54 protein-coding genes and 1 pseudogene (2 of these 55 running past the window's edge) are annotated in these 56,625 nt (G+C 63.8%); 19 read left to right on the forward strand and 36 right to left on the reverse strand.

Annotated elements, in window-relative coordinates:
- On the forward strand, positions 1-1,341 hold the 3' portion of the coding sequence (locus FGF80_RS01065) for a MutS-related protein (protein ID WP_138651725.1). Its footprint begins 666 nt before the window's first position; the window shows 1,341 of its 2,007 coding nt (coding positions 667-2,007); the start codon falls outside the window, past its left edge; it ends in the stop codon at positions 1,339-1,341.
- 23 nt (positions 1,342-1,364) lie between these two features.
- Here the strand turns inward: FGF80_RS01065 and FGF80_RS01070 are convergent, their stop codons facing one another.
- The 6 genes from FGF80_RS01070 to FGF80_RS01095 form a co-directional block, all read right to left on the reverse strand.
- A complete protein-coding gene (locus tag FGF80_RS01070) occupies positions 1,365-1,616 on the reverse strand; it encodes a hypothetical protein (RefSeq protein WP_006185154.1) in 252 nt (83 codons plus the stop codon).
- Between the two features lie 65 nt (positions 1,617-1,681).
- Positions 1,682-2,605, reverse strand: a complete 924-nt coding sequence (locus FGF80_RS01075) for a class I SAM-dependent methyltransferase (RefSeq protein ID WP_138651727.1) — start codon at positions 2,603-2,605, stop codon at positions 1,682-1,684.
- Between the two features lie 40 nt (positions 2,606-2,645).
- Positions 2,646-3,734, reverse strand: a complete 1,089-nt coding sequence (locus tag FGF80_RS01080; protein WP_049908015.1) for a glycosyltransferase family 4 protein — start codon at positions 3,732-3,734, stop codon at positions 2,646-2,648.
- Between the two features lie 4 nt (positions 3,735-3,738).
- Entirely contained in the window at positions 3,739-4,116 is a 378-nt protein-coding gene (locus FGF80_RS01085; protein ID WP_138651729.1) for a 6-pyruvoyl trahydropterin synthase family protein, read from the reverse strand.
- Positions 4,117-4,215: 99 nt separating this feature from the next.
- Positions 4,216-5,280, reverse strand: a complete 1,065-nt coding sequence (locus FGF80_RS01090; protein WP_006185158.1) for a zinc-dependent alcohol dehydrogenase — start codon at positions 5,278-5,280, stop codon at positions 4,216-4,218.
- A 4-nt stretch (positions 5,281-5,284) separates the two neighbouring features.
- Positions 5,285-6,055, reverse strand: a complete 771-nt coding sequence (locus tag FGF80_RS01095; RefSeq protein ID WP_175417054.1) for a GTP cyclohydrolase IIa — start codon at positions 6,053-6,055, stop codon at positions 5,285-5,287.
- Positions 6,056-6,272: 217 nt separating this feature from the next.
- Here FGF80_RS01095 and FGF80_RS01100 point away from each other — a divergent pair, with 217 nt between their 5' ends.
- A complete protein-coding gene (locus FGF80_RS01100; RefSeq protein WP_138651733.1) occupies positions 6,273-6,968 on the forward strand; it encodes a hypothetical protein in 696 nt (231 codons plus the stop codon).
- A gap of 154 nt (positions 6,969-7,122) precedes the next feature.
- On the opposite strand, the gene FGF80_RS01105 is transcribed toward FGF80_RS01100, so the two are convergent.
- Positions 7,123-7,443, reverse strand: coding sequence for a hypothetical protein (locus FGF80_RS01105; protein ID WP_006185161.1), 321 nt, complete (start codon positions 7,441-7,443; stop codon positions 7,123-7,125).
- A gap of 128 nt (positions 7,444-7,571) precedes the next feature.
- On the opposite strand from FGF80_RS01105, the gene FGF80_RS01110 reads away from it, so the two are divergent.
- Entirely contained in the window at positions 7,572-8,702 is a 1,131-nt protein-coding gene (locus tag FGF80_RS01110; protein ID WP_006185162.1) for an ORC1-type DNA replication protein, read from the forward strand.
- A gap of 32 nt (positions 8,703-8,734) precedes the next feature.
- Here FGF80_RS01110 and FGF80_RS01115 read toward each other — a convergent pair whose 3' ends face one another.
- Genes FGF80_RS01115 through FGF80_RS01120 form a run of 3 tightly spaced genes read right to left on the reverse strand, consistent with a single transcriptional unit; the run spans position 8,735 to position 11,249 of the window.
- On the reverse strand, positions 8,735-10,774 hold the full coding sequence (locus FGF80_RS01115; protein ID WP_138651735.1) for an SLC13 family permease: 2,040 nt from the start codon (positions 10,772-10,774) through the stop codon (positions 8,735-8,737).
- Positions 10,775-10,795: 21 nt separating this feature from the next.
- Entirely contained in the window at positions 10,796-10,951 is a 156-nt protein-coding gene (locus FGF80_RS18955) for a hypothetical protein (RefSeq protein WP_175416963.1), read from the reverse strand.
- A gap of 28 nt (positions 10,952-10,979) precedes the next feature.
- Positions 10,980-11,249: a DUF7553 family protein gene (locus FGF80_RS01120; protein ID WP_138651737.1), complete on the reverse strand. Its 270-nt coding sequence runs from the start codon at positions 11,247-11,249 to the stop codon at positions 10,980-10,982.
- A gap of 287 nt (positions 11,250-11,536) precedes the next feature.
- Between FGF80_RS01120 and FGF80_RS01125 the strand changes: the two genes are divergently transcribed.
- Together FGF80_RS01125 and uvrB are read left to right on the forward strand one after the other, a co-directional pair.
- A complete protein-coding gene (locus tag FGF80_RS01125; RefSeq protein WP_138655426.1) occupies positions 11,537-12,250 on the forward strand; it encodes a DUF4397 domain-containing protein in 714 nt (237 codons plus the stop codon).
- Between the two features lie 126 nt (positions 12,251-12,376).
- Positions 12,377-14,434, forward strand: a complete 2,058-nt coding sequence (uvrB, locus tag FGF80_RS01130) for an excinuclease ABC subunit UvrB (RefSeq protein WP_138651739.1) — start codon at positions 12,377-12,379, stop codon at positions 14,432-14,434.
- Positions 14,435-14,797: 363 nt separating this feature from the next.
- On the opposite strand, the gene FGF80_RS01135 is transcribed toward uvrB, so the two are convergent.
- A complete protein-coding gene (locus tag FGF80_RS01135) occupies positions 14,798-16,018 on the reverse strand; it encodes an NAD(P)/FAD-dependent oxidoreductase (protein ID WP_138651741.1) in 1,221 nt (406 codons plus the stop codon).
- A gap of 90 nt (positions 16,019-16,108) precedes the next feature.
- Positions 16,109-16,441 carry a DMT family transporter gene (locus FGF80_RS01140; RefSeq protein WP_006185168.1) on the reverse strand — a complete coding sequence of 111 codons (333 nt, stop codon included), beginning with the start codon at positions 16,439-16,441 and terminating at the stop codon, positions 16,109-16,111.
- Positions 16,442-16,626: 185 nt separating this feature from the next.
- Here FGF80_RS01140 and FGF80_RS01145 point away from each other — a divergent pair, with 185 nt between their 5' ends.
- The gene (locus FGF80_RS01145) at positions 16,627-17,415 is read left to right on the forward strand and encodes a TrmB family transcriptional regulator (RefSeq protein ID WP_138651743.1); all 789 of its coding nucleotides are present in this window, start codon (positions 16,627-16,629) and stop codon (positions 17,413-17,415) included.
- Positions 17,416-17,512: 97 nt separating this feature from the next.
- Here the strand turns inward: FGF80_RS01145 and FGF80_RS01150 are convergent, their stop codons facing one another.
- From FGF80_RS01150 to FGF80_RS01185, 8 genes are all read right to left on the reverse strand, one after another.
- Positions 17,513-18,739 carry a putative manganese transporter gene (locus FGF80_RS01150; RefSeq protein WP_138651745.1) on the reverse strand — a complete coding sequence of 409 codons (1,227 nt, stop codon included), beginning with the start codon at positions 18,737-18,739 and terminating at the stop codon, positions 17,513-17,515.
- Positions 18,740-18,988: 249 nt separating this feature from the next.
- Positions 18,989-20,305 (reverse strand): NrfD/PsrC family molybdoenzyme membrane anchor subunit, encoded by a 1,317-nt coding sequence (gene nrfD, locus FGF80_RS01155; RefSeq protein WP_138655428.1) that lies wholly within the window; start codon positions 20,303-20,305, stop codon positions 18,989-18,991.
- Positions 20,306-20,505: 200 nt separating this feature from the next.
- Positions 20,506-20,988, reverse strand: a complete 483-nt coding sequence (locus FGF80_RS01160) for a GNAT family N-acetyltransferase (protein WP_138651747.1) — start codon at positions 20,986-20,988, stop codon at positions 20,506-20,508.
- A 156-nt stretch (positions 20,989-21,144) separates the two neighbouring features.
- Positions 21,145-21,624, reverse strand: coding sequence for a GNAT family N-acetyltransferase (locus FGF80_RS01165; protein ID WP_006185173.1), 480 nt, complete (start codon positions 21,622-21,624; stop codon positions 21,145-21,147).
- 118 nt (positions 21,625-21,742) lie between these two features.
- On the reverse strand, positions 21,743-22,039 hold the full coding sequence (locus tag FGF80_RS01170; RefSeq protein ID WP_006185174.1) for a translation initiation factor: 297 nt from the start codon (positions 22,037-22,039) through the stop codon (positions 21,743-21,745).
- A gap of 82 nt (positions 22,040-22,121) precedes the next feature.
- Positions 22,122-22,727 (reverse strand): DUF192 domain-containing protein, encoded by a 606-nt coding sequence (locus tag FGF80_RS01175; protein WP_138651749.1) that lies wholly within the window; start codon positions 22,725-22,727, stop codon positions 22,122-22,124.
- 103 nt (positions 22,728-22,830) lie between these two features.
- A complete protein-coding gene (locus tag FGF80_RS01180; protein ID WP_138651751.1) occupies positions 22,831-24,594 on the reverse strand; it encodes an excinuclease ABC subunit C in 1,764 nt (587 codons plus the stop codon).
- A gap of 26 nt (positions 24,595-24,620) precedes the next feature.
- Positions 24,621-25,343 (reverse strand): hypothetical protein, encoded by a 723-nt coding sequence (locus FGF80_RS01185; protein ID WP_138651753.1) that lies wholly within the window; start codon positions 25,341-25,343, stop codon positions 24,621-24,623.
- Between the two features lie 125 nt (positions 25,344-25,468).
- On the opposite strand from FGF80_RS01185, the gene FGF80_RS01190 reads away from it, so the two are divergent.
- The 5 genes from FGF80_RS01190 (at position 25,469) to FGF80_RS01210 (ending at position 29,090) form a co-directional block, all read left to right on the forward strand.
- Positions 25,469-25,738, forward strand: coding sequence for a hypothetical protein (locus FGF80_RS01190; protein ID WP_006185178.1), 270 nt, complete (start codon positions 25,469-25,471; stop codon positions 25,736-25,738).
- Between the two features lie 125 nt (positions 25,739-25,863).
- Positions 25,864-26,790, forward strand: coding sequence for an ABC transporter ATP-binding protein (locus FGF80_RS01195; RefSeq protein WP_006185179.1), 927 nt, complete (start codon positions 25,864-25,866; stop codon positions 26,788-26,790).
- Entirely contained in the window at positions 26,787-27,746 is a 960-nt protein-coding gene (locus FGF80_RS01200) for an ABC transporter permease (RefSeq protein ID WP_138651755.1), read from the forward strand. The genes FGF80_RS01195 and FGF80_RS01200 overlap by 4 nt, the downstream gene beginning before the upstream one ends.
- Positions 27,747-27,840: 94 nt before the next feature.
- Positions 27,841-28,845 (forward strand): ArsA family ATPase, encoded by a 1,005-nt coding sequence (locus FGF80_RS01205; protein ID WP_138651757.1) that lies wholly within the window; start codon positions 27,841-27,843, stop codon positions 28,843-28,845.
- 56 nt (positions 28,846-28,901) lie between these two features.
- Positions 28,902-29,090 carry a multidrug transporter gene (locus tag FGF80_RS01210; protein ID WP_138651759.1) on the forward strand — a complete coding sequence of 63 codons (189 nt, stop codon included), beginning with the start codon at positions 28,902-28,904 and terminating at the stop codon, positions 29,088-29,090.
- Between the two features lie 434 nt (positions 29,091-29,524).
- Here the strand turns inward: FGF80_RS01210 and ligA are convergent, their stop codons facing one another.
- The 8 genes from ligA to FGF80_RS01250 form a co-directional block, all read right to left on the reverse strand.
- Positions 29,525-31,600: an NAD-dependent DNA ligase LigA gene (gene ligA / locus FGF80_RS01215; RefSeq protein WP_138651761.1), complete on the reverse strand. Its 2,076-nt coding sequence runs from the start codon at positions 31,598-31,600 to the stop codon at positions 29,525-29,527.
- Between the two features lie 90 nt (positions 31,601-31,690).
- Positions 31,691-32,092, reverse strand: coding sequence for a 2Fe-2S iron-sulfur cluster-binding protein (locus FGF80_RS01220; protein ID WP_138651763.1), 402 nt, complete (start codon positions 32,090-32,092; stop codon positions 31,691-31,693).
- Positions 32,089-33,528, reverse strand: coding sequence for a selenium-binding protein SBP56-related protein (locus tag FGF80_RS01225; RefSeq protein ID WP_006185186.1), 1,440 nt, complete (start codon positions 33,526-33,528; stop codon positions 32,089-32,091). Before FGF80_RS01225 ends, FGF80_RS01220 begins: the two co-directional genes overlap by 4 nt.
- Positions 33,529-33,801: 273 nt before the next feature.
- Entirely contained in the window at positions 33,802-34,314 is a 513-nt protein-coding gene (locus tag FGF80_RS01230; RefSeq protein ID WP_138651765.1) for an ankyrin repeat domain-containing protein, read from the reverse strand.
- A 226-nt stretch (positions 34,315-34,540) separates the two neighbouring features.
- Positions 34,541-35,050: an ankyrin repeat domain-containing protein gene (locus tag FGF80_RS01235; protein WP_138651767.1), complete on the reverse strand. Its 510-nt coding sequence runs from the start codon at positions 35,048-35,050 to the stop codon at positions 34,541-34,543.
- A 237-nt stretch (positions 35,051-35,287) separates the two neighbouring features.
- Positions 35,288-35,800 (reverse strand): ankyrin repeat domain-containing protein, encoded by a 513-nt coding sequence (locus FGF80_RS01240; protein WP_138651769.1) that lies wholly within the window; start codon positions 35,798-35,800, stop codon positions 35,288-35,290.
- 6 nt (positions 35,801-35,806) lie between these two features.
- Positions 35,807-36,082, reverse strand: a complete 276-nt coding sequence (locus tag FGF80_RS01245; protein ID WP_202978781.1) for an HNH/ENDO VII family nuclease — start codon at positions 36,080-36,082, stop codon at positions 35,807-35,809.
- A 185-nt stretch (positions 36,083-36,267) separates the two neighbouring features.
- A complete protein-coding gene (locus FGF80_RS01250; RefSeq protein WP_006185192.1) occupies positions 36,268-36,657 on the reverse strand; it encodes a 2Fe-2S iron-sulfur cluster-binding protein in 390 nt (129 codons plus the stop codon).
- A gap of 161 nt (positions 36,658-36,818) precedes the next feature.
- On the opposite strand from FGF80_RS01250, the gene rio1 reads away from it, so the two are divergent.
- The 4 genes from rio1 (at position 36,819) to FGF80_RS01270 (ending at position 41,941) form a co-directional block, all read left to right on the forward strand.
- Positions 36,819-37,694, forward strand: a complete 876-nt coding sequence (gene rio1, locus FGF80_RS01255) for a serine/threonine-protein kinase Rio1 (protein ID WP_006185193.1) — start codon at positions 36,819-36,821, stop codon at positions 37,692-37,694.
- Between the two features lie 207 nt (positions 37,695-37,901).
- A complete protein-coding gene (locus tag FGF80_RS01260; protein WP_138651771.1) occupies positions 37,902-38,459 on the forward strand; it encodes a KH domain-containing protein in 558 nt (185 codons plus the stop codon).
- A gap of 276 nt (positions 38,460-38,735) precedes the next feature.
- Entirely contained in the window at positions 38,736-40,400 is a 1,665-nt protein-coding gene (gene thsA, locus FGF80_RS01265; RefSeq protein ID WP_006185195.1) for a thermosome subunit alpha, read from the forward strand.
- Positions 40,401-40,948: 548 nt separating this feature from the next.
- Positions 40,949-41,941 (forward strand): ornithine cyclodeaminase family protein, encoded by a 993-nt coding sequence (locus FGF80_RS01270; protein WP_138651773.1) that lies wholly within the window; start codon positions 40,949-40,951, stop codon positions 41,939-41,941.
- 61 nt (positions 41,942-42,002) lie between these two features.
- Here the strand turns inward: FGF80_RS01270 and FGF80_RS01275 are convergent, their stop codons facing one another.
- The 3 genes from FGF80_RS01275 to leuS all read right to left on the reverse strand — a co-directional run bounded on the left by FGF80_RS01275 (position 42,003) and on the right by leuS (position 46,805).
- Positions 42,003-43,442, reverse strand: coding sequence for a sugar porter family MFS transporter (locus FGF80_RS01275; protein WP_049908018.1), 1,440 nt, complete (start codon positions 43,440-43,442; stop codon positions 42,003-42,005).
- 468 nt (positions 43,443-43,910) lie between these two features.
- Positions 43,911-44,030 (reverse strand): DUF2071 domain-containing protein, encoded by a 120-nt coding sequence (locus tag FGF80_RS19875; RefSeq protein ID WP_394348250.1) that lies wholly within the window; start codon positions 44,028-44,030, stop codon positions 43,911-43,913.
- Positions 44,031-44,156: 126 nt separating this feature from the next.
- A complete protein-coding gene (gene leuS / locus FGF80_RS01285; protein WP_138651775.1) occupies positions 44,157-46,805 on the reverse strand; it encodes a leucine--tRNA ligase in 2,649 nt (882 codons plus the stop codon).
- Between the two features lie 770 nt (positions 46,806-47,575).
- On the opposite strand from leuS, the gene FGF80_RS01290 reads away from it, so the two are divergent.
- Complete coding sequence (locus FGF80_RS01290) at positions 47,576-50,062, forward strand: efflux RND transporter permease subunit (protein ID WP_138651777.1); 2,487 nt, start codon at positions 47,576-47,578, stop codon at positions 50,060-50,062.
- Between the two features lie 233 nt (positions 50,063-50,295).
- Here the strand turns inward: FGF80_RS01290 and FGF80_RS01295 are convergent, their stop codons facing one another.
- The 4 genes and pseudogenes from FGF80_RS01295 to FGF80_RS01310 all read right to left on the reverse strand — a co-directional run.
- Complete coding sequence (locus tag FGF80_RS01295) at positions 50,296-50,535, reverse strand: hypothetical protein (RefSeq protein ID WP_006185200.1); 240 nt, start codon at positions 50,533-50,535, stop codon at positions 50,296-50,298.
- Complete coding sequence (locus FGF80_RS01300; RefSeq protein ID WP_238705330.1) at positions 50,532-52,073, reverse strand: TrkH family potassium uptake protein; 1,542 nt, start codon at positions 52,071-52,073, stop codon at positions 50,532-50,534. Before FGF80_RS01300 ends, FGF80_RS01295 begins: the two co-directional genes overlap by 4 nt.
- Entirely contained in the window at positions 52,070-52,753 is a 684-nt protein-coding gene (locus FGF80_RS01305; protein WP_083864555.1) for a potassium channel family protein, read from the reverse strand. The genes FGF80_RS01300 and FGF80_RS01305 overlap by 4 nt, the downstream gene beginning before the upstream one ends.
- A gap of 605 nt (positions 52,754-53,358) precedes the next feature.
- Positions 53,359-53,829 (reverse strand): annotated as a pseudogene (locus FGF80_RS01310) (winged helix-turn-helix domain-containing protein); the annotation flags it as partial.
- A 131-nt stretch (positions 53,830-53,960) separates the two neighbouring features.
- Between FGF80_RS01310 and FGF80_RS01315 the strand changes: the two are divergent.
- The 3 genes from FGF80_RS01315 (at position 53,961) to FGF80_RS01325 (ending at position 56,253) form a co-directional block, all read left to right on the forward strand.
- Positions 53,961-54,710, forward strand: a complete 750-nt coding sequence (locus tag FGF80_RS01315; protein WP_138651779.1) for a YqcI/YcgG family protein — start codon at positions 53,961-53,963, stop codon at positions 54,708-54,710.
- A complete protein-coding gene (locus FGF80_RS01320) occupies positions 54,707-55,357 on the forward strand; it encodes a LysE family translocator (RefSeq protein ID WP_138651781.1) in 651 nt (216 codons plus the stop codon). Before FGF80_RS01315 ends, FGF80_RS01320 begins: the two co-directional genes overlap by 4 nt.
- Positions 55,358-55,482: 125 nt before the next feature.
- On the forward strand, positions 55,483-56,253 hold the full coding sequence (locus tag FGF80_RS01325) for an SDR family NAD(P)-dependent oxidoreductase (RefSeq protein ID WP_138651783.1): 771 nt from the start codon (positions 55,483-55,485) through the stop codon (positions 56,251-56,253).
- Positions 56,254-56,277: 24 nt separating this feature from the next.
- Here the strand turns inward: FGF80_RS01325 and FGF80_RS01330 are convergent, their stop codons facing one another.
- Positions 56,278-56,625 carry the 3' end of a hypothetical protein gene (locus FGF80_RS01330; protein ID WP_138651785.1) on the reverse strand. The gene runs 453 nt beyond the window's last position, so only the last 348 of its 801 coding nucleotides appear in the window; the start codon falls outside the window, past its right edge; its stop codon occupies positions 56,278-56,280.

Below are 56,625 nucleotides of genomic sequence, written 5' to 3' on the forward strand. Positions count from 1 at the left end.
GCGTTCTTCGCGCGCAACCGCGACCGACTGCAGGCCGCCATCGCGGTCCACCGGGCCGCCGATCTCGAGGCACCCTGCGATCTCGCAGCGCTCGAGGACGGTCTCTCGCGGCTGACGGAAGACGGGACGGTCGCGGGCGACGACGAACTCGACCGGTTGACGACGGCGATCGACGACCTCGACGCGGCGGCGAGTGCGGCCGAGGGCGTCGCCAACGATCAGCTTCGGGGGGCGATCCGCGAGCAGGACGTGACGATCGAGGGGTCGGACTTGCTGTCGCTGGTCGAGCGCGGGGCCGGCGTCGACTCGCTGCTGTCCCGCGAACTCGCCGACGAGTACGCTCGCGCGGTCGCGGCGGCCCGCGACCACCTCGTCGACGCGCTCGATCTCGACCAGGGGGAAAGCGAGATCGCTCGCCGCGCGTTCAGCGACGAGCCGACGTTTCCGGTCGAGCGCGACGAGGACGTGATCGGCCGACTGCGCGAGGAGTTGACGGCGGCCAAGGAACGGCGCGCGGGCAGGCTCAAACGCGACCTCGCGGCGGACCTCGCCGACCGGCGCGAGGGGGCTCGCCGACTCGTCCGTGACGCCCTCGAACTGGATGTCGAACTCGCGATCGCCCGCTTCGCCGACGACTTCGCGTGTACGATGCCGACGGTCGTCGAACCGGCCGCTATCGAAGACGAGACCGCCGCGGGCGTCGGCTTCGCGATCGAGGGCGGTCGCTCGCCCGTACTCGACGAACCGCTCGAGCGAATCGATCCCGTCGACTACGAGGTGTCGGGCGTCGCCCTGCTCTCGGGGGTCAACAGCGGCGGCAAGACCGCCACGCTCGATCTGGTCGCGAGCGTGGTCGTACTGGCACATATGGGGTTGCCCGTCCCCGCCGAACGCGTCCGACTGCGGCGGTTCGACGATCTGCACTACCACGCGAAGACCCAGGGGACCCTGGATGCGGGAGCGTTCGAGTCGACCGTCCGGGCGTTCGCCGATCTCGCACAGGGCGGCGAGGGCTCGCTCGTCCTGGTCGACGAACTCGAGAGCATCACCGAACCCGGCGCGTCGGCGAGGATCATCGCGGGCATCCTCGAAGCGCTCTCCGAAAACGGGGCGACGGCGGTGTTCGTCTCACATCTGGCCGACGAGATCCGCGAGATGGCCGACTTCGACGTGACCGTCGACGGGATCGAAGCCGTCGGACTCGTGGATGGGGAACTCGAGGTGAATCGCTCGCCGGTCAAAGACCACCTCGCGCGGTCGACGCCGGAGTTGATCGTCGAGAAACTGGCGGGCGAACACGACAGCGCGTTCTACGGGGCCCTGCTGGAGAAGTTCGAGTAGCGGTCGCGTCTCGGCCCGGCCGACTACGGGGCCGCCGACGGATGGGGGCTCTCGCCGATCACGTCGAGCGCCCGCTCGAAGGCGGCCTCGGCGTCCTCGAACTCGCCTTCGTGCGTCCACTCCCCGTCCGGAGTGGCGGTGTAGACGTCGAACCCGCCGCCGCGGTACTCGTGGCTTTCGACGTACAGTTCCGCTTCGACCGTCCCGTCGTCGACGAGGAGCCAGATACCCAGTTCCTTGCCGCCCTCGAGATCGCGTCGCCGGGACCAGTGCATGGCTCGAGCTACGAGGCCGAACGCCGTATAACCGGGCCGGGGCCGCCGCTGGCGCGGATCGCCCGCTACGCTGTTTCCGGCCACTTGGCGAGGACGTCTAGCTGGTGGGCGAGGTAGACGAGGGCTTCCGCGTCGACCTGTTCGTGACGGGCCGCCGCCCACGCGCCGACTCGCTCGGCGGCTATTGCTCCGTCCGCCACGAGCGCGGATTCGATGGTGTCGACGATGTGATGGAGGAAGTACGCTTCGTCGCCCTCGTAGCCGCCCTCGGTCGGCCGGACCACCCAGTCGGAGCCGCCGGCCGCGACGATCCGGCCACCGGTCGCCGGGACCGCCATGAGGAGGTGGCGGCCGGCGGTGCTGTCACCAGTCTCGCCGCCGACCTTCTCGGTCGTGTCCATCCGGCGGTGAAACCGCCGTTCGATGCGGTCCTCGAGATCGGCGTCGACCGGGGGTAACAGCGACGTCACGCCATCGAACGTGATCGGGAAGTAGGCGATTCCGCCCGGGCAAAGCCCGTCGGCGATCGTTTCCAGCGCCGCCCGTACGGCCGTCAGATCGAGGAAGGCCTGGGCGACGACGACATCGTAGGCCCCCGCGTGAGCCGCGAGGTGGGCGAGCGCGTCTTCCACGCGGAACTCGACTTCGAACGCCGCTCCGTCGCGGTCGATGCGGACCGGCTCGCCCGAGCGGTCGGGTTCGCGGTTCCGATCCGCCGCGCGGTCGGCGATGCGGTCAGTCGCGGCGTCGACGAGGGTCGGGTCGGCGTCGATGGCCGTATACCGAACCTCGGTGTCGGGCGTCCACTCGAGGACCGTTTCGATCATCGTCCCCGTCCCGGCACCGATCTCGCAGAGTTCGACGGGCTCGTCGATCGCCGCGAGCGAACGGCGGAACGCCGCCGCGACACGCCGATTCCGGGCGCGACGGTCGACGGTCCGTTTGGCGTCGAGGTAGCGCCGAAACGAGTAGCGGTCGGGCTCGGTCACGTCTTTCCCTCCTCGGGTCGCGGCGTCGTAACCTCGGGCGTCATGGGGGCACCCTCGCGCCGTCGCGGAGTCGAGTCGTCAACGATGCGACGCGGTCGACGGTCTCGCCCCAGGTCGGATGAGCGTCGTAGGCGTCCCGGGCGGTACGTCCCATCTCCGCGAGGCGATCGCGATCCGTCGCGAGCGACCGTATCGCGTCCGTCACGGCCCGCGGCTCGCCCGGTGGAACCAGTATCCCCGTCTTTCCGTCGGTCACGACCTCGCTCGCGCCGCCCGCGGCTGCGGCGATCGCCGGCAGTCCGAACCCCATCCCCTCGAGGTAGACGATGCCGAACCCCTCGTAGCCGGAGGGGACGGCGAGGACGTGGCTCTCACGCAGCGTCGACGCCAGCGCCGCGTCGGGCTGTCGGCCTGCGACCGTCACCGACTCCGCGACGCCCAGCGCGTCGATCAGCCGGCCGATGCGCCGGGCGTACTCCGGATCGACCGTCGGGTCGCCGACGACGGTCAGGGTCCACTCGTCGGCCGGGCGAGCGGCCAGTCCTCGGAGCAGCGTGTGGAGCCCCTTCCGCTCGACGAGCGTCCCCACGAAGACGAGTCGCAACGGGCCGGAATCGTGAGCGCGCGTCCGGATTCCCGCCCGCGTGATATCCGGCTCGACGTGGTCTCTGCCGGGGTACGCGACGACGCCCTGCGTCGGTCCGACGAGCGCCTCGACTGTTTCCCGGGTGGTCTCGCTGTTGTACACGAACGCGTCGACGGTCTCGAGATAGCGCCGCTCGATCGCCCTGTAGCACGCGTTTCGCCACGCTGCCCGGGGCTCCCGACACCGGAGGTGGTGGACGACCGAGACTATCGGCGTGGCGTCGTCGCGCCGGCGGTTGTGTCCGACGAGCGACGGGTGACAGAGTTCGTCTTGCAACAGCACGTCGACCTCGAGCGCAGCCAGTTCGGCGGCGATGTCCCTGGAGACGTTATCGACCAGGTTCGCCCCGTAGCGCCCTCTCGGGATCGTGACGACCGTGACCTCGTGGCCCCGGTCGCGAAGTCCCGCCACGAGCCGTCGATCGTAGCGATAGCCGCCGGACGTTTCCTCGAGTCCGTCGTAGACGATCACTCCCAGCCGCATCGAATCAGACGCTCGCAGCGTAGGAGGCGGCCGCCGCGTCCTCTTCCCACGTCGTCACCGCGACGGCGTCGAGACGGTCGGTCTCGATCCCGTCGGCGACCCGCTCGGCGAAGCACCGCGAGAAGTGCTCTACGCTCGGATTGCGCCCCTCGAACTCCGGGAGGTCGTTGAGCGTTGCGTCCCGGTAGCGGTCGACCAGCGCGTCGACGACCGCTTTGAGGTCGTCGATATCGACGAGGTAGCCGTACTCGCCGAGCTGGTCGCCCTCGACCTCGACTTCCACCGTCAGGTGATGGGAGTGGAGGGCTCCTTCGGGACCGGGTTCGGGGACCGTGAGCCAGTGTTGGGCGACGAACTCCCGGGTGACTGTCACCGTATACATACCCCGTGGGACCACGTATGGCAACTAAAACCTGGGGTGGGACGAGGCGAGCACGACTCGACCCGCGCCGACGGCGCACAGTCGATCGGGTCGCGGGGATCAGTACGTCAATAACACCTGCACGGTCTCGTCCGGACGCTCGTCCAGCAGTTCGTAGGCCTTCGGGGCGTCCGCGATCGGGACGCGGTGGGTGACCAGCCGGTCGGTCTCGAGGCCCTCGAGCCGTCGCCACGCGGTCGCCAGCCGGCGCGCCACGGTCCAGCGCCCGCGCCGCTCCGGGGCGATGGTACTTACCTGGCTGCTGATCAGCCGGATGCGGCTCCGGTGGAACCGCCCGTCGAGCGAGAGTTCGGCCGTCTTGGTCCCGTACCACGACCCGACGACGACGCGGCCTCCGTATCCGGTCGCATCGACGGCGGCGTCGAGTGCCGCGGGGTTGCCCGAGAGTTCGTAGGTCAGGTCCGCCCGGCGCGGGGGCTGGTCCCCGTCGGTCCGCCCGGATGGCGACCCCGGTCGAGCGGGCGCTGTCGGCCGTTCGTGGAGCGCCGCGATCGGGTCCGTTCCGTCGGGCTCGAGACTCCGGTCCGCCCCGAACGCCGCCGAGAGCCGTCGTCGCTCCTCGTAGCAGTCCACGGTCACGAGCGACGAGAGCGGCGTTTCGGCCAGCAGTGCCGTCGTCAACAGCCCCACGACGCCCTGGCCGAACACGACCGCCCGCTCGCCGATGCGCGGCCCGCCGTCGAGAACCAGGTTGACCGCCGTCTCGACGTTCGGGAGAAACGCCGCCGCCGCGGGCGGCACGTCGGCCGGCACGACGCTGACCTCGTCGACTCCGACGACGAACTCGCTGGCGTGGGGATGGAAGGCGAGCACCGTCTCGCCGCGCCACGCTGGGTCCACGGCCGCGCCGACGGCGGTCACCGTCCCGACGACCGCGTAGCCGTACGGAAACGGGTAGGAGAACGACCCCGACAACGCCTCGAGCGTCTCGTCCGCGGCGATCTCCGGGTCCATCTCCCCGCGGTAGAGTAACAGCTCCGTCCCGGGACTGATGGCCGATACCGTCGCCGTCACCTCGAGTTCGTCCGGGCCGGGGTCGGGGACCGCCGTCTCCCGAACGTCGACCTCACGGGGACCCGTGAAGTACACCGACTGGGCCGCCATCGGATTACGCCCTCCCCGCGCTCTCACCGGTGCCGATTTCGACGCGGGTCCCCCGGTTCCGGCAGCGCTCGAGCGCCTCCTTGGCCGCCATTCCGGCGTCGCCGGCCGTGCGATCGCGGCCGACGCCGACTTTGAGTTCGATCCCCGCCGCCTCATCGACGTGCTCGATCGTCTCGACGAACGCCGCCCGGTCGAGACCGGAGGTTACCGAGATGACGTTGTCACCGCCGATGAAAAACGACAGCGAGTCGTGGGCGTCGTACATGTACTCGAGCAGCGCCGAATACCCGCGGTCGATGTGCCGGAACACGTCGAACGCGTTGAGTTCGTCGGTGTACCGGCTCGTCGCGTCGTTGACGTCGAAGTGGGCGATCTGGACGGACCCGTCCTCGCACAGCGGCTCGCCGCGCAGGATTTCGGTCCGGTCGCTGTCCTGGGCGCTCCCGGCCGCCTGGAGCGTCGCCGTCGCCTCGCCGACCGCCTCCCGCGGCGAGGACCCCGTGGCGACACCGAGGCTCACCGTCACGGGATAGCGGTTGCGGACGGCAGCCTGAATGCGTCGGTGACCCGCCAGGTCGATCCCGTTGGTGACGGCGATCATGTTATCGAATCGCGTGGAAAACACGTAGCCGTCGTAATGGGCGACGAGTTGTGAGAGGTCCGCGTACAGCCGGGACTGGAGCGTCTGCAGGTCCGGTTCCCGTCTCGGCGATGGCGACACCGTCCACGGCCCGTAGTTGTCGATCTGGATCAACGTTACCTGCGTTTCGGTCACGGTCACTCCCCCCCGTACCATGTCCATCGGTATAATGTATGGGCGCTGTCGTCTCGACTGCGGTGGCTGCCCACCCGCTCGCACGACGGGTGTGCGATCAGTGCGCGACTCGGTTCAGTCGCGCCGCTAGCTGACTCCCCGTCCCCGTGCCGTGTCCGTTCGGCCCCGGTCCCAGCTATATGCCGCGCACCATCGTAGGGATCGTCCGGAACGGCTCGTGTCTCGCATAGACGCCTCGAGCGACAGTCCCATCTCGGAGTCGCCGCCACTGGAACGCCGACTGCCCGTCCGGGTCCCCGAGGAGCGCGTACTCCGGGACTGGCTCGCACGGGAGATCGAACGCAACGCTGGTGCCGTCGATTCGGGGACGGTCCCAACGAACGCGACGGCGCTGCTCGACGCGCTCCTCTCGGCGAAGCCGGGAGCGGCTGCGTTCCTCTGGCGCGAACAACCGATCCGGTGGTACCGACTCGTCCTCGATCGGGACCGCTTCGTCGCTCTTCGTCCGGTAGACGGGCCGGACGACCTCCTGTGGCGGGACGTCTCTACGGACGGCACCCTCTTCGGCGTGGCCGAGCGGGTCCACACCGAGGGGATCGATCCGCTCGACGCAGCGGGTATCGACGCCGAGGCGATCCGAACCTACCGCGACGAACTGGCCGCCGGAACGCGGTTCGACCCGCTGATCGTCCGGACCAGACGCGGCGCAACCCCGTGGTTCGTCGCCGACGGGAACCATCGGGCGACGGCAGCGGCGCTCCATGCCCTCGAAACCGGCCGATACGACCCCATGCCGGCGTACGTCGCCGTCACCGCGAACCCGGTTCTCGAGCCGATAGTCGACCGTGCCCGGGGCCTGCTCCAGCGACTGGCCGGTCGCTCCATCGGCCGGTGCGGTCGCCGAGGGCCCTGACTCTGCGCGCCGGGTAGCCGGCGGGAAACGACCGTGCGATGCTCCGTTTACCTCGGCGACGATCGGCCCGGCGTGGCGGCCCGTGCGTCTCGATCTGCTCGACCTGACATCCCCCGACCGGCGTCGCTTCGTCCGCGTTCGTGGCCCACCGTCGTTACTCGTGCCACTGTAGAATCCGTCGGTGTCCCCACGACTCGTCGCCGCCACTCGCGTTGGCGACGGTCCCTCTGAGCGAGTCGGCATCCCGTGCCTCCAAGAACGCGGCGAGTTCGTCGGCGTAGTCCGCGACCGCCGCCACCGTGTCGTCGTCCTGTAGGACGAACGCTTCCTTTATTTTATCAGGCATCTCGTCGGGCGCGAGGTACGTCTCCTCTCGCGCGTAGTCCGCGGTGCCCCGCAGGGTTTCCGGAGAGAGATCGTCGAACTGTTCGATCAGGAAGTCCGGGATCGCATCCGGTGGGGTCGGTGATGCCATGCTGCTACCGAAATGAATATACTGCACAGTAAGTATTGTGGCTCTGTAAAAACATAACATACAGCACAGGTGCTCGACGTTGTGGGTCCACCGAAGGGTTAAGACGCTGCGGAAGCAGGGTGAAAGTGATGGGAGACGACCCCGATGAGGGGATGTTGTCGTGGGACGAATCCGTGTTCAGAAACGAGCACGTCTTCGAAATCGACTACGTTCCCGAGACGTTCAAGCACCGCGAGGGCCAGACCCAGAGTCTGACGTACGCGCTGCGCCCGGCGGTGCGGGGGTCGCGGCCGTTGAACGTCGTCGTTCGTGGCCCGCCCGGAACCGGGAAGACGACGGCGATCCAGAAACTGTTCGACGAGGTCGGTGCCCAGACGAGCGAGGTTCGGACGATCCGGGTCAACTGTCAGGTCAACGCCACCCGCTACTCGGTGTTCTCCCGGCTGTTCGAGGGGACGTTCGACTACGAGCCCCCCTCCTCGGGGATCTCGTTCAAGAAGCTGTTCGGCCAGATCGCCGAGAAACTCGTCGAGGAGGACAAGGTACTGGTCGTCGCCTTGGACGACATCAACTACCTCTTCTACGAGAACGAGGCCTCGGACACGCTCTACTCGCTTCTGCGCGCCCACGAAGAGTACCCCGGTGCGAAGATCGGCGTCGTCGTGGTCTCCTCCGACCCCGCACTCGACGTGATCGACGACCTCGACTCCCGGGTCCAGAGCGTCTTCCGCCCGGAGGACGTCTACTTCCCGGTCTACGACCAGCCCGAAATCGTCGACATCCTCGCCGAGCGCGTCAAGCGCGGCTTCAACGACGGCGTCATCGATCGGGACACGCTCGAGTACGTCGCCGAACTCACCGCCGAGAGCGGCGATCTCCGTGTCGGTATCGACCTGTTGCGCCGCGCCGGGCTGAACGCGGAGATGCGGGCCAGTCGCACCGTCGAGCACCAGGACGTCGAAGACGCCTACGAGAAGTCCAAGTACATCAACCTCTCGCGGAGCCTTTCGGGGCTCACCGACACCGAGCGGACGCTGCTCGAGGTCATCGCCGAACACGACGGCGAACAGGCCGGCGAGGTCTACGACGCCTTCCACGATCGGACCGAGCTGGGCTACACCCGCTACTCCGAGATCGTCAACAAACTCGACCAGCTCGGACTCATCGACGCCGACTACGCGGACGTCGAGGGACGGGGTCGCTCGCGGTCGCTCACGTTGTCCTACGAAAAAGCGGCAGTGCTGGAGCGGCTCGAGTGATCTTCGGCCGAAGGCGGTTCGGGACGATCTCCTCAGACGCCCCAGATGTAGGCGATTCCGACTGTCGTCACGATCGCGAGCAGTAACTGGAGCGGCCCGCCGACTTTCAGGAAGTCGGTGAATTTGTACCCGCCGGGACCGTAGACCATCAGATTCGTCTGGTACCCCACCGGCGTCATGAAGGAGGTCGCGGAGGCGAACATCACTGCGAGGAGGAAGGAAAACGGTGCTGCGCCCAGACTCCCCGCAGCGTCGACCGCGACGGGGATCATCAGGACCACCGTCGCGACCGGCGTGATGACGTTCGCGAGCAGCCCGGTCACAATGGTAAACAGTAACAGGACTGCGACGAGCGGGAGAACGTCCGCAGTGGCGACCAGTCCACCGGCGATGACCTCCGAGCCGCCGGTCGCCTCGAGGGCGACACCGAGGGGGATCACGCCCGCCAGCAGGAACACGATGTTCCACGAGACGGCATCGTACGCCTCGCTCGTCGACAGACAGCCGGTCACGATCATAAGGAAGACCCCGGCGAACGCCGCGATAACGATGGAGATGAGACCGAGCGCGGCGGTACCGACCACGCCGGCCATGATGGCGAGCGCGACCGGCGTCTTCGGCGACAGCGGCGCGATTTCCTCGACCTCCTCCTCGAGCAGTCGGTCGTAGGCATCGTCTTCGACCACGACGAGATCGCCGGTTTCGGTCACGTACTCGAGCGTGCTGGGAAGCGTCTGGACCAGAAGGAGATCGCCTGTCTCGAGCGTCCGCTCCTCAAGATCGGTCCGGAGCAGTTCGCCGTCGCGACGGATCGCGAGCACAGTCAACTGGTAGAACTGCCGCAGGTGCGTCTCCGAGAGCGTCTTCCCGACGAACGGCGAATCGATCGGGACGATCGTCTTTGCGAGTTGCTCCTCGCCTGTGGATTCGTCGAACGTCTCCTCGGTGACGGATTCACGATGGAGTTGCCGCAGGTTCTGGCGCTCGACGAATCGATTGACTGCCTGCAGCGTGCCGTGTACCGTGAGTACGTCACCCTCACGGATCCGCCGGCCCGACTCGAGCACTGCGGTCGGTTCGCCCTCCCGGACACGCTGCTGGCCCGCTGCGTTCACGTCGCGTCGTGATTCGCCGGCTCTCTCGCGGTGGGGCTGCGTCTCACGCACCGTCCCGTCGACGCCGGCCTCCGAAGCGGCGTCGCTGTTCGACTCGAGTTCGTCGTCGCCATCGTACTCGAACACACGCTCGTTTTCCGCAGGGCTGGCTTCGTGGCTCCCGTCCCGACGGTGCTGGAGCACGCGCACGTCCGTCCCAATCCGCTCCTCGAATTCCGCGACCGTGAGGCCGACCGGCGTCGAATCGGCGTCGACGCGGACCTGCGTGAGGTGGTCCTCGAGATCGAACTCCTCGACGAGGTCCGCGTCGACCGGGATACGTGCGGGCGTCAGCCACCGGCCGACGGTCATGAGGTATGCCAAGCCGACGACCAGGATCACGAGTCCGAGCCCCGAAAACTCGAACATGCTGATCGGCCCCCGATCGAGCAGGCTGGCGGCGAACTCGCTCGCCAGCAGGTTCGTCGAGGTGCCGACGAGCGTCAGTGTGCCGCCGAGGATCGCCGCGTACGAGAGCGGCAAGAGCAGTTTCGACGGCGAGATGCCGGTCTTCTTGGCGAGATCGGAGATCATCGGAATGAAGATCGCGACGACCGGCGTGTTGTTGATAAAGCCCGCGATCGGCCCCGTCGTGGCGATCGTCGCCGCCAGCGCCCGGGTTTCGTCGCCGTCCGTGAACGCAGCGAGCGAGAGTCCGAGCCGCTGGACAACGCCCGTCCGTTGGATACCCGCGCTGAGCATGTACATCGCGATGATCGTCACCGTCGCGGTGTTGGCGAACCCCGAAATCGCCGCCCGGTGGCCCACGCCGGTCAGCGGCTCGAGTGCCGCCAGCGAGACGATGATCCCGATCGCCGTCACGTCGTTGGGAATGAGTTCGGAAACGAATAGGACGAGAGCGACGGCGATGAGTCCGAACACCACCAGCACGCCCCCCGATAGCTCCGCGCTGATCATCGTGTACCGTCCGGTGGACCGTCACCAGTCATACCCTCGTGTCTGTGAGCTATTGATAAATCTATGTTTCGAGAAGAAGTCGACGCGAGCGAACGCGGGGCAGTCGTCGATCAGGATCGCTTCGACGAGTTGCTCGCGGAGACGACTGCCGATGTCGACGGTGTGGGTCGTTCGCAAGACGGGGACTGGCCCGTGAGTGCCGTCATTACGCTTGATCGACGGTTTCGCGATAGTCTTCGACCGTTTCGATCGCCGATTCCACCTTGTCCACGGTGTCACCGTCCGCCCGCTCGCGGACCTGCCGGAGCGTGTTGAGTCGCTCGTCGAGGATCGCGTGATCCGGTGTGGTGTCGCCCATCGCGTAGTCGGCAAACGCGTCCGTCGTTTCGTGAATGTCTTCCCGAACGTCGTCGCTGTCGGCCGACTTCGCCGCTTCCTCGAGGTCGTCGCGGGCCCGCTGGAGTTGCTCCGTCATAGGCATCACCTCTCCGACCCGATGCATAACGATTGGGCGAGCAATGGCCACGTCCGGTCGGTCCCGAAACGACGGGGAGGCGGAGGTCCAATCGGCGGCTGTAGGTTCCATCAGACCGTTGCCGCGTCGCGATACGCGCGTCCTTCCGGCAACAGGGAACGTATACGCGACCGTCACGGATCGGAAACGTCAGCACTACTCGTGAGACGAACTCTCGGCTTTTTTCGACCGTAGTCCCCCGACTCGGGTGCATCATGCCAGTAACACGACGAACTGCCCTGAAGACGATGGGGATCGCGGGTGGACTGACTGCAGCGGGTGGAACCGTTCTGGCCGCCGGCGAACACGAACACGATGAACGGCCGACCGCCGACGAGAAACCGACCGATGACATGGCTCCGGGCGCGGCCGTCCGGATCGCGCACTTCTCACCGGATGCACCGAACGTCGACGTCTACATCGACGACGATCGCGTGCTCGCGGACGTCGCCTACGGCGACGTCTCGCCGTACCTCGAGATCGAGCCGGGAACGTACACGGTGACGATTACGGCCGCCGGCGATCGGGAGACGGTCGCGTTCGAGGGCGAGGTGACGTTCGGCGCTGCGTTCTACACCGTCGCCGCGATCGGCGAGTTCGGTGCCGATACCTTCCAGCCGGCGGTGTTGGTAGACGCCGGATCGGTACTCGTCCGTCTCGTCCACGCCTCGCCCGACGCACCCGCTGTCGACGTCTACGCCGACGACACCCTGCTCTTCGAAGACGTCTCGTTTACCGACTCGACCGATTACGTTCCGGTTCCCGCCGGCCAGAACACCCTCTCGGTCAGGCCGACAGGCGGGACGGAGGCCGTGGCTTCGTTCGACGTGACGCTCGAGCGGGGCATCGCCTACACCGGGTACGCGATCGGCTACCTCGAGCCGCCAACGGACGTGGCGGATCGCGAGCTCACCGTCGAAGTGACTGTCGACGGCCCGATGGCCGACGACGGCGGCACATAAGGACTGCCGGCCCGAGCGATGTCTCGACCGGAGTCGGTCGGACCGGACGGTCGCGGTCCGTCTGACGCCTCACAGTCGCGGTCCGTATGCGAGCGCGTAAAGTGGCTCGAACCCCTGACTCCGATAATGAGTGACGCGCAAGGGCCTCTCCAGCCGGACCGGCCGGACGTCGACCGACCGTTCGAAGTCGACGCACCGTTCGAGCCGGCCGGCGACCAGCCCGAGGCGATCGAGCAGCTCGTCGACGGGTTCCAGTCGGGGATGGACAAACAGACCCTGCTCGGGGTGACCGGGTCGGGTAAGACCAACACCGTCTCGTGGGTGGTCGAGGAAATCCAGAAGCCGACGCTGGTGATCGCCCACAACAAGACGCTTGCGGCCCAGCTCTACGAGGAGTTTCGGAACCTCTTCCCGGACAACGCCGTCGAGTACTTCGTCTCCTACTACGATTACTACCAGCCCGAGGCCTACGTCGAGCAGAGCGACACCTACATCGACAAGGATGCCTCGATCAACGACGAAATCGACCGTCTCCGCCACTCCGCCACGCGGTCGCTGCTGACCCGCGAGGATGTCATCGTCGTCGCGAGCGTCTCCGCGATCTACGGGCTGGGTGACCCGCGCAACTACATCGACATGTCGCTGCGGCTCGAGGTCGGCGAGGAGATCGGCCGTGACGAATTGCTGGCCCAACTGGTGGACCTGAACTACGAGCGCAACGATGTCGACTTCACTCAGGGCACGTTTCGGGTGCGGGGCGACACCATCGAAATCTATCCGATGTACGGCCGCTACGCCGTCCGGGTCGAACTCTGGGGCGACGAGATCGACCGCATGGTCAAGGTCGACCCGCTCGAGGGGACGACCCAGGGCGAGCAACGGGCCGTCCTCGTCCACCCCGCGGAGCACTACTCGATTCCGGAGACGACACTCGAGGAGGCGATGGACGAGATCCGGGACGATCTGGACTCGCGTATCTCGTACTTCGAGCGGCAAGGCGACATGATCGCCGCCCAGCGCATCGAGGAGCGGACGACGTTCGACCTCGAGATGATGCAGGAGACGGGCTACTGTTCGGGGATCGAGAACTACTCGGTCTACCTCTCCGATCGCGAATCCGGAGAGGCTCCCTATACGCTGTTGGACTACTTCCCGGATGACTTCCTGACCGTGGTCGACGAGTCCCACGTCACGCTGCCGCAGGTCCGCGGACAGTACGCCGGCGACAAGTCCCGCAAGGACTCGCTGGTCGAGAACGGGTTCCGGCTGCCGACCGCCTACGACAACCGGCCGCTCACCTTCGAGGAGTTCGAGGAGAAGACCGACCAGACCCTCTACGTGAGCGCCACGCCGAGCGATTACGAGCGCGAGGCGAGCGGCCAGATCGTCGAACAGATCGTTCGGCCGACCCACCTCGTCGACCCGGCGATCGAGATTTCGGACGCGACCGGTCAGGTCGACGATCTCATGGATCGCATCGACGAGCAGATCGAGCGCGACGAGCGCACGCTCGTGACGACGCTGACCAAACGGATGGCCGAGGACCTCACCGAGTACCTCGAGGAGGCCGGCGTCGACGTCGCGTACATGCACGACGAGACGGACACGCTCGAGCGCCACGAGATCATCCGCTCGCTCCGGCTGGGCGAGATCGACGTGCTCGTCGGGATCAACCTCCTGCGGGAGGGGCTTGACATCCCCGAGGTCTCGCTGGTGGCTATTCTGGACGCCGATCAGGAGGGATTCCTCCGGAGCGAAACGACGCTCGTCCAGACGATGGGGCGGGCGGCCCGGAACGTCAACGGCGAGGTCGTCCTCTACGCCGACGAGCCCTCGAACGCCATGGAGTCCGCAATCGAGGAGACCCAGCGCCGCCGCGAGATCCAGCAGGCGTTCAACGAGGAACACGGCAACGAACCAACGACGATCCAGAAGGAAATCGGCGAGACGAACCTGCCGGGCAGCAAGACCGACACCAGCGAGGTCTCCGGCAGGGAACTCGCGGACGAGGACGACGCCGCCCGCTACATCGACGACCTCGAGGCCCAGATGCAGGAGGCTGCAAACAATCTCGAGTTCGAGTTGGCTGCTGATATTCGCGATCGGATTCGGGAAGTTCGGGAAGAGTTCGATCTTGCGGGCGAGGAAGACGAGGGGATCGCGCCGCCGACCGAGGAGTTCTGAGCGGGGATCGGGCGTGATAGGCCGTGTCCGAGTGATACACGGCTCAATCGCCACTCCAGTAATACGTTCATGACCAACGAACGCCGTTCAAGCTTGCAGATCGCGGAGAGTACGACGCCACAGCAACAGCATACGCTCGCGATGGCTTCGAGAAGTGCCTCGAGTCCCACGTCCGAATGAATGGGTACCGAAAACTACCACGGATTTCTCGAGGCCTGCTGCCCGTCGACGGCAGAGCGCATCCGGCGAGTCCGACGATACGCCGAGTCCGGAAGCGTGGCTGAACCGGGGTTCGCGCTCACCGAACCAGCGCCCGCACGGAGCCGGTGATCGTTCACTACCGAAGCGAACGGCGCGTCTCAGTTACGTTTCTCGCCAGTATTTCCAGAGCAGCGGCAGGTCACTGAGGGAAAACAACTTGCTGATCTCGCGTTTATTTCCGTCGTTGATCGCTGAGAGCGTGTCCCGGTCCGCCTCGTTTAGATCCCGCATGAGTTGATCGTATCGTTCGTTTGATGCGAGATACAGCAGCTTCGTCATCAGTAGGCGACGATCTTGACGGGACGCAACCCGCTCGTGCCAGCGGTCGTCGTAGACTGCCATCTCTCGAGCGGACGTATCGACCGGACCAGTGAGACAGCGGTCGGCGGTCATCGCGGCCGCACGCCCCGACTTCATACAGTTATCCACGCCCTCGCCCCAGACGGGATCGACCGATGGTACGGTATCGCCGATCGCCATGAACGCCGCCGTACTTATTGCTCCCGGGGACTGAACGTGCGCAGAACCGCGGATTTCCGTCTCCGGCAGTCGGTCGGCGTTCTCGAAGCGTGGGTCGGTCTCGAGCCAGTGTTCGAGGTAGCCGTCTACGGTCAGATCTCGGGAGGCATGCTCCCGGTACCGTTCGTTTTGGATGAAACAAACGCCGACTTTCGCCGTGTCCGCGCCGGTGTGGAAGAGCCAGGAGTAGCCGCCGGGAGCGTACTCGTGATCCAGTCTCAGCATCATTGCGTCAGTGAGATCGGCATACCCACGACGATCGAGGGTGACGCCCTCGAACTGGTACTCGATGCCGATCGCGTGGTTTTTGCGCTCGAGATCGACGAGGCCGAGGGCGGTGGCCAACGTCGCAGCTGGGCCCGTCGCATCGATGACGATCTCGGCGCAAAGTTCCTCGTCGCCATTGTACCGGACACCGACGGTCTCCCCGTTCCTGACGATCGGTTCCCTCACGCGGGCGTCGAAACGGTACTCCGCCCCCTTCTTACGACCGTCCCTGACGAGGAACTCTTTGAACGCATCGAATTCGAGAACGAACCCCGGTTGGTTCTGGATGAGAAAGTCGTTGGGTGACTCGAGAACGACGGAATCGGTCGTGTGCGCGACCACGTCATCTGGAATGCCGAAGGAGGTCATCATCGACGCGAACGTCCCGCCGGTGGACTTGTTGCTTCGTGCTGGGAACTCCTCCTCGGTCTCGGTTTCCAAAACTATCACCTCGTACCCACGGTCGGCGAGATCCCGCGCGCACTGCGCTCCCGCTGGGCCTGCACCGGCGATAGCCACATCGTACCGTTCGGACATGGCTCTTGGAGTCGAACGAGAGAAGGGTAAAGATAGTGAAATACACCACCACTTTCAGTTAGTTTCGACAACAATGGAATCCGTTTCCGGTTAGTGTGTGGACATCTGTGAAACGACGTTGATACAGTATACGCCACCGACGATTAACACGATACCAATAGTCCCGGCAAGATCTATTGACTCGTCGAATACGACGACACCAATAGCTGCGACGCCGACGATACCCAGTGCAGCCCACGTTCCGTAGACGACCCCGATCGGCAACTCCTTCAACGTCAGTGAGACGAGATAGAACGCGAGGCCGTACCCTAGTACGACGCCGAGGGCGGGGATCGGCTGTGAGAATCCGTCCGAGAGTTTGAGGGCCGTCGTTCCGGCGAGTTCGGCGACTATCGCACCTGCTAGCAGTACGTACGGGTTCATGTCGACAGAACGCGGTGCCCGCTCCTATGCGCTTATTGAAATAACACGCCACTTCCGGTTCGTTTTTCTCCCGAAGACGGGTTTGCGTTCACTCGCCCCCCCGTCGAACCGAGCCGGTACCTCCGCCGTCTCGTCCCGGTCACATACCGGCCATATATTTACCATCAAGTGACCAACAGCTGTCCATGACGGAGCTAGGCGAACTCGGTCTCTCGAGTTACGAGGAAAAGGCCTACCGAACACTACTCGTAACGGGAGCAGTCACCGCAACCGAACTATCCGATATCAGTGGTGTTCCGAAAGGCCGAATCTATGACGTACTCAACGGCCTCAGTGCCCGCAAACTGGTTCGCTTGCAATCGACCAATCCACAACAGTACGTCGCTGAAGAACCCCAAACCGTCGTGGACCGACTCCTGGCCGAACGGGCGTACGAACTCACGCAGGAGTGGGACCGCTATCGGCGGCTGGCCGAGACAGTCCGTTCTGACCTTTTTCCCTCACCACCGAGCGAGAGTAGCCTCTGGCTCGGCTCACTCGGGAGTGAAGAGATGGCGTTGGCGCTGCAACAACATATCGGCACCGCAGAGAGCGACGTCTACGCGACGCTCGGCAAACCCTACGATGACGCCTCCTGGGAGAGACTGCAACCGGAGTTCGAGGCGTTTTTCGAGGGCATTGCTCCCGATGTCTCCCTCTCCCTCATTTTGAGTGAACCAGTACTTACGACGCTCCCGGAAACCTTCCCGAAACTACTGGAGGACGAACCGATCGACGTCACCGTCAGGACGATTCCCGACCCTGTCTTGTCGTTCGACGTGATTGACAGCCTGGTGACGACGATCGACATTCCGCATCCACTGTCCAGTGACGACAGGCTCGGCACAGTGGGAATCAAAGATTCGACGGTCGTGAACGAATTCGACCGACTCTTCCAGTCACAGTGGGAGATCGCGGAGCCGTTGCTTAATTGAACGCCCCTTCATTAGCCGATCGAAGCGGCTGGTACTCTCCGTAGCGCCTCGATCGCGTACTCGTGTTCTCTCCCGAAGCGGCGCTTCTATGGCCGCGTCACAACACGCCGAACCCGAACTCCGCCATGCCGAAGACGGGACCCCACAGGAGGTGCAACGCGACGCCGACGACGACCGCGGGCAGGAAGTTGTAAATCGTCGCGACGATCGCTGCCTTGGCGTCGACCGCGAGCAGCGGGAACAGGGCATCCCCGTCCTGACAGATCGCGTTCGCGGTCAACGCGGAGAACGGCAGTCCACCCTCGGCGTAGACGCTGGCCAGCAGGATCTGCGGGCCACAGCCCGGAATGATCCCGACGACCGCGCCGCCAATCGGGGCGAGGACGCCCGCCGTCGCCGCGAGGGTCGCGACGTTCACCCCGCTGAGGAGGACGACGTACTCGTAGACGAGGAAGGCCACGAGCACCCAGACGGTGACGAAACTCGTTTCCATCGCCGCGTGGGTAAGCGTATCGTAGGCCGACGCGAAGGAGTCTCGAGCCCGGGCGATTTCGCCCTCGCCGACGTAGTGGCGGCCGACCGCGTAGAGGTACAGCGACAGCACCGCGCCGGCGATGCCGGTGATCGTGAACAGTCCGTCGAAGCCGAGGTCGGCGGCCAGCGCGACCTCCGGTCCGCCGCGGAGCAGGTAGAGCGTTCCGAGGACGAGCCCCGCGACGGCGGTGAGCCACCACAGGACGTGTGCGAAATGGGAGAACGGGGTGAGCACTCGCGAGTGGCGATCCGGCCCCGTTTTGTGGGCGTGGGTCGGGGCCGGGCCGCCGTAGTCGTGCGTCGGGTTCGGCCTGATACCGCCGTCGACTGCGGTCCCGCCGTCGGGCGTCGCGGTGGGCGAGAGTTGTGCGACGGCGGCGTCAATGCGGGAGACGCCGAGTCCGACGGAGTCGACGAGGTAGCCGGTCGCGACCGAGGCCGCGAAGGCGATGGCGTAGGCGTACAGCGCGGCCTCGGGTGCGAGTGCGAGGATAACGAACGCCGAATCGCCCGCAGTCGCGCCGAGCGTCGCGACGACGGTCCCGAAGCTGACCGTGCCGCGGATGTACAACGGCATCACGACGATCGCGCCGCCACAGCCGGGTGTCAGTCCGAGGAGCCCGCCGAACAGCACCTGTAACCGCTCGTTGCCCTCGATCGCGCCGATCACTGCGCCGTCGGTCCAGTACTGAAGCAGTCCGAACGCCAGCACCGTGACCGCAACGAACGCACTCACTTGAACATAGCCGTCCCGCAACGACTCGAGAAGAACTACGAGGAGGTCGTTCATTGGCCATCACCCGATGCTCGAGTCCGATCGAACCGAGGTTTAGACATCTCTAAAAATAGGTTTAGTAGCATAAGGTAAATAGTTGCTGATGACGACTGTCGCGGACGCATCCAACCGGAGCGATCGTCTAGCGGCTGAAAATGGCGAAGTCGGTTGGTGAACGGGGCTGTCGGGACGGACGGACCGTAGTGCTCGAGGGAGTGACCCGGACGATGTTTGCGATCCGCTCGAGTCGGAATCGGCCGGTCGCTACTCGTGCTCGTCGCGCAGGTGCTCGATCGCGTGGAGTTCGACCACCGGGACGACCTTGGACACGGTGAGGAAGAGGAGCGTCACCATGCCGATGGTTCCGATGATCGACAGGATCTCGATCAGACTCGGAACGTAGCTGCCGGGCGTCGCGGCGTAGATGTCGAAGGTAGGGTGAAGGAATCCCTCGACGACGAACAGTACTTTCTCCATGATCGTCGCGGTGAGGACGGCGAACCCGGAGATGACGGCCCGCTTCTTGGTGAACAGGGACGGCCGGATCGACTGCGCGAAGATGTACGATAGCGTCAGGAAGACCAGCGACATCGAGGTGAGATAGATCGGGTTGGTGGCTCGAGCGACGGCGGCGTGGGTCAGGTCCACGGGGGCCTGAAACAGGCCGGTGATGTTCTGCTGGAGTTGGAGCCACAGGAAGAGCAGACAGAAAAAGCCCAGCCACAGGAGCAATCCGCGGAAGATGTCGTCGGTGAAAATGTGATCCCAGTCGTAGGCGGCCCGGAACGAATAGGCGAGGATGATCACCCCGCTGATGGCCGAGGTGAGCGCGATGGTGAGGAACTGCGGCCCTTGGACGCCGCCGAACCAGGTCGGCATCGTCGGGAGCACCGAGAAGAGCCACGGAATCACTCCGCCGTGGAGCAACAGCGGGGCCATGATAATGATCGCCAGCGCGAGCCACCAGACCATCCGTTCGACGACGCGGTCTTCCGTCTCGGTGTAGCCGATCGTCAGGAGGCTGTACAGCGGCCCGAGACGGTCGGGGAGTTGCTCACGCAGTCGGCTGACGTCGTAGCGCAGCGTCAGCGACAGATAGGTCGCCGTCAACACGAAGTAGGCCGTGATGACGGTCACGTCCCACACCAGCGGGGAATTGTGAATCGTGATATGATAGTGGCCGATGACGCTCGTGACCATCCGGTCCGGCCGACCGAGGTGGACGATAATATAGAAGCCCGCCGCGGAGAGGCCGCCGATAGTCAGTAACTCCGCGAGTCGCGCCACGGGCATGTACCGGTCCATTCCCAGGAGCCTGACCGCCGCCGAGAGGATGATCCCGCCGTGGGCGATGCCGACCCACCAGATGAACGCGCCGATGTACACCCCCCAGGTCACGCCGCCGCCGCTGCCCCAGTCGCCGAGAGCGGTGACGGCCAACCCCTGCTGGAGTTGGTAGGCCCACCCGATCAGGAACGCGACGAGCGCCAGCCCCGCGATCCCGACCATCGCGATGTACGTTTTCGACACTGCTCCGATCGGCCGCAAGATATCGGCCTCGCTCGGCGTTTTCGTCCCCATCGTGCTACGGAGGAACACATCGGCCGCTCACTTGCGTCCGTGCACTGAATTTGCAAGGTCCAGGTCGCCGCCGTCCGATCTCCCACTCGCGCCCGAGCGCGCCGCCCTCTCCGCCCCTGAACGACGTCTCCGAACCCGAACACCGGTATCCAATCCCGTGCGACGGTGCCCGCCGAGCCGGTCCGCTCAGTACGACGGGTTCACAACTCGAGCGTGTAGACCACTTCCCGCCGCTGCTCGCCGCCGATCTCGACCTCGTCCTCGTCCGTCGGCTCGAACCCGTGTGCCTCGTAGAACTCCCGTCCCCCCTCGTTCGAGGCGAGGTCGATCGCCCGGATCCGCTCCATGTTGAAGTCCCGCAGGTCCTCGCGGAGCCGTTCGTACAGCGCCGTCCCGATCCCTTCGCCCTGGTGGGCCGGATGCACGGACATGCGGAGGACATCACCTTCGTCCACAGTGACGACGCCGTGGGTGAAGCCGACGACCTCCCCGTCAACCTCGGCAACGAGGAAGGCAGTACCCGGCTTCGAGAGCGCCGTCTCGAGCGCCTCGTCGCCGTACCACTCGTCGATGGTCCGATCGATGGTCTCGCCGTCGAGTTCGTCGTAGGTATCGTGCCACGTTTCGCGGGCGACGCTCCTGATCCGTTCGCGGTCATCGCGGTTGGCCGGTCTGATTTCCATACGCCATGCTATGTCATTGGGTACCAAAGTAGTTCCACCGTCTCAGTTAGGTGCCGTCCGGCGGGTCCGGGACGACTCCCGACGGCGCGTCGAGTTGCCGGTCCGTGACGGCGCGTCGAGTTGCCGGTCCGTGACGGCGCGATCCGGCGGGGCCGGTCAGTCGATCTCGAGCGTGTAGACCGCCTCGGGGTAGTCCTCGCCGTCGATCTCGACGGTTCCCTCGTCGGTCCGCTCGAAGCCCAACCCCTCGTAGAAGGTGCGGCTCGTGTCGTTGAACGCGAAGTCGAACGCCCGAACCCGCTCGGCATCGGTCGTCTCGAGGGCCGCCATCAGTCGCTCGTGGAGTTCGCTCCCGATCCCCTCACCCTGGTACTCGGGATGGACGTACATCCGGAGGATGTCGGCGGTCTCGCCCTGAGCGACCGCGTGGGTGAAGCCGACGAGGTCGCCCGCTCGTTCGGCGACGAATACGACCGTCGAGGAGGCCTCGAGCGGCATCGAGTCGTCGGTGTACCAGGTATCCACGGTCCGGTCGATCACGTCCGCCTCGAGTTCGTCGTAGGTATCGTGCCAGGTGGCACGAGCGACGGCCGTGATCCCCTCGAAGTCCTCGGCCGTCGCGGATCGAACGTTCATACCTCATCATTGAACGTGAGACATAAATAACTCGCCGACACGGGCTCGTGGAATCGGACGGCGATCGGGACTCGAGCGAGCGCCCTCGCGGTCGGATGGCGCGTCCGTCGACTACCGGTCACTCGCGAACGTCGAACCCTTGCTCGCGAAGGAGAGCAGGCACCCGGTCTCGGTGATCGCCCTGTAGTTCGATCCGATCCTCGTCGACGGTCCCGCCCGTCCCCATGGACCGCTTGAGTTCGGACGCGATCGATTTGATCTCGTCCGGCCCGAGGTCGAACCCCTCGACGATCGTCACCGGCTTGTCGTACCGACGACTCTCCGTCCGGACCGACAGGACTTGCTGGGAGGTCTCGAGGTCGCCCTGGCTGTCGAGTTGGTCGAGCAGCTCGTCGAGTTCGTCATCATCTGCCATGCCGCGGCATAGGGTGGGCGGTCGGATAGCCCTCTCCTTGCGTTCGCAACGGTCGGTGTGGCTGTTCCGCCGGCTGGACCGATCACTCCCCGAGAGCGAACTCGAGGACATCCCCTTCGCTGACGCCGTGATCGCTCGTCCACTCGTAGGCGACCTCGAGTACGTACTGTCCCCGTCCGGGGTAGTGCTGGTCGTTCCCGTTCTCGTCCGGACCGGGTGCCGGCGCGTGATGAATACCGGTGATCGTCCCGTCCGCGTCGGCGTAGACGATGTCGATGCCGAAGTCCATCTCCCGCATGACGAAGGTCCGTTCCGCGACCGCTCCGTAGACGAACAGCATCCCCCGGTCGGGCGGCAGTTCGTCGGTGTCACTGAGTCCGAGATACCGGAGATCATCCGTGTCGGCGATCGCCGCCGTCACCTTCCCGAGTTCGTCGCCGTCGGCCTCCACGGCCCGGACCACGGTCGTCTCGTAGCCCTCGTGAACCGTTGCCGCGGTGCCGTCCGACTCGTTCGCAGTCGACTCAGTCGTCTCCGCGCCGTCGCCGCCCTCCTCATGACCGGCCGTCTCGTCGCCCGTGTCCCTCGAGTCGTCTGTTTCTCTCGAACCGTCCGTGTCGAGACAGCCGGCGACCGCGACCGCGCCGGCGGCACCGAGCAGGCGTCGCCGAGGCACATCGTCGTCCATGTCGGTACCACCAACGATGCGGACCAACCAATATTTTTCCGCACGTGCGCGTGATTGAGCGGCTGTGACCTCGGTCGCCGTCGGCGGCGTCCTCGACGGCCCGCTAGAGTCGGGACTTGATCGTTTCCGCCGTCTTTTCGCCGACCCCCTCGACGGTCCGGAGGTCGGCGACGCTCGCCTCGCGGACGTTCTCGACGCTGCCGAAGCGCCCCAACAGCCGTTTGCGCGTTTCGGGGCCGACCCCCCGTACGTCGTCTAACACGGTCGTGACCTCGTCGCGGACGGTCTGGTGGTACTGTACGGCGAACCGGTGGGCCTCGTCGCGAACGCGCTGGAGGAGATGCAGGTGCGGCGCGTCGCTGGGCCACGACAACGACCGCTCGGGCGTGACCACGCGCTCCTCGGCCTTCGCCAGCGCGACCGCCGGCACGTCCCAGCCGACCGCCTCGAGCGCGTCGCGGGCCGCCTCGAGCTGCCCCTCGCCGCCGTCGATCAGGAGCAAATCGGGGTCGGGTCGGTCGTCGCGCCCCTCGACGGCGCGGCTGGCGCGCCACTCGAGCAGTGCGCGCATGTTGTCGTAATCGTCGTTCTGATCGGGCAGCTTCTTCCGGCGGTAGTCGCTCTTTTCGCTGCCCCCGTCGACGAAGGTGACATCGCTGCCGACCGCTGCCTTCCCCTGCGCGTGGCTCACGTCGAACCCCTCGATCCGCCGGGCCGACTCGATCTCGAGGGCGTCCGCGAGCATGCCGCACTCGTCACGCCGACCGACGTTGCGGCGGGCGTTTTTCAACGCGAGTTCGACGAGTTTCGCCTCTCGACCCGCACCCGGGACCCGGACCGAGACGCCCTCTGTCGCGAGCCAGGTCGCGACCTCCTCGTCGCCGTGGCGTTCCGGCAGGAGCAGGGCATCCGGCAGTTCGCGCTCGGCGTAGTACTGCACGATGAAGGCGGCGAGCACGGCCGGCACGCCGTCCGTCCGGCCAGCCGCGTCGGCCCCCGTTCCGGCGGAGCCGGGTGCCTCGAGCGTGTGCCGATCCCGATCGACCAGCTTGCCGTTCTCGGCGCGCAGTCGGGCGACGGTCGCGTCCGCGCCCTCGATGGCGACGCCGAGGACGTCGACGCCCCGCTCGTCGCCGATCGACTGGACCGCCTCGCCGCCCTCGCCGTGAAATGCGTCGACGGTCTCCAACCGATCCCGGCGGTTCGCCGCGCGCTCGAAGTTCCGGTCCTGCGCCGCGGCCTCCATCTCCCGGCGCAGCGGGTCCGCGAGCACCCCCGTTTCGCCCTCGAGAAACCGTTTGACGGCGGTCACGTCCTCCCCGTAACTTGCGAGGTCGATCTCGCGGGTGCAGGGCGCGGTGCACAGCCCCATCTCGTAGTCCAGACACGGCCGCTCACGACCAGCGTACTTGTGGTCCGAACAGCCACGGACCCCGTACGTTTCCCGCAGGGCCTTCACGACGGTCTCGACCTGCGTCTTGCTGGTGTAGGGGCCGAAGACGGTCGCGGACTCGTCCGGGTCGCGGGTGATCTCGATCCGGGGCGCGTCGTGGTCTGTCACCTGCACCATCGGATACGACTTGTCGTCCTTGAGCCGGACGTTGTAGCGGGGCTGGTGGCGCTTGATCAGGTTCGCCTCGAGCAACAGGGCCTGGGTCTCGGTGTCCGTGACGGCGATTTCCACGTCGTCGGCGCGGTCGACCATCCGGCGAATCCGCGCGCTGCGGGGATCGGCGTAGGATCGAACCCGATCGCGCAGATCGACCGCCTTTCCGACGTAGAGGGTCGTCCCTTCGTCTCGGAACTGGTAGACCCCCGGCTCGCGGGGCAACGATCCGGCGCGCTCGCGAACCCCATCGGCGTTCATCGGCGGGCCTACGGCGGCGGGAGGCTTCAGCCTGACTCATCGGCCTCGACCCCGCCACCGGTCGTCCGGTCGATATCGGAGCGCCGCTCCTCGCCCGCTCGGTCACCGTCGCTCCGGCCCGCGCCCGCGAGTTCCGACGCCGAACCCGGCCGAATCGCCCGCTCGAGGTCGGCGACGGCTCCGTCGTCCAACTCGACGCTCGCGACCGGCAACACGAGGTCATCGCCGCCGCTCACCCGGAGTACGAGCCGTCGCGACCGAGAGCGCAGATAGGAGCCGACGAGGCCGACGGCGAGCGCGAGCGCGGCGACGCCGACCAGGAGCACGCTCCACTCGACCAGTACCAGGATCGTTTCGACGGCCGCGACCGCGCGCTCGGCGAGCCGCGTCAGCGCGTTCGGCCCCGGAACCGAAACGCCCTCGAGATCGATGGCCGGACCCGGCGTCGCGACGCTGCCGTTCGTCGCCACCTCGAGGACGCCGACCCCGATGAACGCCGCGGCGAGTCCCGCACAGAGGTGGCGCAACCGCGCGCTGGTCTCGACGGTGACGGTCCCGACGTTCGGCCGGTCGACGTGGCGAAAGGCCCCGTCGCTCGAGTCGGCCGTCAACACCAGCACGCGCTGGTTCGTGACGGCGACGGTGGCGTCCGCGAGGTCCGTCCGGTGTTCGACGTGCTCCCCCTCGTGGCAGAGTTCGTCGACGTGATCGCGCCACTGCTCGACGCGCTCGCGTCGGGTTCGGGCCATCGGTGGTCGTCACCCCTCCGACGCCGATCGCCAAGTACGTCGGTACCCGTTCGACCGAGTAAGCTCTGCCTTCGTGCGGAACCGACTCGGTACATTCTCGGTGCTCGACTGCCAACCCGCTGGGTATGAGCGACTCGACGGTACAGTGCTGGCTCGTCGAACGGGAACTGGGTGATCGGGACTTCGTGACGCTCGTCTACGCGACCCCGGACGGGTCGCGATTCCAGCAGCGCCAGCGGTCGTCGACGGCGCTGCGGACCGGGTCTGCGGTAACCGCGGCGACCGACATTCCGGAAGCCGAACTCGAGCCGGTGCCCGACGCGGAAACCCGGGAACGATACGCCGAGGAAGTCGATCGGACCGCACAGCGGTACGATCCGGACGATCCGATATAGGGATTTTATCCGCGAATAGCACGGAGAAATAACGGCCCAGGGGCATCGAAATGGCCGATTTCGGGGCTCACTCCGTTAGTGGTGATGTCACAACCCTTTTCGGGCAACGCTGCGACCACACAGCTATGCCCGCTATCACAGTCGACAATCTGACCAAATCTTTCGGTCAGACCCTTGCACTCGACGATCTGTCCTTCCAGGTCGAAGAGGGCGAAGTGTTCGGTTTCCTCGGTCCCAACGGTGCCGGCAAGTCGACGACGATCAACATCGTTCTCGACTTCGCCCGCCCGACGACCGGCGATGTCAGCGTCCTCGGGATGGACGCTCGGCGACACAGCCGGGCGATCCGGCGCCGAACCGGCGTCCTCCCCGAAGGCGTCGACCTGTACGACCGCCTGACCGCCCGCCAACACCTCGAGTTCGTTATCGACTCGAAAAACGCGGCTGCCGACCCCGAACGGCTGCTCGAGCGCGTCGGTCTCGTCGACGCCATCGACAAGAAAGCCGGCGGCTACTCGAAGGGGATGGCCCAGCGGCTCATGCTCGCGATGGCGCTGGTCGGCGACCCCGATCTGCTGATCCTCGACGAGCCCTCGACCGGCCTCGACCCCAACGGGGCCCGCGAGATGCGCCGGATCGTCCGCGAGGAGAACGAACGGGGCGCGACCGTCTTCTTCTCGAGTCACATCATGGAGCAGGTCGAGGCGGTCTGTGACCGCGTCGGCATTCTGCGCGACGGCGAGATGGTCGCCGTCGACTCCGTCGAGGGTCTGCGCGACTCCGTCGAGGGCGGCACGACGCTGCGCGTCACCGTCGACCGAATCGACGACGACGCCCTGCAGGCGGTCCGATCGCTGCCGGACGTTGCCGACGCCACCGTCGAGGACCGGACGCCGCCGACTATCGTCGTCACGGTCGACGGCTCGAAGACCGCCGTCCTCTCGACCTTCGAGGACCGCGGCATCGAGGTCCGGGACTTCTCGACCACCGAAGCGTCGCTCGAAGACGTCTTCCAGTCGTACACGACGGACACGGAGGTGCACGCGCGATGAGCTCCGAGACCGGGACCGGAGCCGAAGCAGCGACCGCGGACGGCTCGGCCTCGAGTTCGCTCGCCCTCGAGAGCGTCCGCGCGATCGCGAAGAAGGACTTCCAGGATTCGATCCGGTCGTGGCTGTTCTGGGGGCTGAGCGTGTTCTTCTTCACGTTGATGGCCGCGCTGGCCGGCTTTATCGCGTGGGCGCAGCCCGAGGAACTGACGACGCTCGGTTTTATCGGCCTCATCAGCCAGGTGTGTAAGCTCGTCATTCCGCTGATCGCGCTCGTGCTCGGCTGGAAGTCGATCGCCGGCGAACGCGAGACGGGCAGCATCAAGGTCTTGCTGTCGCTGCCACACTCCCGAAAGGACGTCCTCGTCGGCAAGCTGCTGGGCCGAACGGCGGTGCTTTCGCTGTCGCTTGGCATCGGCTTCGTCATCGGGATGCTCGCCGTCGCGTTCGCCGTCACCGAGTTCTCGTTCCCCGCGTACGTCGCCTTCCTGGCGATGACGATCCTGTACGGACTGGCGTACATGAGCATCGCCGTCTCGCTCTCGTCGGTGACGCGGTCGACGACGATGGCCGGTGCGGCGATGTTCGGGGTCTTCGTTCTGTTCTACATCGTCTGGAACTCGATCCAGTCCGCACTGAGACTCCTGATGCGGCGAGGGTACATCGACGGTGTCAGCTACATGGGGACGACCTTCACCGGCCAGCAACAAGAGCTGACTCGGTTGCCCGACTGGGCGCTGTTCATCGATATGATCGACCCGGGGACCGCGTATCAGAACACCATCACGCTGTTCAGCGGCCTCTCGGGCGAGGACATCGGGACGACGTTCAACGAGGCCGCCTTCTCCAACGGGCTTCCGTTCTATCTGCAGGACTGGTTCTCCCTCGTTATCCTGCTGTTCTGGATCGTCGTCCCGATCGCCGTCGCGCTCTACCTGTTCGATCGCGGTGACATCTGATCGCGGAGCCATCGCAGTTCGTCCCCGGCACGCGTCGGTGACCCGTTTTCCGCAGGGGACTCCGTTTACGGTCACAGCCGTCGTACGCGCGGCCGTGACCGACTGCATCTTCTACGGCGGCAAGGGCGGCGTCGGTAAAACGACCTGCGCGGCCGCGACCGCTCTCAAACTCGCCGCCGCCGACCGGGAGACGCTCGTCGTTTCGACCGATCCAGCGCACTCGCTCGCCGACTCGCTCGAGGCCGATATCGGTTCGGAACCGACCGAACTCGCGGCACCCGTCGCCCACGATCGGGGTGACACTGCGACGGCACCCGCCGCGGAGACGGACCCGGCGGGCGGCCTGTGGGCCGTCGAAATCGATCCCGAGACCCAACGCGAGCGGTACGAGAAACTGGCGCGGGCGCTGGCCGCCGACCTCCGGCGTGCCGGGATCAGTCTGTCCGATGCGGAGGTCGAACGGCTCTTCGCGACGAGTGCGCCGGCCGGCAGCGACGAGATCGCGGCGCTCGATTTACTGGTCGAGTACGTCGACGCGGACGAGTGGGACACCGTTGTTTTCGACACCGCGCCGACGGGGCACACCCTCCGGCTGTTCGACACCCCCGAGATGATGGGACTGGCACTCGAGACGGCGCGGTCGCTTCGCGGGCAGGCAAAGCGGATCGGCAACGCCGCCCGAACGGCCGTCCTGGGGCCGATGTCGATGATGACTGCCAACAGCGACGACGAAGACGAGAGTCTGGAGGCGTTTCAGACCCGCCTCGAGCGCGCCCGCGACCTCCTCGTCGATCCGGCACGGACCGAGTTTCGGGTGGTCCTCACGCCGGAATCGATGGCGATTTCGGAATCCGCCCGGCTCGTCGATCGACTCCGCGAGGCCGACGTGCCGGTCGAACGGCTGATCGTGAACCGCGTCCTCGAGGCCCCCCACGAGGGCTGTCCGCGCTGTCGGTCGCGTCGGGAGCGCCACGAGGCTCGGCTCGCGGAGATTCGATCGACGTTTCCGGACCTCGAGGTCGTGACGCTTCCCGAACTCGAGGGGGAAGTTGGGGGACGCGAGTCGCTGGCCGTGATCGCCGAGCGGGTGCCGGCCTGAGCGACCGAGCCGGCTTCGGCACTGGAATTATGTCGTTCGACGGTCTGCGTTTCAGTATGTCGCTCTCGCTCGGCCGGAACTCGTCTCCGATCGTTACGTGGATCGGCGTCGCCGTCGCGCTCGTCGCCATCGTCGGCACGCAGGTCCTCGGCTGGGAATGGGGCTCCGGACGGCTCGTCCCGACGTTGATCGGCATCGTCGCCGCAGGCCTCGCTGTCGCCGTGGTTCTCAGCCGTCGCGAGTGAGGCCGCGGTCGTCGTCAGTCCTGGTAAGAGAGTGCCGTCATCGTTCCGCGTAGCGGGACCGGCGAGAGCATGCCCCCATCGTTCGTCGTTGTACTTCGGTTGTCGGCCACCCGCATATCGCGATCTCCTCTCGGCAAGTATTGTGGGATATTATACAATAACCACGAAACTTATACTCCGACACTGACTGTTCGCGGTCGTAGCTGGCACGCTACTGATCCACGTGAAGCGCCTCGAGAAGTACTTGCGGTGGTTGTATCTGGTGAAAAGGGAACAGCGAATCTATCGCTGCTCGAACTGCGGGTGTACGTACGAGACCAACGAGATGACCTGTCAGGAATGTTGGGGTGGGCGGCTCGTCCGGATCAAATAGCCCGCGCCGCTTCGGCGTGGTCGGATTGCCGACGACGGCTCGGTCGGGTCGATCGGAGCGGTCACTCGTGGTCGATCCCGTTTTCCTCGAGCAGCGTTCGGAACTCGGAGGCGTCGAGAATCGGGACATCGTTGTCCCGCGCGTCTTCCTGCTTCGTCGCCCCCGGGTTCTCGCCGGCGACGAGGTAGTCGGTGTTGCCCGAGACGCTGCTCGTCGCGTTCGCGCCGTGGGTCTCGACGAGGTCCTGTGCTTCGCCTCTGGTCATGTCCTCGAGCGAGCCGGTGAAGACGAACGTCAGACCCGCGAGTTCGTCGCCGGTATCGATCGCGACCGCCTGCGGTGAGACGTGCTCGAGCACGTCGTCGACGACGGCGGCGTTGGCCTCGCTCAGGAAGAACTCGTGGATCGTCTCGGCAACCGTGTCGCCCACATCGCTGACGCGCTCGAGTCGCTCGGGATCGGTTTCGGCGGCCTCGCGGAACGCCTCGACGGTCTCGAACTCGCGGGCGAGTTCGCGAGCCGTCGTCGGGCCGACGAGGGGGATGCCCAGCGCGGAGAGGAAGTCCGGCAACGGCGGCTCGCGGCTGGCGTCGATCTCCGCGAGCAGGTTCTCGGCGCTGGTCTTGCCCCAGCCCTCGAGATCGGTGAGGTCCGCTCGGTCGAGTTCGTAGAGGTCCGCGACGGAGTCGAGCAATCCGGCGTCGACGAGTTGGCGGACGCTTCGCTCGCCGAGCCCCTCGAGATCGAGGCCGTCGTCGCTGGCGTAGTACTCGATCGACCGACGCAGTTGCGCGTCACAGCCCAGGCCGCCGGTACAGAACGCCATCGGACCGTCGCGCTCGACCGGGCTGTCACAGACGGGACACGCGTCGGGGAGTTCGTAGTGGCCCTCGCTGTCTTTCTCGACGACCTCCTCGACGTACGGGATTACGTCGCCCGCGCGCTGGACCCGAACCGTGTCGCCGATATTGACGTTTTTTTCGGCGATCTCCTCGGGGTTGTGGAGGCTCGCCCGCGAGACGGTGACGCCGCCGACGTCGACCGGCTCGAGCAAGGCGACGGGGGTCAGTCGGCCGGTTCGGCCGACCTGAACCGCCACGTCGACGATGGGCGTCACTTCCGCGCGGGCCGGGAACTTGTAGGCGAAGGCGTAGCGGTCGTGACGAGCCGTCCGGCCGAGTTCCTCGCGGGCCTCGCGGTCGTCGACCTTGATCACGGTGCCGTCGATCTCGTAGTCCAGTTCGTCACGGCCCTCGAGCATGCGGTCGCGGTAGTCGATGGCCTCGTCGATGTCGGCAGCGAGTTCGACGTGGTCGGCGATCCGCAGCCCCCAGTCGGGCAACCGCTCGAGTTCGGCATACTGGGTGTCTGCGAGTTCGCTGGCCGCGAGCACGTCGAAGTAGAAGACCGCGAGGGGACGCTCGGCGACGACAGCGGGATCGAGCTGTCGGATCGTGCCGGCGGTGGCGTTTCGTGGGTTGGCAAACGGCTCCTCGCCGCGCTCGATGCGCTCGCGGTTGTACGCCTGGAAGGCGTCTTTGGGCATGTAGACCTCGCCTCTGACCGCGAGGAAGTCGGGATAGTCGCCGTGGAGGTGCTGCGGGACGGCACCGATCGTGCGCGCGTTGCGCGTGACATCGTCGCCTTCGCGGCCGTCTCCGCGGGTGACCGCGCGCTCGAGATGCCCCTCCTCGTAGACGAACTCCATGGAGACGCCGTCGAATTTGGGCTCACAGACGTACCGGACGTCGCCGACCTCCCGCTGTACGCGGTCGTCGAATTCGCGGACGTCCTCGACGTCGCCGCTCCCCTCGATCGAGAGCATCGGCGCGACGTGCTCGACCGTCTCGAACTCCTCGACCGGCTCGCCGCCGACGCTTCGGGTGGGACTGTCCGGATGGGAGAGATCGAATTCCGACTCGAGTTCGCGCAGGCGGCCGAACAGGGCGTCGTACGTTCGGTCGGCGATGAGCGGCTCGCTCTCGACGTAGTACCGCCGATCGTGCTCGCGGATGGCCTCGCGGAGTCGCTCGACCTGCTCGCGGGCCGCCGTCTCCGAAAGCGCTTCGACCGGCCCGAAGTCGGTCGGCGGGTCTCGGAGGTACGGGTTTTCCTCGTTCTCGTCGACGACTGGCATTGCTCGAGGGTAACTGCCCGCCCCCGTTAACCTTACTGACCGCGGCGCACCCGATACCGACCGATTCGCGCCGGATCGGGCCGGGACGCGCTATTTCCACGGGTTATCTACCAGTTCGGTATGGACGCTCGAGCCGACGGCGATCCGACAGTCGGCTCGCGGCGAGGCGATACACAGCAGGACGTAGCCGTCCGACAGGTGTCGTTCCTTCAGTGCCCGGGGCGGACGGGGATAGGCGATGGCTGTCTCGATGCCGTGGCCCTCGGCATCGCCGCTATCGGGTTCCGGCTCCGCTCCGTCGACCGCGAGCAGTCGTCCCGTACAGGTTCCGCAGGCACCGGTCCGACAGCCGAACGGGAGCGCGATGTCGGCCCGTTCGGCCCCGTCCAGCACCGTCTCGTCCTCGCGAACCGCGACCGTCCGCGTCCGATCGCCGGGCCACTCGAGGGTAACCGCGTGGCTCGGCGGCCGGTCGTTCGAGTGTCCGCTCACTGCCAGACGTCGCTCGTGCAGTCGCCGTCGGGCCACCGGATCTCGTGGGCGCGGGCGGGTCCGTCGGGGCACTCACCCCAGTCGACGAGGAAGTCCTCGTCGAGCTCGAGCCGTCCGTTGCGGGGGTCGACATCGGCTTTCAGCATCACCGATCCCTGCTCACCCTCCTCGGGGTAGAACTGGTCGTCCCACGACGAGAACAACGACGTGGTCCAGTAGAGGCGCTCGCCGTCGAGGGAGAGCTGGATCATCTGTGGGCCGGCGTTCAGTTCGCGGCCCTGGACTTCCTGCACGTCGCCGAAGGTACCGCCGACCGACAGCGAGTCGGCCCGCCGCGGGTTCGACGGATCCGAGATATCGTACATCCAGACCTCGCCGTGGAGCCAGTTCGAGCCGAACAGGTACCGATCGTCCATCGAAATCAGGATATCCGTCGTTAGCCCCGGCACGGGCATCTCCCAGTCGGGGTGTTCTCGGCTCTCGAAATCGATCACCTTCTCGGCGCGGTACGCCCCGTCCCCATCGTTTGCGCCCCCGTCGTACCAGAAGTGAAACATGTTCGACGAGAGCGCGGTCCCGACGAACCCATGGGTCGATTCGGGCGTGTGGAGGAATCGCACCTCGAGCGGAATCAGTCCCTCCTCACCGAGATCGATCGTCTGCTCGACGGTACCGCTCTCCCAGTCCCAGAAGTGGAGCCGCCGTCCGTAGTTGCCGGCCTCGACGTCGTCGAGATCGAAGCCCGGATAGTAGGTCTTCGGCGCGGCCCACTCGGTGGAGACCATCACGTTCTGGCGAGGCTGGTACCAGTAGTCGTAGTTCATCTCGATCTCGCCCGGCGGCTCCCACCGCCCTTCGATCTCGAAGTCCTCGTTCAACTCGAGGAAGCCGCCCGGTAACTCGCCGTCGGCGTCGCCGAGCATGCTGATCAGGATCTCCCCGTCGGGGATACAGTGGACGGTGTGCGGTGCCGAGAGGTCGTACTCGAAGACCTCCTCGGGTTCGATTACCGTCTCCAGTTCGGGATTCCGCCGGTCTTTGGCATCGATCACGTGGATCCGCGAGGAGCGCTGGCCGGGGACGATCAGGTGTCGCCGCTCGAGGCCCTCCATGTGACACGACGAGGAGCAGGCGTTCCACCCGAAGTGGTGGAGCTCGTCGCCGCGTTCGGGCATCTCGATCCGATCGACGATCTCGCAGTAGGTGTCCGAGTTCGGATCGAGATCGACGACCGCCACGAAGTCCGACGCGTCGACGTCCGTGCCGACGTAGAGGCTCATCACGTAGGCCAGTTTCTCTCGCTCGCCTTCTTCGATGGCGGCCTGCGGCGTCGCGTAGCCGGGCCCTTCGTGGTGGTGCTCGTGGTCGTGGGCGGTATCGGACTGGTGTTCATGTGCCGATTCATCGCCTGCCGATTCTGTGTCGGCGTCACTCATGGTGGCCAGTACCACAACCGGGGTAATAAGTCTGGCACGCATCGATCGGTCAGGGGGAGTTGACTCGCTCCCGCTGGCACCCTCGTCGGACGACAGTTGACTCAGCGGTAGCTCACTCGAGAGTTGCCCCGTCGGCTTCGCGCTCGAGTCGCGGATCGGGATCAATTTCTACCTCTGCCTCTCCTGGGGCATCATGCTGATCGCGGCGCTGGTCTGCTGTTTGATTCAGGTAACGACTAAACGCGAGGGCATCGTTGTTGTGATTGGAACGATCTACTCCTGGACGTAGGCCTCCATCAACTCCACGGCGTCCGTATATCCGAGTTCCGTCACCCACTCCAGCACAGATTGACCGGTCTCATCCGTCGCAGTCGGATCCGCCCCGTGCTCGAGGAGCATTTTCATATACTTCCGATCACTCTGCCCGTTTATAACCGTCATTGCAAGCGGATACCGGCCCTTGTTATCGAGGATATTCGGGTCAGCACCCGCATCAAGCAACACTTCGACCACATCATAGTTCTCAACTTCTAACGCAGTCAGCAACGGTGTATTACCACCACTGTCCTGAGCATCCAGATTAATTCCGCGATCAATCAACTCCCTCGCTATGTCTGGACGACCCGAAATAGCCGCCTGATGCAAGAGGGTGCTTCCATTGTCAGATCGATGAGTCAGGTCAGCGTTGTCGACGAGCTCATCGAACGTCTCCCTATCACCCTCTACTACCGCTGATTCAATGTCGGTTCTACTGTACAGGTTGTCGGATCCGTTATCACTACTCATACATCAGTGGCCCTCACTTCTCCACCTAATACTGATCTTTTTCGTGCTCTCCGGAACGACTTACGCGACGAGATTCTAGGCGATAGTGAACTAGGTTTCCGAAACTCGTCCACGAACTCCTCATATGATAGATTCTCCGTCAATACTGCTCCCTGAGAGACAGATATTCACGGTGGTGCTTGTGCCATTGATACCAATTAGTCCGCTCTACAGTGTACCAGCCGATCTACTCTTGGACATTGGATTCCATTAGCTCTGCTACGTCCGTTTTCCTAATCCTTCTCAACCATTCCAGCACCGATTCTCCAGACTCATCCGATGCCGTTGGATCAGCACCATGCTCAAGGAGCATTTTTAATTTTCCACCTCTTTGTCCTCTCGTCACCGCCATCGAAAGTGCACATCTCCCGCTGTTATCGAAGATATTCGGATCAGCACCACCCTCAAGCAACACCTCAGCTGTGTCATAATTTTCAACTTCCAAAGCAGTAAGCAACGGGGTAAGACCTCCATTGTTCTGAGCATCAAGGTCGATTCCTCGACCAATCAGCTCCCTCGCTATTTCTGGACGACCTGAGCCAGCCGCCTCATGTAAGAGCGTATTCCCATTATCAGCTCGATGCGTCAGGTCAGCGTCGTCGATGAGGTCGTCGAATTTCTCTTTTTCGTCCTGGATAATCGCATTCTCGATGTCGGTGCTACTGTACAGATCGTCAGGTCCGTTGTCTTCACTCATAGGTTCTCACTCCAGTTGACCTCACTTCTCCTCCCAATGCTGACCTTCTTTTTCATGCTCTCCGGAACTGCTCGCGCGACGAGATTCTGGCCGATAGTGATCGAGGTTTCTGAAATCCGTCTATGAACTCCTCATATGAGATGATTCCACGTAGGTAGTACTCTCTGAGAGACAGATATTCATGCTGGGCTTGTGCCCCTGATATCGATTAATCTGCTCTACTGTGAGCCAGCGGATCTACTCTTCGACGTAGGATTCCATCAGTTCCGCGACGTCTGTTATCCCGTGCGTTCTCACCCACTCTAACACAGATTCCCCGGACTCATCCGACGCCGTCGGATCAGCACCGTGTTCAAGGAGCATTTTCACGATTGTCCGATCCTTTCGGCCCCGCGTAACTGCCACCGAAAGCGGACATCTCCCATTGTTATCGAAGATATTCGGATCAGCACCACCCTCAAGCAACACCTCGACTGTGTCATAGTTTTCAAGTTCCACAGCTTTCAGCAACGCAGTATGACCCCCATCATTCTGAGCATCCACATCAATCCCCCGATCAATCAGCTCTCTCGCCATTTCTGGACGATCACGGCCAGCCGTGTGATGCAAGAGAGTACTTCCATTATCAGATCGATGGCTTAGATCGGCATCATTAATCAGCTCATCAAATGTCTCTCTATCGCCCTGTACGATCGCTGACTCAATATCGGTTCTACTGTACAGGTCGTCGGATCCTTTATCATTACTCATAGGTTCTCACTCCAGAGGTCCCCATTTTTCTTCCCAGTATTCACCCATCTCTTCATGCTTTCCGGAACTGCTCGCGTGAGGGCATTCTGGTTGATAATGGTCAGGATTTCTATACTCCGCTAAGAACTCTTCACGGGTAATGATTCCTCTCAAATAGTACTCAACCAGGTACCGGTACTCACGCTCCGGCTTATGCCCCATACACCAATCATCCCGATCAAGCGGTACCTCGTCGACTGCACAGAATACAATACCATTAGGACCTTTCGCTCTGTTCCACACCTCTTCTCGCTGTCCCGGTGCGTAGTCAGGACGTCGCTCGTCCGCCGAGGTCGGGCAGCCTCGAGACGATTCGACAACCCGTTCGGAGATGACGGCAGCAGTCCGCCCGATAGACGGAAATTCGACCGGAAAGAGTCGTAAGACAGACGACCGAGAACCGCCGTCTGATCGGTTCGTCCTGCCTTTCAGCCGAAACTATCGCTCCATGGACTATCGCCGACTTCGGCACGGACCCGCGGTCCGACTTCGATGCGGCAGTCGGCTCGAGGGGAGGCGATACACAGCAGGACGTAGCCGTCGTCCTGTTCGTCGTCTGTCAGTGCCTGTGGCGGCCGCTGATAGCCGAACGCGTCCGCAACGTCGAGCGGCCGGTCCGTCCCGTCGTCGCCGGATTCATCGTCGTCCTCGAGCGCGAGCAATCGGCCCACGCAGGTGATGCAGGTCCCGGCTCGGCAGTCGTACGGCAACCGGACGCCGAGCCGCTGGGCTGCTTCGAGTACCGTCTGGCTCTCGTCGACGTCGATCGTCCGCGTCCGGCCGTCGGTCCACTCGAGTGTCACGTCGTAGTTCGTCATCGGTGGCCCTCGGCTGTCGGTCGCCGCTCGGTCGTGGAACTCACGGTCGGGTATACGACGGACAGGGAAAAAAGAGTGGACGTGTCCAGTCGCCCGCCGTCGGTGCGCCCGATCGACCAAGTCCCAGTATTTACCCGCACCCGGCGCGTAGGGCCTGACAGATGGGACAGGGAACGGAGTTCGGACTGGTCGACCTCGAGGAAGCCGACACCCCGGGTGACGAGTGGGAGGAGATCGATATCTCGGAGACCGAGGCCGATCGAATCGCACGGAAGCGCGACCGGGAGTTCGAGCAGTTCGAGGAGCGCATCAAGGACGCCGACCAGTTCAAGGTCGAGCAGTCGGTGTTCGATGACGCGACCTTCGCGGCGCTGTACAAACTGGTTCAGGACGGCTACGTCGAGGCCTTCGGCGGGCCGCTCTCGACGGGCAAGGAGGCCAACGTCTACCACGCGCTGGGCGACGACCGCGAGGTCGCGGTCAAGATCTACCGGATCAACGCCTCGAACTTCACCCAGATGCGGGAGTACCTCGAGGGCGATCCCCGATTCGAGGGCTTAGGCGGCAAGAAGAAAGACGTCGTCCTCGCGTGGACGAAAAAGGAACTGGCGAACCTCCGGCGAGCACAGGCTGCCGGGGTTCGGGTTCCGGAGCCAATCGCGACCGAACGCAACGTCCTGGTCATGGAGTACATCGGGACCGACGACGGCCGCGCGAAACGGCTCGGCGAGGTCCACATCGAGAACCCGCAGACCGCCTACGAGGTCATGCGTGAATACATGCGCCGGCTCTACTCGGCCGGCCTGATCCACGGCGATCTCAGCGAGTACAACGTCGTCTTCGACGAGACCGAGGGCCAACTCGTGTTTATCGACCTCGGGCAGGCCGTGACGGTCCATCACCCGAACAGCCGCGACTTCCTCGAGCGGGACTGTCGAAACGTGGCGGGCTTTTTCTCCCGGCAAGGGCTCGAGGTGACGGCGGACGACCTCCTCGAGTTCGTCACGAGCCCGGAGCCCGATCCCTCGCGGGACTGAACTCGGCCCGCAATCGGTCGGAAACACGCGCTCCGGTCCTCTGCGATCGCCACCCTCGAGTGGCGACGCCGACTTCGATCGTGCCGTCGTCTCGCGCCGACCCGTCCGAACCGCCGCCGCGACTCGAGACGGTGCGTGCGACGATGTCACGACGCACCCGTGCTCGCGGACCAAGCGCTTAACCTCACCCAGCCAGTAGCGGACTATATGCAGCACGTGAAGATTCCGCAGGACCGCATCGGCGTTCTCATCGGCGAAGGTGGCGAGACGATGCGCGAGATCGAGGCGGCGGCCGAAGTACGACTCGATATCGACTCGGAGAACGGCTCCGTCGCCGTCGAAACGGTCGGCGATCCCGTGCTCGGCCTCAAGGGCCCCGAGATCGTTCGCGCGATCGGCCGCGGCTTCGCGCCCGAGGACGCCCTGCGGCTGCTCGAGGACGACATGATGTTGTTCGACGTCGTCGACATCGACGCCGCCGCGCGCAACAAAAACGACATGAAACGCAAGAAGGGGCGGCTGATCGGCGAGGGCGGCCGGACCCGCGAACTGATGGAGGAACTGACCGGGGCCGACGTCGTCATCTACGGCTCGACGCTCGGGGTCATCGGCGCGCCACAGGAGGTCGACGCCGTTCGCAGCGCCGCCGAGATGCTCTTGGACGGCGCGCCCCACGGCGCGGTCTACTCCTTCCTCGAGGAGAAGCACAACGAGATGAAACACAAGGGGATGGAGTACCACCGGTTCCCCGGCGGCCAATCCTGACCTCGGACCTGTTTCGGTAGCGTCGTTTCGTTCTCTGCTCCCCGATGTGAGCCCATCGTCCGAACCGCTTTTCCATCGGTCGTCGACTCTCCGCCGAATCCCCAGTGACGCGGTATCTACCCGCCGATTCTCATACAGTGTGACTATATATACCCGGCGAGCAGTCGGATCGAAAACGCACGACAGGGAGTACCTCGAGCCACCCTGCCCGATCAATTGGGAAAGGTTTATATAGAATCACAATCAATCCTTCGAGTGACTATGGCTCAACAGCAGATGGGCAACCAGCCCCTTATCGTACTCTCGGAGGACAGCCAGCGAACCTCCGGGGAGGACGCGCAGTCGATGAACGTGCAGGCCGGGAAGGCCGTCGCCGAGTCGGTTCGGACGACGCTCGGCCCGAAGGGGATGGACAAGATGCTCGTCGACTCCTCGGGCAACGTCATCGTCACGAACGACGGTGTCACGCTGCTCTCGGAGATGGAGATCGATCACCCCGCGGCCGACATGATCGTCGAAGTCGCCGAGACGCAGGAAGAGGAAGTCGGTGACGGAACGACGAGCGCCGTCGTCGTCGCCGGCGAACTCCTCAGCCAGGCCGAGGACCTGCTGGACCAGGACATCCACGCGACCACCCTCGCCCAGGGATACCGAGAGGCCGCCGAAGCGGCCACCGAGGCCCTGGAAGAGATCGCCATCGATGTCGACGAAGACGATACCGAAATCCTCGAGCAGATCGCCGCGACGGCGATGACCGGCAAGGGCGCGGAGAACGCCAAGGACCTGCTTTCGGGGCTCATCGTCGAGGCCGTTCGCGCGGTCGCCGACGACGACGGCGTCGACACGGACAACATCAAAGTCGAGAAGGTCGTCGGCGGCTCCGTCGAGAACTCCGAACTCGTCGAGGGCGTCATCGTCGACAAGGAGCGCGTCTCCGAGAACATGCCGTACTTCGCCGAGGACGCCGACATCGCGATCGTCGACGGCGACTTGGAGATCAAAGAGACCGAGATCGACGCCGAGGTCAACGTCACCGACCCCGACCAGCTCGAGCAGTTCCTCGAACAGGAGGAAGCACAGCTGCGCGAGATGGCCGAACAGGTCGCTGACGCCGGTGCCGATGTCGTCTTCGTCGACGGCGGCATCGACGACATGGCCCAGCACTACCTCGCACAGGAGGGCATCATCGCCGTCCGTCGCGTCAAGTCCAGCGACCAGGCTCAGCTCGCTCGCGCGACCGGCGCAACGCCGGTCTCGAGCGTCGACGACCTGACCGAGGACGACCTCGGCGCTGCCGGTAGCGTTGCACAGAAGGAGATCGCCGGCGACCAGCGTATCTTCGTCGAGGACGTCGACGACGCCAAGGCCGTCACCCTGATCCTCCGCGGCGGTACCGAGCACGTCATCGACGAGATCGACCGCGCCGTCGAGGACTCGCTGGGCGTCGTCCGGACGACCGTCGAGGACGGGAAGGTGCTCGCCGGCGGCGGCGCACCCGAGATCGATATCTCGCTCTCGCTGCGCGACTACGCCGACTCCGTCGGCGGCCGCGAGCAACTCGCCGTCGAAGCATTCGCGGACGCGCTCGAGGTCATCCCGCGTACGCTGGCCGAGAACGCGGGTCTCGATCCCATCGACTCGCTGGTCGAGCTTCGCAGTGCCCACGACGGCGGCGACACCGCCGCCGGGCTCGACGCCTACACCGGCGACACCATCGATATGGACGCCGAGGGCGTCTACGAGCCGCTTCGCGTGAAGACCCAGGCCATCGAGTCCGCCACCGAGGCGGCCGTCATGCTGCTGCGCATCGACGACGTCATCGCCGCGGGCGACCTCGCGGTCTCCCACGATGACGACGACGAAGACATGCCTGCCGGTGGCCCCGGTGGCATGGGCGGCGGTATGGGCGGTATGGGCGGCGGCATGGGCGGCATGATGTAACCGAGGTCCGAGTACACCAACGACCTCGAGACGACGCCACGAGCCAGAAACCGACTTCCCGTTCCGGGGCGGGACGCCATCACGGAACGGGAAGTCGGCCCGATACCACTCTTCGTTCCGGGACGCTTTTCGTCCCTCCGCGTCGGCCGTCAGCCCGCTCGGGTCGGCGGTCCTCGCGGGGACAATCGGTGGAAGACACTACCGGTCGGCCCGCTCTGTCCGCCGTTTCGAGTCGGCCCGTCTTCAGTTCCCGTTTCGTCTCGCTCCCGAATCCGATCCTCGAGTCGCTGCGCTCGGCCTCTCGATGGGTGATTACTCGTGACCGGCCGTCTCGAAACGCTCATATATTTTCACGATACTATCTACGGACGACGAACGCCGTCGCTCTGACACGACACCTGCGCTCGACGTGCCGATACACCGATACCCTGTCCCGTGGGGCCGATTACCACCGCCCATTAGTGTTGCTTAGTGTACATAATGCTCCCATACCGCATACGCCCCTTGAACCACGATAAACTAAGTAGTAGCCCGCAATATCCGCGGATATGAATACGCTTCTGTTGGATAGCGATGATGTCAACGAGCACGCACGAATGTCCGCTGTCATCGATGCGATCGAACAGGCCTTCGGTGCGTTCGAGCGCGGCACCACACAGATGCCCGCGAAGTCCTACATCGATCTCCCGCAGTACAACGGTGACTTCCGATCGATGCCCGCCTACCTCGATACGGGCGACTGGGACGCGGCCGGCCTGAAGTGGGTCAACGTCCATCCGGACAACCCCGCGGATCACGATCTCCCGACGGTACTGGGGACGATGATCTACTCCGATCCCGAGACCGCGATCCCGCTTGCCATCATGGACGGGACGGCACTGACGATGAAACGAACCGGTGCAGCGGCCGCCGTCGCCACCGACTATCTCGCTGTCGAGGACGCCTCGAGCCTCGGACTCATCGGGGCCGGCGTCCAGTCGTACACGCAACTCGAGGCGATCAGCGAGATTCGACCGATCGAGGAAGTCGTCGTTTCGGATCCCGACGAGGAGCGCGTACAGCGGTTCGTCGAGACCTACGAGGACCGCTTCGATATCCGCAGCGGCTCGATTTCCGAAGCCGGTCACTGCGACGTGTGTTCGACCGTGACGCCGGTCGAGGATCCGATCGTGGGACGCTCCGACGTCGGCGAGCACACACACATCAACGCGATGGGGGCCGACGCCGAGGGGAAACACGAACTGCACGACGAACTGCTGGACGCGGCGCGGATCGTCATCGACGACCACGAGCAGTGTACTCACTCGGGCGAGATCAACGTCCCCTACCACGAGGGCGTGTTGACCGACGCGGACATCCACGGCGAAATCGGCGAAGTCGTCGTCGGCTCGAAGGCGGGACGAACCGAGGAGACGGGCGTTACGGTCTTCGATTCGACCGGGCTCGCGATTCAGGACGTCGCGGCCGCGCGGGTCGTCTACGAAACCGCCCGCGAGGACGGTGCCGGCACCGACTTCGGACTGATCGATACCGACCAGTAGACGCCGACTCGCCGGTTGTCGCGATTGCGATCCTTTTCGATCGGAACGCCGTTTTCGACCGTTAGTCGTCCGTCTTCGTGACCTGTGGACGCTCGCCGGCGTCGGCTCCGAACGCCGTCTCGCGGAGGTCGGCTTCGATTTCCTCGAGCGACCGCCCTTTGGTCTCGGGCACGAGCCGATAACAGAAGAGCAATGCGAGCACCGAGAGTGCGCCGTACAGCCAGAACGTCCCCGTCTGCCCGACGATGTCGATCAGTCGCAGGAAAGTCAGCGACACGAGCAGGTTGCCGGCCCAGTTGACGACGGTGACGACGCCCATTGCTGTCCCGCGGATCTCCGTCGGGTAAATCTCGGAGATCAGCAGCCAGAAGACCGGTCCCAGTCCGATCGCGAAGAACGCGACGTACAACATCAGGCTCCCGGTCGCGATCCAGCCGATCGCACCCGAGAGACCGGGCAGGTAGAACGCGATGCCCAGGACGGCGAGCATGACGCTCATCCCGGCCAGTCCGAGGAGCAACAGCGGACGGCGGCCCGTACGGTCGATCAACAGCACCGCGGCAACGGTCATGGTGACGTTGACGACGCCGATACCGACAGTCGCCAGGATCGAGGCGGTGTTCGCGAAGCCGGTCGACTCGAGGATCGTCGGCGCGTAGTACATGACCGTGTTGATGCCGGTCACCTGCTGGAACACCGCCAAGCCGACGCCGACGATCAGCATCGGTCGCACCCACGGCTCGAAGAGGTCGCGGAGCGTCCCGGACTCGGTGTGGATCGTCTCTTTGATCTCGCGCAGTTCGTCCTCGACCTGGGTCTCGACGCGGGTACTGGCGAGCACCTCGCGGGCGTCGCTTTCGCGGCCGTGTTCGTAGAGCCAGCGGGGGCTCTCGGGCATGAACAGCATGCCGACGAACAGGACCGCGGCGGGGACCATGCCGAGGCCGAGCATCCAGCGCCACTCGCCGCCGCCGGCGAACGCGAAGTTCACGAGGTAGGCGATGAGGATGCCGCTGGTGATCGTCAGTTGGTTGAGCGAGACCAACGAGCCGCGGATCTTCGGCGGCGAGATCTCGGAGATGTACAGCGGACCGACGACCGAGGCGAATCCGACGCCGATCCCGTCGACGATTCGACCGACGATCAGTATCTCGACGGTCGGCGCGATCGCCATGATGAGCGACCCGACGAAGAAGACGACGGCACCCACGAGGATGAGTCGTCGTCGACCGAGTCGATCCGCGAGTCGGCCGCCCAGCGCCGCCCCGATGATCGCACCGATCATCGCCCCGCTAACGATGATCCCTTCGATCAGCGAGGCGTTCATCGAATAGCCGAAGACGGTCGCCAGTTCGAACGTGTTTCGAATGTACAACATCGCGCCGGAGATGACGCCGGTGTCGAACCCGAACAGTAGCCCGTTGAGCGCGGCCAACGCCGCGACGACGTAGATGAACGAATTCCGATCGTTGCCGGTCGTTCCTGTGCGTGTCATTGACATCGATACTATGTGGAAATATTGTTTCATACCGTAGTTAACAAACCTAACGATGCCCGTCCACACACGACAGGTCTGTGACGTTCGTGCTCGAGACGCGATACGGGACCGTCTCGGCGGTCCGACGGCCCATCGACGGTCCCGTACCGGCTGGCCGTGGCTTTCCGTCGGGGCGCGGTCAGTGGTCGGATCGCCGGTCGGCGTCGAATCGGGCGGGAGCGTCGTGTGCCGTCTCACCCGTTTGTCGTTCCTGCGAAACGCTACGTAATTCGCTTCGGTGGCCCCGACCTGCATCCGGGCACGGTAGACGGGCACTCTCGTCGCCCGGCCGACGGTCGCCGCGACGAACGAGTTTCCGACATCGATGCTAAAAAACAGGCCCGGATGGCCCCGATACCTGACGGAGGTCGACCGTTGAGTTCGCCGACGGCCAGCCGCGTGACCGACGGCGTCCCGCGTCTCGAGCGTCACCTAACCGGGGACGTGCGGGCGAAGCGCGTCGGGGGTGACCGGCCAGTGAGTGAACAGCCGGTCACGCCACGTCATCGAAGGTGTGGGCTGGTCGGCGACGTACCATCCACGACCGGCCATCGAACGGGAGCTTACGGTATGCGTTCATTCTCGAAGCCATCCGGTGCTGTCGCGCTCCCACCACGAGCCGGGGTGTAAATCGGACCGCCTGCTGTCGGTTCCGATAGCGGTTCGATCGGCGTGCCGTCAGTCGTCGATTTCGATCGCGGGTCGTCCGGGCTCGGCGTTCGCGAGCACGTCCTCGTCGGCCTCGGCGGCGCGAACGACGCGAACCGGAGCGTCGAACTCGCGCTCGATCAGCCACGCCGCGGACTCGAGGGCCGCGTACTCGGCGTCCGGTTCGAGCGTCATCGACAGCGCCTCGCGCTCGGCCTGCAGGTCCTGGCCGTAATCGGCCGCGGCGTCGCCCTGTTCGCGGATATGACCCTCCTGCATGAGTTCGCCGATCAGGTTATCCGCGTCGCTCTCGATCGCGATCTCCAAGGCGTCGTACTTCCACTCGGGCGCGACGACCACGTCGATTCCGAGGGGGTCCTCGATCCCGGCGACATCGACGATGTCGCGGATGTCTTCGCGGGTGTTCTCGACCAGCCGACGGCGTTTGGCGACGTAGTCGCGGTCGACCTCGGCGGTCGGCCACGCGGCCTCGGCGACGAACCCATCGCCGCCCAGTTCGTCGTACAGTTCCTCCGCGATGTGGGGCGCGACCGGCGCGAGCAAACGGACCACGGCCGACAGTCCGCGTTCGTAGGTCTCGGCGTGGGGCTCGGTGTAGTCGGCGTATTGGCGCAGCGTTCGCACGAGGTCCTGCGTTTCCCGCAGCGCCTTGTTGAACGTCAGGTCGTCGTACTCCGCCGTGGCGATGGCGATCGTCGCGTCGATCTCCGCGTCGACGTAACTCGCGATCGCGTCGTCGTCGCCGTCGGGCGTCTCGGCCGCGTACTCCTCGACCAACCCCTGCAACCGCTCGAGGAAGGCGTACGTCGACTGGACGCCTTCTTCGCTCCAGTCGAAGTCGCGTTCGGGCTGGGCGGCCTGCATCATGAACAGGCGCGCGGTGTCCGCGCCGTACTCCTCGACGATCCGCTGGGGGGAGACGACGTTCCCCTTGGATTTGGACATCTTCTCGCCCTCCAACTGAACCATTCCCTGTGCCAGCAGGTCCGTAAACGGCTCGCGGTGCTCGAGGCCCTCGTTGTCGGCCAGCACCTTCGTGAAGAACCGGGAATAGAGCAGGTGCATCACGGCGTGTTCGATGCCGCCGACGTACTGGTCGACCGGCATCCAGTCGTTGGCCCGCTCGCGGTCGAAGGGGGCGTCCTCGAGGTCCGGCGAGACGTACCGCAGGAAGTACCACGAGGAGTCGACGAAGGTATCCATCGTGTCGGTTTCGCGGGTCGCGTCGGCCCCACACTCCGGACACGTGGTCCGTTGCCACTCCTCGGCGGCGTCCAGCGGGTTCCCGGTCGTGTTGATGAACTCGGGGAGTTCGACCGGCAGGTCCTCGTCTGGGACCATGACGGGGCCACAGTCGTCGCAGTGGACGACCGGGATCGGCGTCCCCCAGTAACGCTGCCGGGAGATTCCCCAGTCGCGCAGTTGATACTGGGTGGCCTCCTCGGCGCTGTCGATGTCCGCGGTCAGCCGTTCGCGGGCTGTTTCGCTGTCCAGCCCGCTGTACTCGCCGGCGTCGATCAGGACACCGTCCTCGGTGTAGGCCGACTCGCTTACGTCGGGCGCGGTCGGTTCCTCGTCACCGTCGGGTTCGGGGGCGATGACCGGCCGGATGTCGATACCCATCTTTTCGGCGAAGGCGTGGTCGCGCTCGTCGTGGGCCGGCACGGCCATCAGCGCGCCCGTCCCGACGTCCGAGAGGACGAAGTCGGCGACGTAGACGGGAATCTCCTCGCCGGTCGCGGGGTTCGTGGCGGTCAGGCCGGTCTCGACGCCGTTGGGTTCGTCGCCGTCGGGATCGGCCTCGTGATCGACGAACCGGCGAATCTCGTCGTCCTCCTCGGCCAATTCCTCGCTGATCGGGTGATCCGGCGCGAGCGCGAAGAAGGTCGCTCCGTGGATCGTGTCGACACGGGTCGTAAAGGCCTCGACCGGGCCGTAGTCCTCGACGTGAAATTCGAGTTCCGTCCCGTGCTGGCGGCCGATCCAGTTGCGCTGCATCTGTCGCACCGAGTTGGGCCACCCCTCCAGGTCGTCGATGTCCTCGAGCAACTCGTCGGCGTACTCGGTGATCTGTAGGAACCACTGCTCGAGTTCGCGCTGTTCGACGGGCGTCTCACAGCGCCAGCAGAGTTCGGCCTCGCCCTCGACCTGCTCGTCGGCGAGGACGGTCTCGCAGTGGGGACACCAGTTGACGTCGGCATCGCGGCGCTCGACCAGTCCCTCCTCGTGGAACCGGGAGAACAGCCACTGGTTCCACTGGTAATAGTCGGGCGTGCAGGTGGTGATCTCCCGGTCCCAGTCGTAGCCAAAGCCCATCGACTCCATCTGTTCGGTCATGGTCTCGATGCAGTCGACGGTCCAGTCGCGCGGATTCGTATCGCGCTCTTTGGCCGCGTTCTCCGCGGGGAGGCCGAACGCGTCCCACCCCATCGGGTGGAGGACATCGTCGCCCTGCATTCGCCGGAAGCGAGCGTACGCGTCCGTGATCGTGTAGTTACGGACGTGGCCCATGTGGAGTTTGCCCGACGGATACGGGTACATTCCGAGGACGTACGTCGGGTCCTCGACGTTGTCGGCCGTCCGAAAGACGTCCGCGTCGTCCCACGCCTCTTGCCAGCGCCGTTCGACCGTCGCGTGGTCGTATCCCGCGTCGCTCATTTGCTTATATACCTCTAGAACGGGACGCCACCCTATACCTTTCCATACACTAGCTCGCTTCGCTCGGACCACCGATGACAGCCTCGAGACGGCTGCGTCCGTCGGCCGGCCGATATATAGTAGCACTGAAACGATTCCTACACTGGCCCCAACGCCGCATGCGGTCAGATGTGCAGTGACGACTATGGCTCGCCCTCGAGCACCGCAGGAGCCCTCGCCGATACCACGTCGCCGCTTCCGTGCCAGTGCCTCGACCCCCTCCGTCAGCGGTGTCCGTTCGACCGTGATGACCGCGCCGTGCCCGCGTTGTGGCAATCACTCGAGCGACGTATTAAAATGACATTCAAGTGGTGATGAATGTGTCTCTACCCCTTCTAACGAACGCACGAACGAGTTTGTGCCTTTCTCAAATTCCCATTCAGTCTGATATTGGCGAAAGTATTTTGATCTAATATGTTCATGTACCACGCATGACGATCCGACCGAACAGTTGCCAGCACCGGAGTCACCGCTCGTTCGGGCTCGAACGGACGAGTGAACGGGGGGTGACGGAACGTCCAACCGCCGCGTAGCGCCATCGGACCGGTCCCGTCGCCACGGGGCCACGTTACCGTCGCCGGACGACGGCCCGCAGGTAGCGCGGGGTGCCGATTCGTGGCGGGCCGTGGCGGTTTGATCGCGTCGGGATCCGCGACCGCTCGCACGGTACTCGAGACTCGACCCCGCGAGCGTGACAGTGCCGTCGGTCGAACAACGAGCAGCACGTCTCCATGACTAGGGTCGGACACTGGATCGACGAGGCGATCGCGCAATCGACCGCCCTCATCGTTTCCCGCCCGCGTACGATCGTTATCGTGTTCCTACTCCTGACCGCGTTTTTCGCCGCCGGAATCCCGTTGGTCGAAACGGAGACCGATCTCCGCGAGCGCTACTCCGACGGCCTCGACGTCAAAGAAACACAAGACGACGTCGAAGCGGACTTTCAGGGACCGTTCACGGCTGAGGACGAGACGACGCGACTCGTCCACGACGGGACCGATGTCCTCACACGGGAGGAACTCCTCCACGTTCTCCGCCTGCTCGAGCGAATCGATGATCGGCCGACGCTCAGAATGGAGTCCGCGGACGGCCCCGCGACGATGGTCGCGCAGGCGCTCGAGCCCGGAGCGGACACGCCGACCGAACAGCGCCGGGCCGTCGAACGGGCGACGGAGACCGAAATTCGGCAGGCGGTCCGAGAGGTCGGCTCGAGGCGGTCGTTCTCGAGGCTGGTCTCGGAGGACTTCAACCGCGATGGGGCGTCGGCATCGGCGTCGATTACGGTGATCTCCCACGACGTGCCATCCGCGTTCGACGACGAGGACATGGACGGCATCCTGACGACGATCGATACGATGGCGGCCGACGAGCCGGCCGATATCCGCGCGTTCGGTAGCGGTATCGTTGACTCCGAACTCGAAGACGTCATCAGCGATTCGTTCGTGATGGTCATGCCCGTCGTCGTGACGCTGCTTTTGGGTTTCCTCGCCGTCGCCTATCGAGACCCGTTCGATCTGTTACTCGGCCTGATCGCGTTGCTGATGACGATGATCTGGACGTTCGGGTTCCTCGGCTACGCCGGGATACCGTTCGGACAGGAGATGATCATCGTTCCCGTCCTGTTGTTGGCCGTCGGCGTCGACTTCGGGATCCACATTATCAACCGCTATCGCGAGGAAAAGATCCGGGGCGACGAGACGGTCCCCGCGATGCGTACCGCGACCAGCCAGCTCTCGGCCGCCTTTTTCATCGTGACCGCCACCGCGGTCTTCGGCTTCGGAGCGAACGTCTTCGCCGAACTCGAGCCGATGCGGGAGATGGGCCTTGTGGCTTCCGCCGGAATCATCTTTACGTTCGTCATCTTCAGCGGATGCTTGCCCGCGATGAAGTTGCAAGCCGACCGCTTTCGGGACCGACACGACGTCCGGGAGTTCAACTCGACCCCGATCGCCTCCGAGGAATCCTTGCTCGGTCGGCTGCTGGCTGTTTCCGCGACCGTCGGAAAGCGGGCTCCGCTCCTCATGGTCGTTCTCCTCGTGCTCTTCGGGGCCGGAATGGGTGCGTACGGCACCGGCGTCGAAACCACGTTCGAGGAGGAGGATTTCCTCCCGCCCGAAGAGGAAGCGTGGTACGTCGATTCCATCCCGGAACCGTTCGCCCCGGGCGAGTACACTGCCACGGAGACGCTCAACCTGCTTGAAGGGCGGTTCGCGGCCGATCAGGATCAGTCGATAACGATGTATGTCGAGGGACCGTTCGAGGAAGACCACGCGCTCGAGGCACTGGCGGCCCCTGACGATGATCCACCGGAGACGCTCGCCGTCGGGCCGAACGGACGGGCGGAATCACGGAGCATCGTCTCCGTGATTCAGTCCCGTGCCGACGCGGACCCCGAGTTCGCTGCGCTCGTCGCCCGTAACGACCGAGACAGGAACGGCATTCCCGACCGCAACCTCGACCGGATCTACGACGAGTTGTTCGCGTCGCCGGCAGGGCCAGCGGCGGAGCGGTACCTGACTCCCGACCGGCGAGCGGCCCAAGTCGAGTACACCATCGAATCGGACGCCACGATCGACGAAATCGCAGCGGACGGAGCCGACCACGCCGATTCCTTCCGCTACACCGCAACTGCGACGGGCACGCCCCTCATTTACAACGCGATCACCAACAGCCTGTTCGAATCATCGATCCAGGGGATGGTGCTTGCTATCGTGCTCTCGGCGGTCTTTCTCGTGATCGTGTACGGCGTTCTCGAGGGGAAACCGTGGATCGGACTCATCAACGTGTTTCCGATCATGATCGCCGTGTCGTGTCTTCTCGGTACGATGCGGCTGCTCGATATGCCGCTCAATGCCGTCACGGGACTACTCCTGTCGTTCGCTATCGGACTCGGCGTCGATTACGCTGTCCACTTCATGCATCGCTTCGTCGACGAGTATACTGCACACCCGGAGACGGTATCTGCGCTTACGACGACGCTGTCGAGTACCGGCGGTGCGCTCACCGGCAGTATGCTCACGACATCGATCGGAACGGGGGCGCTGATGCTCGCGATTACACCCGTGCTCGGTGACTTCGGGCTCCTGATCGCGTTGAGCGTGTTCTACTCGTTTGCCGCATCCATCGTTGCCCTGCCGCCTGCATTGGTTCTCTGGGATCGGGGTGTCACGTCCGACGCGACCGGCACCGCGCGGCTCAAAGCACTACTTGGAGCCTAATCGGCGTATGACCTCATCGACGACGCCGACCCGCGGACCGTCGTCGCGAGCGCTCTCACACGGACGATCAATCGCTGCCGATGTGGCTCGCCCTCCGACCAACACGGGCTATCTTAATACAGCGAGCGAATCCCGTCGTTTACGACGAGCGAGTAGCCCCACAAGAACAGGTAACTCGCGAACCATACTCTCCCAACGCTCGGGAAACCGCTCCGTTCATGGCGCGGCGGATGTCATGGATGTCGTATCCAGTCGGGGCGTCCCGTCGTCGTGAGGGCGTTGTAGATCGTGTAACCGACGAATCCGACGACGTAGCCCGCAACGATGAGCGTCGTCGCTCCAGTTCTGCCGACGACAGTGACGAGCACGATCAGGAGCGGGCCGAGAACCAGATAGAGGTTCAAGACCGTATCGCTCGGTCCCGCGTTGACGATCCACGTAAGAAGCCGGCTGCGGTAGCGACGCCGACTCATTCGTAGATACCACCCCGCCAAAAGAGCGCGCGAAGCGTCACGAGGATGGGAATGATCTCGAGTCGCCCGATCCACATGTTCAGGATGAACGCGACCTTGCCAGCCGTCGGCAGCGAGTGGGGACCGGTGATCCCGGTCGAGAGACCGACATTCCCCTGTGCACTCGCGATTTCGAAGAGGATCTGTTCCAGCGGATAGGCCCCGCTCGGGAGCGTCGCTAAAAGGACGAAGACGCTCACCGCGAGGAAGACGAACCAGAGAAGCGCGATGATCGCCGCTTCTCCGAACTCTCGAGGGCCGTCTTCCTCGTCGAGGACGCGGTCGTCGATCCGAAACCGATGGACGGTACTGTCGGGGTAGAAGACGTAGGAGACTCGAAATCGAATCCCTTTCACCAGCATTATCAATCGAATGAGTTTGATGCCGCCCGCGGTAGAGCCGGCGGCGGCACCGACGACCATCGCGAAGACCAGCGTGAGAAGCGCACTCGTGGGCCAGTCCCCCAGCGAGAGGGGCGTCGGATCGGTTGCCGTCTGGAAGCCCGCGGCGGTCACTGCTGAGACGAACTGGAAGACGCCGTATCGGAGCGCGTCCGTGACCGAATCGTACGCTGTCGAGACCGATAGCCAGACCGCCGCCGATCCGAGCAGGAGAACCGCGGCCAACCATCGCGTCTGCACGTCCGTGTACAGCCCTCGCAGATCCCCCTGGAGGACGAGGTAGTGGATCGGGAACGCAATGCCGCCAGCGATCATGATCGGGAGCAAAACGGCTTCGATGACGACGCTGTCGTATGCGCCGATCGAACCGTCGATGACCGAGAAACCGCCAGTCGAAATACCCGTCATGCCGTGATTGATCGCCTGCCACGGTGGCATTCCGGCCAGCCAGAGCGACAGGATCGCGATCGACGTGAAAAGCAGGAAGATCCACCAGATAGTGCGGACGGTCGAGACGATACTCGGGTGTATCTTCTGTGATCGCGCTTCGCCTTCGTACACTGTCAACGAACCACTCCCCGGACGGGCGAGGATCGCTGTCGTCAGCACGATCACACCAACGCCACCGACCCATTCGATTATACTCCGCCACCATTGTAGCGTCCGGGGGAGCGAGCCCTCGTCTGTGATCATAGTCAACCCCGTTCCGGTGAACCCGCTCATACTCTCGAAGAGAGCGTTCAGCGGACTCGCGAGTGCGTCGACGCTCTCTGGGGGTGGTGTCTCGAGCCCGGCAGGCGCGAGCGTCACGATCCAGGCGGTCGTAAGAAAGGGCAGCGAGCCGCACGCTGCGATGGCGAGCCAGCCGATGGCAGCGATCATCATGCCGTGGAGTTTGTCCGGCGGAGCGGCATCGGCGAACACTGTCGAGAGCACCCACCCGATCGTTACCGGTATCACCCCCGAGACGACGAGGCCGGGAATCGCGTAATACTCGCCCCAGACGAGCGGAACGAGGATCGATACCAGGACCAGCCCCCCGAAAACCCGCAGCATCCACCCGAGATCGCGTCCGATCGGTGCCACTGTGGTTCTCATCGGTAATCGTCGAAGAATCCGAAGAGATCCGTCACCGCCGGATCGGTCCCGCGTCCGGAGTAGACGGCGAGCCGATCTCCGGCCCCGATTTCGGTTGTCGACCGAGCGATCCGTGGCCCGCTGCCGTCCTGGGGGACGACAGCGACGACGAGCACATCGTCGGGAATCAAGCCCCCCGATCTGGCGTCCTCGAGGGTCTTTCCGGCGATCGGTGCGGCGTCGGAGACCTCGATCTCGAAGACCTCCGCATCGTCTTCGACGGGCATGTAGTCGATAATCGCGGGCTGTCGTGCCGTCCGGTAGAGCGATTCGGCGGCGAGTTGGTCGGGGCTTTTGACCGCGTTGACGCCCATCTTGCGGAACAGCTCCCGGTGTTCGGGTTGGTGCAGAACGGACACGACGGTCGGAATCCCGAGTTCGGTTGCGAGTAGACAGACGAACAGGTTCGTTGCGTCCAGTTCGAGCGTCGAGATGAGCGCATCGGCCCGAGCAGCGCCCGCCTCTTTGAGCGTCTCCTCCCTCGTCGCGTCCTCGTTGAGGACCAGGCAATCGTACTCGTTCGCGATGTCGTTCGCTCTCGTCACGTCGTGCTCGACGACCACCACGTCGTTTCGAGATCGTGATGCAATATCCACTAGCAGGCGTCCGACATTCCCTGCCCCGACGACGATGAAGTGCATCGCCGTAACATTTCAAACTGAGTCACATAAGTCACCCTGGTATTGGATTCGGCTGACGGGACCGCTCGAATCGTGTGCGCACAAGCCGGTTCCAGCAGCATTCGCATCGGCTCGCTGATATCCCTAGACACCGATCGCATATCTGTGGTACGCTCGAGCGCACAGCAACGGCGATTCCACCGAACCGGCATCAGTTCACCGTTCAGACCGCCTCTGAACGGCGACGGGCGGCGCTGTTCATATTGTACACTGCTATATTATCTAATCAAAGGAGCCTCATTCTATTAGTAATCGATATACTATATGGAACCACGCGCCTTTTTGATTACGGTAGGATGCAGTTCTGTTCTTGAATTCAGCGGCTGTAGTATGATAGAACAAGATAAGCAAATCAAGACGACTCACCGCCACATTAAATCGAGTTCAGTATGGAATGGAAATTCAAGTGATGTCACACAGACAATATTCGTCCCAAATGTAGTTGAGTCAGTTTGAGAAGTAAGCAGGTCGTTGAGTAACTTGTCTAGAGATTCTCGCAGACCCGCTCAGAGAGGGTTATGACGTGGATTTAGTAGAATTATGAAAGAACGAGCTGACGGCAACGCTTGTACGTCTTCGTCAGTTTCGGCGGCTGATCGGCGTGGTTTCTGATAGCTCAATCCCGCTTCTTTCAACAACCGCCGACAACTCGTGATTGAGTAGTCCACGTCATACGTTTCTTCGAGGAATTGCTTGACGAGCGCCGGTGTCCACGCCGGCGCGTTGAACTCGACCTCACGGGGTGGTTCGTGGACGGTTTCTTCGAACTCTTGTTACTGTCTCTTTGAGTGTTTTCGATTCCTTCTAGAACGGTGAGTGCTGGCTGCAGCGTGCTCAAGCAGTTCGTTGGTGTCGAGCCGCTTGAGCCAGTTGTAGATTGTTTTCCGATGAACGTTATGCCACTCAGCAAACTCGGCTTGCGTGACACCGTTCTTGTACGCAATCGCCGCTAACAACCGCTCTGTTGGCTTCTCTCCCTCCAGATTCCCGAGAGCATCTTGTAGCTCTTCGGTGGAGATTTCGTCGAGGTGTTCCACTAACTGCTGTAACAGCATTGTTGCAAATAATTCTAACAGCTACTATATATTTCCCCATAGCTTCGTTTAACCATATAAACAACAAAATAGTAAGGTAAATATAGTTGCTATTAGTAACTGCTAAACGAAATATGGCGTTGGTCGGCAAAATACATACTAAAGATGAAGTTGAAACTAAGCTGAATGAGGGAATGCTAGACGGGTGGGAAAAAGCCAGCTATGAAGGGTTTCGTGATTCACTTGTTAAAGGAAATTCATACCCCTGTCACTTCGGTAGTAAGGCTCAACGTCAAGGAAACGCTCGATATCTCTTCATCGAATCAATGTCAAATGAGAACGATTTGATGATGCTCCGAGATGGGATTTATGAGTACATAAAAATGTATGAAGAAATTGCAAAACGGACCACACTAGCAATATTTTTTAAACCACCTCAAGAAAAACTATCTGAATCCGAGTATAGGGACTCTTTCTGGAGTATACTCGAGTATCTGAACAAAAATGACCCTGAACCATGGCCAGCTGAAGTACCAGTTGACCCAGACGATCCAAAATGGGAGTTTTGCTTCGCGGGGGAACCAATATTTCTCGTAGCACGTGCACCGTGTTATGAACAACGGCTTAGTAGATATGCACCGCATGGACTCGAAATTACTGTCCAGCCCCGCGGGACTCTCAACGATATCACAGGAGATACAGAGAAAGGTAAAAAGGCGAGGGAGATTATTCGAGCAGGACTTCAAGAATACGATAAGATAGACCCTCATCCAGATATTGGTGATTACGGTGATTCTAACACACGCGAGTGGAAACAATATTTCCTTCCCGATACAAACGATGAATCTATCTGCGAATTCCCCTTTGAGATAGATCCAAAATGATTGGCTCTGAAGTCCTTCAGTACATTCTGCTTGGTCTCGCTCTGTCAATACCGATTGGTCCAATTAATATCAAAATAGTAAACCAGGGTCTAAAAGATGGATTTTGGAATTCATGGCTTGTCGGTATTGGTGGGATGGCAGCTGATCTTATACTCATGTTTTTAATATATTTTGGACTATCTGAACGACTCACAACAACAACAGCACAAGCAGTTATGTGGGTGTTCGGTGCTGTAGTTCTCAGTTATCTAGGCTATGAGTCAATTAGGGATGCCCAAAACACAACCGAGTTTGGAACTGCAGTAGAAGCCGATGGAGGCCGTCAAGAGTCCCTGTCTCGGTCATTCGTGTCTGGCTTCTTAATTGCCATCTCAAATCCATTGAATCTTATATTCTGGATCGGCATCTACGGATCGGTATTAGCTGCGACACTTGATCAGGCTGGGATAGAGGTAGCGCTATTGTATAGTGCGTCTATCTTTATTGGAATCGCCTCTTGGGATCTGGGGCTTGCAACAGCAACCCACTATGGACGGCAATTTGTAACAGCGAAACTACTTCGATATTTTTCTGTCGGTGCAGGCCTTCTACTGATTGGCTTTGGTATGATGTTCGCCTATTACGCAATTGATGCTATCATTCTCTAATGATCGTTTCCGTCAAGATAGACAGTGCCCCCAACGGAAACACACCAGTTGAGAAATGCAGAACCATATCGACCCCTCCGTCCGATAACAGGTAGTTTTATTTTCGACCCGATCCATCACGTGCTGTGATAGCAGACGACACTGTATTCGTCACGGGAGCGAGTCAGGGTTTGGGCCGCGAAATCGCCGTCGCGTTTGCCGACGAGGGCGCGACCGTCGTCCTCGCGGCGAGGAGCGACGGGATATACGAGACCGCGGAACTGATCGACGCTCCCGATCGAACGCTGGCGGTCGAGACGGACGTGACTGATCCCGAGTCGGTCGAAGACGCCGTCTCCGCGGCGGTCGATTCGTTCGGCGGGCTGGACTGCCTCGTGAACAACGCCGGGATCGCCGGCCCCACCGCGCCGCTCGAGGAGACGAGCGACGACGAGTGGCTCGAGACCCTCGATGTCAACGTCATCGGTGTCGCTCGCGTCACGCGGGCGGCAGCCCCCCACCTCCGGGAGTCGGCACAGGGGAGCGTCATCAACATCGCCTCGATCGGCGGCAAGCGGCCGTACGCCAACCGAACTCCCTACGCCGCCTCGAAGATGGGACTGATCGGAGTCACTCGTGCACTGGCCGCCGAGTTCGGCGACGACGGGGTGACCGTCAACGCGATCTGTCCCGGCCCGGTCGAGGGCGATCGCATTCGGGGTGTCTTCGAACGGCAAGCCGAGGAGGCGGGCGTTCCCGTCGAAGCGGTCGAAGGGGAGGTCCTCGAGAGCCTCATGCTCGACGACCTGGTGCCGCCCGCGGAGGTCGCCGATCTGGCCGTCCACCTCGCGAGCGACGAGTCGCGACACGTCACGGGACAGGACATCAACGTCTCGTCGGGCGGTGCTTGGTACTAGCGTCGCTCGGCTCGAGACGCGGCGTCAGAGGACGGCGAGGATCGCAACAAGCAGTCCGAGACCGACGAGGAGCCCACCTGCGGCCTGCTGAACTCGGCTCGCCGATCGCACCTGCTCCCGGTGGGTCTCGAGGGTGCCGGTCACGATGACAAGCGGCGTTTCGTCGGTGCCACGGAGGACGTAGCCGTCGGCCGTCTCGGTCAGTTCGCCCCGAACGACCACGTCGTCGCCGTCCCGGACGACGGTGGCCTGGTACTTGTCGGGCATGGTGGTCCGCCCGCCGACGCTCACGGTGACCTCCAGGTCGCTGACGATCCCGTCCTCGTCCGCCATCCCCGTCCGCTCGAGGAAGCGATTGATCGGGCCGAGGTC

Origin of the sequence: Natrinema pallidum, assembly GCF_005890195.1 — an archaeon.
In the GTDB taxonomy this organism is placed as follows: domain Archaea; phylum Halobacteriota; class Halobacteria; order Halobacteriales; family Natrialbaceae; genus Natrinema; species Natrinema pallidum.

What these genes read in the sequence shown, in the direction of transcription:
- FGF80_RS01115 (WP_138651735.1), bottom strand. Translation starts at nt 10,774, where the DNA reads ATGATCAGCGCGGAGCTATCGGGGGGCGTGCTGGTGGTGTTCGGACTC.
- FGF80_RS01165 (WP_006185173.1), bottom strand. Translation starts at nt 21,624, where the DNA reads ATGAACGTTCGATCCGCGACGGCCGAGGACTTCGAGGGGATCACGGCC.
- FGF80_RS01275 (WP_049908018.1), bottom strand. Translation starts at nt 43,442, where the DNA reads ATGTCAATGACACGCACAGGAACGACCGGCAACGATCGGAATTCGTTC.
- FGF80_RS01160 (WP_138651747.1), bottom strand. Translation starts at nt 20,988, where the DNA reads ATGGAAATCAGACCGGCCAACCGCGATGACCGCGAACGGATCAGGAGC.
- FGF80_RS01230 (WP_138651765.1), bottom strand. Translation starts at nt 34,314, where the DNA reads ATGAGTAGTGATAACGGATCCGACAACCTGTACAGTAGAACCGACATT.
- FGF80_RS01175 (WP_138651749.1), bottom strand. Translation starts at nt 22,727, where the DNA reads ATGGACGACGATGTGCCTCGGCGACGCCTGCTCGGTGCCGCCGGCGCG.
- FGF80_RS19875 (WP_394348250.1), bottom strand. Translation starts at nt 44,030, where the DNA reads ATGGCCGGTCGTGGATGGTACGTCGCCGACCAGCCCACACCTTCGATG.
- FGF80_RS01295 (WP_006185200.1), bottom strand. Translation starts at nt 50,535, where the DNA reads ATGAGTCGGCGTCGCTACCGCAGCCGGCTTCTTACGTGGATCGTCAAC.
- FGF80_RS01190 (WP_006185178.1), top strand. Translation starts at nt 25,469, where the DNA reads ATGAGCGACTCGACGGTACAGTGCTGGCTCGTCGAACGGGAACTGGGT.
- FGF80_RS01135 (WP_138651741.1), bottom strand. Translation starts at nt 16,018, where the DNA reads ATGTCCGAACGGTACGATGTGGCTATCGCCGGTGCAGGCCCAGCGGGA.
- FGF80_RS01300 (WP_238705330.1), bottom strand. Translation starts at nt 52,073, where the DNA reads ATGAGAACCACAGTGGCACCGATCGGACGCGATCTCGGGTGGATGCTG.
- ligA (WP_138651761.1), bottom strand. Translation starts at nt 31,600, where the DNA reads ATGCCAGTCGTCGACGAGAACGAGGAAAACCCGTACCTCCGAGACCCG.
- FGF80_RS01260 (WP_138651771.1), top strand. Translation starts at nt 37,902, where the DNA reads ATGCAGCACGTGAAGATTCCGCAGGACCGCATCGGCGTTCTCATCGGC.
- uvrB (WP_138651739.1), top strand. Translation starts at nt 12,377, where the DNA reads ATGAGTGACGCGCAAGGGCCTCTCCAGCCGGACCGGCCGGACGTCGAC.
- FGF80_RS01225 (WP_006185186.1), bottom strand. Translation starts at nt 33,528, where the DNA reads ATGAGTGACGCCGACACAGAATCGGCAGGCGATGAATCGGCACATGAA.
- FGF80_RS01070 (WP_006185154.1), bottom strand. Translation starts at nt 1,616, where the DNA reads ATGCACTGGTCCCGGCGACGCGATCTCGAGGGCGGCAAGGAACTGGGT.
- FGF80_RS01185 (WP_138651753.1), bottom strand. Translation starts at nt 25,343, where the DNA reads ATGGCCCGAACCCGACGCGAGCGCGTCGAGCAGTGGCGCGATCACGTC.
- FGF80_RS01145 (WP_138651743.1), top strand. Translation starts at nt 16,627, where the DNA reads ATGACGGAGCTAGGCGAACTCGGTCTCTCGAGTTACGAGGAAAAGGCC.
- FGF80_RS01170 (WP_006185174.1), bottom strand. Translation starts at nt 22,039, where the DNA reads ATGGCAGATGATGACGAACTCGACGAGCTGCTCGACCAACTCGACAGC.
- FGF80_RS01210 (WP_138651759.1), top strand. Translation starts at nt 28,902, where the DNA reads ATGTCGCTCTCGCTCGGCCGGAACTCGTCTCCGATCGTTACGTGGATC.
- FGF80_RS01320 (WP_138651781.1), top strand. Translation starts at nt 54,707, where the DNA reads ATGATTGGCTCTGAAGTCCTTCAGTACATTCTGCTTGGTCTCGCTCTG.
- FGF80_RS01315 (WP_138651779.1), top strand. Translation starts at nt 53,961, where the DNA reads ATGGCGTTGGTCGGCAAAATACATACTAAAGATGAAGTTGAAACTAAG.
- FGF80_RS01140 (WP_006185168.1), bottom strand. Translation starts at nt 16,441, where the DNA reads ATGAACCCGTACGTACTGCTAGCAGGTGCGATAGTCGCCGAACTCGCC.
- FGF80_RS01200 (WP_138651755.1), top strand. Translation starts at nt 26,787, where the DNA reads ATGAGCTCCGAGACCGGGACCGGAGCCGAAGCAGCGACCGCGGACGGC.
- FGF80_RS01125 (WP_138655426.1), top strand. Translation starts at nt 11,537, where the DNA reads ATGGGGATCGCGGGTGGACTGACTGCAGCGGGTGGAACCGTTCTGGCC.
- leuS (WP_138651775.1), bottom strand. Translation starts at nt 46,805, where the DNA reads ATGAGCGACGCGGGATACGACCACGCGACGGTCGAACGGCGCTGGCAA.
- FGF80_RS01180 (WP_138651751.1), bottom strand. Translation starts at nt 24,594, where the DNA reads ATGAACGCCGATGGGGTTCGCGAGCGCGCCGGATCGTTGCCCCGCGAG.
- FGF80_RS01105 (WP_006185161.1), bottom strand. Translation starts at nt 7,443, where the DNA reads ATGGCATCACCGACCCCACCGGATGCGATCCCGGACTTCCTGATCGAA.
- FGF80_RS01235 (WP_138651767.1), bottom strand. Translation starts at nt 35,050, where the DNA reads ATGAGTGAAGACAACGGACCTGACGATCTGTACAGTAGCACCGACATC.
- FGF80_RS01150 (WP_138651745.1), bottom strand. Translation starts at nt 18,739, where the DNA reads ATGAACGACCTCCTCGTAGTTCTTCTCGAGTCGTTGCGGGACGGCTAT.
- FGF80_RS01250 (WP_006185192.1), bottom strand. Translation starts at nt 36,657, where the DNA reads ATGACGAACTACGACGTGACACTCGAGTGGACCGACGGCCGGACGCGG.
- FGF80_RS01290 (WP_138651777.1), top strand. Translation starts at nt 47,576, where the DNA reads ATGACTAGGGTCGGACACTGGATCGACGAGGCGATCGCGCAATCGACC.
- FGF80_RS01085 (WP_138651729.1), bottom strand. Translation starts at nt 4,116, where the DNA reads ATGTATACGGTGACAGTCACCCGGGAGTTCGTCGCCCAACACTGGCTC.
- FGF80_RS01240 (WP_138651769.1), bottom strand. Translation starts at nt 35,800, where the DNA reads ATGAGTAATGATAAAGGATCCGACGACCTGTACAGTAGAACCGATATT.
- thsA (WP_006185195.1), top strand. Translation starts at nt 38,736, where the DNA reads ATGGGCAACCAGCCCCTTATCGTACTCTCGGAGGACAGCCAGCGAACC.
- FGF80_RS01090 (WP_006185158.1), bottom strand. Translation starts at nt 5,280, where the DNA reads ATGGCGGCCCAGTCGGTGTACTTCACGGGTCCCCGTGAGGTCGACGTT.
- FGF80_RS01305 (WP_083864555.1), bottom strand. Translation starts at nt 52,753, where the DNA reads ATGCACTTCATCGTCGTCGGGGCAGGGAATGTCGGACGCCTGCTAGTG.
- nrfD (WP_138655428.1), bottom strand. Translation starts at nt 20,305, where the DNA reads ATGGGGACGAAAACGCCGAGCGAGGCCGATATCTTGCGGCCGATCGGA.
- FGF80_RS01195 (WP_006185179.1), top strand. Translation starts at nt 25,864, where the DNA reads ATGCCCGCTATCACAGTCGACAATCTGACCAAATCTTTCGGTCAGACC.
- FGF80_RS01120 (WP_138651737.1), bottom strand. Translation starts at nt 11,249, where the DNA reads ATGACGGAGCAACTCCAGCGGGCCCGCGACGACCTCGAGGAAGCGGCG.
- FGF80_RS01270 (WP_138651773.1), top strand. Translation starts at nt 40,949, where the DNA reads ATGAATACGCTTCTGTTGGATAGCGATGATGTCAACGAGCACGCACGA.
- FGF80_RS01080 (WP_049908015.1), bottom strand. Translation starts at nt 3,734, where the DNA reads ATGCGGCTGGGAGTGATCGTCTACGACGGACTCGAGGAAACGTCCGGC.
- rio1 (WP_006185193.1), top strand. Translation starts at nt 36,819, where the DNA reads ATGGGACAGGGAACGGAGTTCGGACTGGTCGACCTCGAGGAAGCCGAC.
- FGF80_RS01110 (WP_006185162.1), top strand. Translation starts at nt 7,572, where the DNA reads ATGGGAGACGACCCCGATGAGGGGATGTTGTCGTGGGACGAATCCGTG.